Annotated in this window: 56 protein-coding genes (2 of these 56 running past the window's edge); 27 read left to right on the top strand and 29 right to left on the bottom strand. The window is 69.5% G+C overall.

The window, feature by feature from the left end:
- On the top strand, positions 1-71 hold the end of the coding sequence (locus OHT57_RS34320; RefSeq protein WP_443053513.1) for a TetR/AcrR family transcriptional regulator. It extends 547 nt beyond the left edge of the window; the window shows 71 of its 618 coding nt (coding positions 548-618); its start codon lies beyond the left edge, outside the window; its stop codon occupies positions 69-71.
- Positions 72-209: 138 nt separating this feature from the next.
- Here OHT57_RS34320 and OHT57_RS34315 read toward each other — a convergent pair whose 3' ends face one another.
- A complete protein-coding gene (locus OHT57_RS34315; RefSeq protein WP_328750620.1) occupies positions 210-1,622 on the bottom strand; it encodes a cation:dicarboxylate symporter family transporter in 1,413 nt (470 codons plus the stop codon).
- Between the two features lie 227 nt (positions 1,623-1,849).
- On the opposite strand from OHT57_RS34315, the gene OHT57_RS34310 reads away from it, so the two are divergent.
- The 3 genes from OHT57_RS34310 (at position 1,850) to OHT57_RS34300 (ending at position 4,583) form a co-directional block, all read left to right on the top strand.
- The gene (locus tag OHT57_RS34310; RefSeq protein WP_328750619.1) at positions 1,850-3,493 is read left to right on the top strand and encodes a sensor histidine kinase; all 1,644 of its coding nucleotides are present in this window, start codon (positions 1,850-1,852) and stop codon (positions 3,491-3,493) included.
- Entirely contained in the window at positions 3,490-4,188 is a 699-nt protein-coding gene (locus OHT57_RS34305; protein ID WP_328750618.1) for a response regulator, read from the top strand. The genes OHT57_RS34310 and OHT57_RS34305 overlap by 4 nt, the downstream gene beginning before the upstream one ends.
- Positions 4,189-4,391: 203 nt before the next feature.
- A complete protein-coding gene (locus OHT57_RS34300) occupies positions 4,392-4,583 on the top strand; it encodes a hypothetical protein (protein ID WP_328750617.1) in 192 nt (63 codons plus the stop codon).
- Here the strand turns inward: OHT57_RS34300 and OHT57_RS34295 are convergent.
- On the bottom strand, positions 4,575-5,024 hold the full coding sequence (locus OHT57_RS34295; RefSeq protein WP_328750616.1) for a PPOX class F420-dependent oxidoreductase: 450 nt from the start codon (positions 5,022-5,024) through the stop codon (positions 4,575-4,577). The two genes, OHT57_RS34300 and OHT57_RS34295, sit on opposite strands and share 9 nt — an antisense overlap.
- A gap of 187 nt (positions 5,025-5,211) precedes the next feature.
- Between OHT57_RS34295 and OHT57_RS34290 the strand changes: the two genes are divergently transcribed.
- Complete coding sequence (locus OHT57_RS34290) at positions 5,212-5,916, top strand: helix-turn-helix domain-containing protein (RefSeq protein ID WP_328750615.1); 705 nt, start codon at positions 5,212-5,214, stop codon at positions 5,914-5,916.
- A 26-nt stretch (positions 5,917-5,942) separates the two neighbouring features.
- On the opposite strand, the gene OHT57_RS34285 is transcribed toward OHT57_RS34290, so the two are convergent.
- Positions 5,943-6,968 carry an ATP-dependent 6-phosphofructokinase gene (locus OHT57_RS34285; protein ID WP_328750614.1) on the bottom strand — a complete coding sequence of 342 codons (1,026 nt, stop codon included), beginning with the start codon at positions 6,966-6,968 and terminating at the stop codon, positions 5,943-5,945.
- A gap of 184 nt (positions 6,969-7,152) precedes the next feature.
- Here OHT57_RS34285 and pta point away from each other — a divergent pair, with 184 nt between their 5' ends.
- The 3 genes from pta (at position 7,153) to pyk (ending at position 11,966) form a co-directional block, all read left to right on the top strand.
- Positions 7,153-9,243 (top strand): phosphate acetyltransferase, encoded by a 2,091-nt coding sequence (gene pta, locus OHT57_RS34280; RefSeq protein ID WP_328750613.1) that lies wholly within the window; start codon positions 7,153-7,155, stop codon positions 9,241-9,243.
- Complete coding sequence (locus OHT57_RS34275; protein ID WP_328750612.1) at positions 9,240-10,448, top strand: acetate kinase; 1,209 nt, start codon at positions 9,240-9,242, stop codon at positions 10,446-10,448. The genes pta and OHT57_RS34275 overlap by 4 nt, the downstream gene beginning before the upstream one ends.
- Before the next feature lie 90 nt (positions 10,449-10,538).
- Complete coding sequence (gene pyk, locus OHT57_RS34270; RefSeq protein ID WP_328750611.1) at positions 10,539-11,966, top strand: pyruvate kinase; 1,428 nt, start codon at positions 10,539-10,541, stop codon at positions 11,964-11,966.
- A gap of 69 nt (positions 11,967-12,035) precedes the next feature.
- On the opposite strand, the gene OHT57_RS34265 is transcribed toward pyk, so the two are convergent.
- The 5 genes from OHT57_RS34265 to OHT57_RS34245 form a co-directional block, all read right to left on the bottom strand.
- Complete coding sequence (locus OHT57_RS34265) at positions 12,036-12,614, bottom strand: hypothetical protein (protein WP_328750610.1); 579 nt, start codon at positions 12,612-12,614, stop codon at positions 12,036-12,038.
- A gap of 148 nt (positions 12,615-12,762) precedes the next feature.
- Positions 12,763-13,977: a hypothetical protein gene (locus OHT57_RS34260; protein WP_328750609.1), complete on the bottom strand. Its 1,215-nt coding sequence runs from the start codon at positions 13,975-13,977 to the stop codon at positions 12,763-12,765.
- A gap of 94 nt (positions 13,978-14,071) precedes the next feature.
- A complete protein-coding gene (locus OHT57_RS34255) occupies positions 14,072-14,680 on the bottom strand; it encodes a DUF6114 domain-containing protein (RefSeq protein WP_328750608.1) in 609 nt (202 codons plus the stop codon).
- Between the two features lie 184 nt (positions 14,681-14,864).
- Positions 14,865-15,509, bottom strand: a complete 645-nt coding sequence (locus OHT57_RS34250; RefSeq protein WP_328750607.1) for a DUF6230 family protein — start codon at positions 15,507-15,509, stop codon at positions 14,865-14,867.
- 651 nt (positions 15,510-16,160) lie between these two features.
- Positions 16,161-17,138 carry a tetratricopeptide repeat protein gene (locus OHT57_RS34245; RefSeq protein ID WP_328750606.1) on the bottom strand — a complete coding sequence of 326 codons (978 nt, stop codon included), beginning with the start codon at positions 17,136-17,138 and terminating at the stop codon, positions 16,161-16,163.
- 231 nt (positions 17,139-17,369) lie between these two features.
- Here OHT57_RS34245 and OHT57_RS34240 point away from each other — a divergent pair, with 231 nt between their 5' ends.
- Positions 17,370-18,008, top strand: a complete 639-nt coding sequence (locus OHT57_RS34240) for a TetR/AcrR family transcriptional regulator (RefSeq protein ID WP_328750605.1) — start codon at positions 17,370-17,372, stop codon at positions 18,006-18,008.
- Positions 18,009-18,070: 62 nt separating this feature from the next.
- Here the strand turns inward: OHT57_RS34240 and OHT57_RS34235 are convergent, their stop codons facing one another.
- Together OHT57_RS34235 and OHT57_RS34230 are read right to left on the bottom strand one after the other, a co-directional pair.
- Entirely contained in the window at positions 18,071-18,409 is a 339-nt protein-coding gene (locus OHT57_RS34235) for a DUF3817 domain-containing protein (RefSeq protein ID WP_328750604.1), read from the bottom strand.
- A gap of 64 nt (positions 18,410-18,473) precedes the next feature.
- Positions 18,474-18,983, bottom strand: a complete 510-nt coding sequence (locus OHT57_RS34230; RefSeq protein WP_328750602.1) for a MarR family winged helix-turn-helix transcriptional regulator — start codon at positions 18,981-18,983, stop codon at positions 18,474-18,476.
- 146 nt (positions 18,984-19,129) lie between these two features.
- On the opposite strand from OHT57_RS34230, the gene OHT57_RS34225 reads away from it, so the two are divergent.
- Positions 19,130-20,122: a glycoside hydrolase family 6 protein gene (locus OHT57_RS34225; protein WP_328750601.1), complete on the top strand. Its 993-nt coding sequence runs from the start codon at positions 19,130-19,132 to the stop codon at positions 20,120-20,122.
- Positions 20,123-20,126: 4 nt separating this feature from the next.
- On the opposite strand, the gene OHT57_RS34220 is transcribed toward OHT57_RS34225, so the two are convergent.
- From OHT57_RS34220 to OHT57_RS34190, 7 genes are all read right to left on the bottom strand, one after another.
- The gene (locus OHT57_RS34220) at positions 20,127-22,082 is read right to left on the bottom strand and encodes a kelch motif-containing protein (RefSeq protein WP_328750600.1); all 1,956 of its coding nucleotides are present in this window, start codon (positions 22,080-22,082) and stop codon (positions 20,127-20,129) included.
- Positions 22,083-22,085: 3 nt separating this feature from the next.
- The gene (locus tag OHT57_RS34215) at positions 22,086-23,855 is read right to left on the bottom strand and encodes a glycosyltransferase family 2 protein (RefSeq protein WP_328750599.1); all 1,770 of its coding nucleotides are present in this window, start codon (positions 23,853-23,855) and stop codon (positions 22,086-22,088) included.
- Positions 23,856-24,129: 274 nt separating this feature from the next.
- Complete coding sequence (locus OHT57_RS34210) at positions 24,130-24,780, bottom strand: TetR/AcrR family transcriptional regulator (protein ID WP_328750598.1); 651 nt, start codon at positions 24,778-24,780, stop codon at positions 24,130-24,132.
- Positions 24,777-25,457, bottom strand: coding sequence for a DUF4166 domain-containing protein (locus OHT57_RS34205; RefSeq protein ID WP_328750597.1), 681 nt, complete (start codon positions 25,455-25,457; stop codon positions 24,777-24,779). Before OHT57_RS34205 ends, OHT57_RS34210 begins: the two co-directional genes overlap by 4 nt.
- Positions 25,454-26,206, bottom strand: coding sequence for a hypothetical protein (locus OHT57_RS34200; RefSeq protein WP_328750596.1), 753 nt, complete (start codon positions 26,204-26,206; stop codon positions 25,454-25,456). The genes OHT57_RS34205 and OHT57_RS34200 overlap by 4 nt, the downstream gene beginning before the upstream one ends.
- Before the next feature lie 154 nt (positions 26,207-26,360).
- Entirely contained in the window at positions 26,361-26,654 is a 294-nt protein-coding gene (locus OHT57_RS34195; RefSeq protein WP_328750594.1) for an MTH1187 family thiamine-binding protein, read from the bottom strand.
- Positions 26,651-27,001 carry a DUF3817 domain-containing protein gene (locus OHT57_RS34190; RefSeq protein ID WP_328750593.1) on the bottom strand — a complete coding sequence of 117 codons (351 nt, stop codon included), beginning with the start codon at positions 26,999-27,001 and terminating at the stop codon, positions 26,651-26,653. The genes OHT57_RS34195 and OHT57_RS34190 overlap by 4 nt, the downstream gene beginning before the upstream one ends.
- 137 nt (positions 27,002-27,138) lie before the next feature.
- On the opposite strand from OHT57_RS34190, the gene OHT57_RS34185 reads away from it, so the two are divergent.
- The 5 genes from OHT57_RS34185 (at position 27,139) to OHT57_RS34165 (ending at position 30,601) form a co-directional block, all read left to right on the top strand.
- The gene (locus OHT57_RS34185; RefSeq protein ID WP_328750592.1) at positions 27,139-27,456 is read left to right on the top strand and encodes a DUF6191 domain-containing protein; all 318 of its coding nucleotides are present in this window, start codon (positions 27,139-27,141) and stop codon (positions 27,454-27,456) included.
- A 497-nt stretch (positions 27,457-27,953) separates the two neighbouring features.
- The gene (locus OHT57_RS34180; RefSeq protein WP_328753405.1) at positions 27,954-28,586 is read left to right on the top strand and encodes an AIM24 family protein; all 633 of its coding nucleotides are present in this window, start codon (positions 27,954-27,956) and stop codon (positions 28,584-28,586) included.
- Position 28,587: 1 nt separating this feature from the next.
- Entirely contained in the window at positions 28,588-29,238 is a 651-nt protein-coding gene (locus tag OHT57_RS34175; RefSeq protein ID WP_328750591.1) for an AIM24 family protein, read from the top strand.
- A complete protein-coding gene (locus tag OHT57_RS34170; RefSeq protein WP_328750590.1) occupies positions 29,235-30,032 on the top strand; it encodes an AIM24 family protein in 798 nt (265 codons plus the stop codon). Before OHT57_RS34175 ends, OHT57_RS34170 begins: the two co-directional genes overlap by 4 nt.
- Before the next feature lie 92 nt (positions 30,033-30,124).
- Positions 30,125-30,601, top strand: a complete 477-nt coding sequence (locus tag OHT57_RS34165; RefSeq protein ID WP_328750589.1) for a MarR family winged helix-turn-helix transcriptional regulator — start codon at positions 30,125-30,127, stop codon at positions 30,599-30,601.
- Between the two features lie 59 nt (positions 30,602-30,660).
- Here OHT57_RS34165 and OHT57_RS34160 read toward each other — a convergent pair whose 3' ends face one another.
- Together OHT57_RS34160 and OHT57_RS34155 are read right to left on the bottom strand one after the other, a co-directional pair.
- Positions 30,661-32,055 (bottom strand): sensor histidine kinase, encoded by a 1,395-nt coding sequence (locus OHT57_RS34160; RefSeq protein ID WP_328750588.1) that lies wholly within the window; start codon positions 32,053-32,055, stop codon positions 30,661-30,663.
- Positions 32,052-32,720, bottom strand: a complete 669-nt coding sequence (locus OHT57_RS34155; RefSeq protein ID WP_328750587.1) for a response regulator transcription factor — start codon at positions 32,718-32,720, stop codon at positions 32,052-32,054. Before OHT57_RS34155 ends, OHT57_RS34160 begins: the two co-directional genes overlap by 4 nt.
- A gap of 125 nt (positions 32,721-32,845) precedes the next feature.
- Between OHT57_RS34155 and OHT57_RS34150 the strand changes: the two genes are divergently transcribed.
- The gene (locus OHT57_RS34150; RefSeq protein ID WP_328750586.1) at positions 32,846-33,469 is read left to right on the top strand and encodes a PepSY domain-containing protein; all 624 of its coding nucleotides are present in this window, start codon (positions 32,846-32,848) and stop codon (positions 33,467-33,469) included.
- 8 nt (positions 33,470-33,477) lie between these two features.
- On the opposite strand, the gene OHT57_RS34145 is transcribed toward OHT57_RS34150, so the two are convergent.
- The 3 genes from OHT57_RS34145 to OHT57_RS34135 all read right to left on the bottom strand — a co-directional run bounded on the left by OHT57_RS34145 (position 33,478) and on the right by OHT57_RS34135 (position 37,029).
- Positions 33,478-34,707 carry an MFS transporter gene (locus tag OHT57_RS34145; RefSeq protein WP_328750585.1) on the bottom strand — a complete coding sequence of 410 codons (1,230 nt, stop codon included), beginning with the start codon at positions 34,705-34,707 and terminating at the stop codon, positions 33,478-33,480.
- A gap of 128 nt (positions 34,708-34,835) precedes the next feature.
- Complete coding sequence (gene meaB, locus OHT57_RS34140) at positions 34,836-35,792, bottom strand: methylmalonyl Co-A mutase-associated GTPase MeaB (protein ID WP_328750584.1); 957 nt, start codon at positions 35,790-35,792, stop codon at positions 34,836-34,838.
- 34 nt (positions 35,793-35,826) lie between these two features.
- Positions 35,827-37,029, bottom strand: coding sequence for an acetyl-CoA C-acetyltransferase (locus OHT57_RS34135; protein WP_328750583.1), 1,203 nt, complete (start codon positions 37,027-37,029; stop codon positions 35,827-35,829).
- A gap of 148 nt (positions 37,030-37,177) precedes the next feature.
- Between OHT57_RS34135 and mce the strand changes: the two genes are divergently transcribed.
- From mce to OHT57_RS34100, 7 genes are all read left to right on the top strand, one after another.
- Complete coding sequence (gene mce / locus OHT57_RS34130) at positions 37,178-37,618, top strand: methylmalonyl-CoA epimerase (RefSeq protein WP_328750582.1); 441 nt, start codon at positions 37,178-37,180, stop codon at positions 37,616-37,618.
- 230 nt (positions 37,619-37,848) lie between these two features.
- On the top strand, positions 37,849-41,760 hold the full coding sequence (gene scy, locus OHT57_RS34125) for a polarized growth protein Scy (RefSeq protein ID WP_328750581.1): 3,912 nt from the start codon (positions 37,849-37,851) through the stop codon (positions 41,758-41,760).
- A gap of 182 nt (positions 41,761-41,942) precedes the next feature.
- Positions 41,943-42,878 carry a cellulose-binding protein gene (locus OHT57_RS34120; protein ID WP_328750580.1) on the top strand — a complete coding sequence of 312 codons (936 nt, stop codon included), beginning with the start codon at positions 41,943-41,945 and terminating at the stop codon, positions 42,876-42,878.
- Positions 42,879-43,239: 361 nt separating this feature from the next.
- Positions 43,240-44,196, top strand: a complete 957-nt coding sequence (locus OHT57_RS34115) for an ABC transporter ATP-binding protein (RefSeq protein ID WP_328750579.1) — start codon at positions 43,240-43,242, stop codon at positions 44,194-44,196.
- Positions 44,197-44,198: 2 nt separating this feature from the next.
- The gene (locus OHT57_RS34110) at positions 44,199-44,969 is read left to right on the top strand and encodes an ABC transporter permease (RefSeq protein ID WP_328750578.1); all 771 of its coding nucleotides are present in this window, start codon (positions 44,199-44,201) and stop codon (positions 44,967-44,969) included.
- Between the two features lie 115 nt (positions 44,970-45,084).
- Positions 45,085-46,275: an ABC transporter ATP-binding protein gene (locus tag OHT57_RS34105; RefSeq protein WP_328750577.1), complete on the top strand. Its 1,191-nt coding sequence runs from the start codon at positions 45,085-45,087 to the stop codon at positions 46,273-46,275.
- Complete coding sequence (locus OHT57_RS34100; RefSeq protein ID WP_328750576.1) at positions 46,272-47,147, top strand: ABC transporter permease subunit; 876 nt, start codon at positions 46,272-46,274, stop codon at positions 47,145-47,147. Before OHT57_RS34105 ends, OHT57_RS34100 begins: the two co-directional genes overlap by 4 nt.
- Positions 47,148-47,158: 11 nt before the next feature.
- Here OHT57_RS34100 and OHT57_RS34095 read toward each other — a convergent pair whose 3' ends face one another.
- Positions 47,159-47,500, bottom strand: coding sequence for an ATP/GTP-binding protein (locus OHT57_RS34095; protein WP_328750575.1), 342 nt, complete (start codon positions 47,498-47,500; stop codon positions 47,159-47,161).
- 222 nt (positions 47,501-47,722) lie between these two features.
- Here OHT57_RS34095 and OHT57_RS34090 point away from each other — a divergent pair, with 222 nt between their 5' ends.
- Positions 47,723-48,751 carry an LLM class flavin-dependent oxidoreductase gene (locus OHT57_RS34090; protein WP_328750574.1) on the top strand — a complete coding sequence of 343 codons (1,029 nt, stop codon included), beginning with the start codon at positions 47,723-47,725 and terminating at the stop codon, positions 48,749-48,751.
- Positions 48,752-48,841: 90 nt separating this feature from the next.
- Here OHT57_RS34090 and OHT57_RS34085 read toward each other — a convergent pair whose 3' ends face one another.
- Positions 48,842-49,234 carry an SCO5389 family protein gene (locus OHT57_RS34085; RefSeq protein ID WP_328750573.1) on the bottom strand — a complete coding sequence of 131 codons (393 nt, stop codon included), beginning with the start codon at positions 49,232-49,234 and terminating at the stop codon, positions 48,842-48,844.
- Positions 49,235-49,488: 254 nt separating this feature from the next.
- Between OHT57_RS34085 and nucS the strand changes: the two genes are divergently transcribed.
- Positions 49,489-50,241 (top strand): endonuclease NucS, encoded by a 753-nt coding sequence (gene nucS / locus OHT57_RS34080; RefSeq protein ID WP_328750572.1) that lies wholly within the window; start codon positions 49,489-49,491, stop codon positions 50,239-50,241.
- A gap of 135 nt (positions 50,242-50,376) precedes the next feature.
- Here the strand turns inward: nucS and OHT57_RS34075 are convergent, their stop codons facing one another.
- The 5 genes from OHT57_RS34075 to OHT57_RS34055 all read right to left on the bottom strand — a co-directional run bounded on the left by OHT57_RS34075 (position 50,377) and on the right by OHT57_RS34055 (position 54,765).
- Positions 50,377-51,123: a hypothetical protein gene (locus OHT57_RS34075; RefSeq protein WP_328750571.1), complete on the bottom strand. Its 747-nt coding sequence runs from the start codon at positions 51,121-51,123 to the stop codon at positions 50,377-50,379.
- A 10-nt stretch (positions 51,124-51,133) separates the two neighbouring features.
- Positions 51,134-52,225, bottom strand: a complete 1,092-nt coding sequence (locus tag OHT57_RS34070) for a ComEC/Rec2 family competence protein (protein WP_328750570.1) — start codon at positions 52,223-52,225, stop codon at positions 51,134-51,136.
- Positions 52,226-52,482: 257 nt separating this feature from the next.
- The gene (locus tag OHT57_RS34065) at positions 52,483-52,692 is read right to left on the bottom strand and encodes a hypothetical protein (protein ID WP_328750569.1); all 210 of its coding nucleotides are present in this window, start codon (positions 52,690-52,692) and stop codon (positions 52,483-52,485) included.
- Between the two features lie 55 nt (positions 52,693-52,747).
- Positions 52,748-53,464 (bottom strand): 5-formyltetrahydrofolate cyclo-ligase, encoded by a 717-nt coding sequence (locus OHT57_RS34060; protein ID WP_328750567.1) that lies wholly within the window; start codon positions 53,462-53,464, stop codon positions 52,748-52,750.
- An 11-nt stretch (positions 53,465-53,475) separates the two neighbouring features.
- Positions 53,476-54,765 (bottom strand): helix-turn-helix transcriptional regulator, encoded by a 1,290-nt coding sequence (locus OHT57_RS34055; RefSeq protein WP_328750566.1) that lies wholly within the window; start codon positions 54,763-54,765, stop codon positions 53,476-53,478.
- Positions 54,766-54,848: 83 nt separating this feature from the next.
- On the opposite strand from OHT57_RS34055, the gene OHT57_RS34050 reads away from it, so the two are divergent.
- Both OHT57_RS34050 and OHT57_RS34045 read left to right on the top strand, forming a co-directional pair.
- Positions 54,849-55,193: a hypothetical protein gene (locus OHT57_RS34050; RefSeq protein ID WP_328750565.1), complete on the top strand. Its 345-nt coding sequence runs from the start codon at positions 54,849-54,851 to the stop codon at positions 55,191-55,193.
- Positions 55,190-55,704 carry the 5' portion of an ATP-binding protein gene (locus tag OHT57_RS34045; protein WP_328750564.1) on the top strand. Its footprint extends 79 nt past the window's final position, so only the first 515 of its 594 coding nucleotides appear in the window; its start codon is at positions 55,190-55,192; its stop codon lies beyond the right edge, outside the window. The genes OHT57_RS34050 and OHT57_RS34045 overlap by 4 nt, the downstream gene beginning before the upstream one ends.

Genomic DNA, 55,704 nt, shown 5'->3' with positions numbered 1-55,704 from the left:
TCACGACTCTGACCGCGGCGGGCGTACCCGCCTCTCTGGCCACCGCGCTGGTGGCGAAACTGAACACGTGAGTTCTTCGTGGGGAGGGGGCCCGGGCGGCCGAGCTACGGGGGAGTACTCGGCCGCCCGGGGTGGGTGAGCCGGGCCCGGGTTCAGGTCGGGCCCGACCCCGCTCAGGGTGGCCCCTGCGGCCACCGGTGGACGGCCGCTCAGGCCTTGGCGAGCTCCTTGTCGCCCTGCTCGGGAGCGTCCGGCTCGACGGCGAGCTCGTCCTCCTGGTCCAGGAGGGTCTTCTCGTCGAAGGGCAGATGACCGGCGAGCACCTGGTCGACGCGCTCGCGGTCGATCTCCTTGGTCCAGGTGCCGATCAGGACGGTGGCGACGGCGTTGCCCGCGAAGTTGGTCAGGGCGCGCGCCTCGCTCATGAAGCGGTCGATGCCCACGATCAGGCCGATGCCGTCCACCAGAGCGGGCTTGTGCGACTGGAGGCCGCCGGCCAGGGTCGCCATGCCGGCGCCGGTGACACCGGCGGCGCCCTTCGAGGCGACGAACAGGAACAGCAGCAGCGGGATCTGCTCGCTGACGGCCATCGGCGTACCCATGGCGTCGGCGATGAACAGCGAGGCCATGGTCATGTAGATCATGGTGCCGTCGAGGTTGAAGGAGTAGCCGGTCGGGATGGTGATGCCGACCACCGGCTTGCTGACGCCCAGGTGCTCCATCTTCGCGATGACCCGCGGCAGCGCGGACTCGGAGGAGGAGGTCGACAGGATCAGCAGGAACTCACGGCTCAGGTACCTGAAGAGCGTCAAAATGTTCAGTCCGGCGACGACCCGTAGCAGCGTGCCGAGCACGATGAAGACGAACAGGATGCAGGTGGCGTAGAAGCCGAGCATCAGGACGGCGAGACTCTTGAGGGCGTCGACGCCGGCCGAACCGACCACGGCGGCCATCGCGCCGAAGGCACCGAGCGGGGCGGCCCACATGACCATGGACAGGACGCGGAAGACTAGCCGCTGGATGTGCTCGACACCGCGCAGGACCGGCTGTCCGACCGAACCCATGGCCTGCAGCGCGAACCCGACGAGCAGGGCGATCAGCAGGGTCTGGAGGACCTCGCCCTCGGTGAAGGCGGAGACGAAGGTCTTCGGGATGATGCCGAGCAGGAACTCGGTGGTGTCCTTGGCCTCCGCGTCGACCTGGGCGTGACCGGCGTTCTTGACCGCGTCCGTGACGGCGAGGCCGGTGCCCGGCTCCAGGATGTTGCCGACGACCAGGCCGATGCCCAGCGCGACCAGCGACATGACCGTGAAGTAGGCCAGCGCGATACCGCCGACGGCGCCGACCTTGGCGGCCTTGCGGACCGATCCGATGCCGAGCACGATCGTGCAGAAGATGATCGGCGAGATCATCATCTTGATCAGGTTCACGAACCCGGTGCCGATCGGCTTCAGCTCGACCGCGAAGTCGGGCGCGACCAGGCCGACGGTGATTCCGATGGCCACCGCGACGATCACCGCGATGTACAGATAGTGGGTGCGGTCCCGCTTCGCGGGTACGGCAGGTGCCGTATCGGGGGTGCTGGCGGCCACGGCTGCCCTCCTTGACGTCTTCGTCGGCATGACCGGAGTGCGGCTCACGTCCGGGCTTTGAGGAATGCCGTGACTATCCCCTGCCCTGTGAGGGCGGTCACCCTTCCGTTCATTGAGTTCACCGGGCAGTTCACCGGGACGGACCACGCGCACCGTGATCCGGAGGGTCCGCGCCCCGGCTGCCCCCGCCCGGACCTGGAATTTTGCCCTGCCCGCGGGGGAAGCGGTGAAAATCGGCCATGGGGCAGACTGACGGCATGCGCATGCCCTCGGTACCGAGACCCCGCAGCCTGGCGGCCCAGCTCTTCGCCATGCAGGCCGTGCTGATCGCGGTCGTCGTCGCGGGGTACGCGCTGTTCACCTACGTCAGCGACCGCGGCCAGGCCGAGGACGCGGCGCGCAGCCAGGCCAAGGCGGTGGCGCGGGCGGTCGCGGACTCCCCGTCCGTACGGCAGGCGATCGGCACCCCGCACCCGACGGCCGAACTCCAGCCGTACGCGCTCAGGGTCATGGCCGACACCGAGGTCGACTTCGTCACGATCATGAGTCCGCAGGGCATCCGCTGGACACACCCCGACAAGAAGCAGATCGGCAAGCACTTCCTCGGCAACACCGAGCGCGCGCTCAGGGGCGAGACCTTCACGGAGACCTACACGGGCACCCTGGGCACCTCGGTCCGGGCGGTCACCCCGGTCGAGGACGACCGCGGACGGGTCATCGGCCTGGTCAGCGCCGGCATACAGGTCGAGAAGATCAGCGAGCGGGTGCAGGGGCAGCTCACGGCCCTGCTCGTCGTCGCGGGCAGCGCGCTCGCGCTCGGCGCCGTCGGCACGTACGTCGTCAACGCGCGCCTGCGCCGCCACACCCACGGCATGAACGCGGCCGAGCTCAGCCGTATGCACGACTATCACCAGGCCGCCCTGCACGCCGTACGCGAGGGGCTGCTGATGCTGGACGGGCAGTACCGTGTCGCGCTGATCAACGACGGCGGGCGGGAGTTGCTGGGTGTGTCCTCGGAGCACAGGGTGATCGGGCGGTCGGTGGCGGACCTCGGGCTGCCTGCGCCGCTGACGGGTGCGCTGCTCGCCTCGGAGCCGCGGGTCGACGAGGTGCATCTGACGGCCTCGCGGGTTCTGGTCGTCAACACCTCCCCGGTGTCCGGCGGAGAGCAGCGCGGCACCGTGGTCACCCTGCGCGATGTGACCGAACTCCAGTCCGTGATGGGTGAGTTGGACTCCGAACGCGGCTTCACCCAGGCGCTGCGCTCGCAGGCCCACGAGGCGGCGAACCGGCTGCACACGGTCGTCTCACTGATCGAACTGGGCCGCGCGGAACAGGCCGTGGACTTCGCGACGGCAGAGCTGGAGCTGGCGCAGGCCCTCACCGACCAGGTGGTCGCGGCGGTGGGCGAGCCGGTCCTGGCCGCCCTCCTGCTGGGCAAGACCGCCCAGGCCAACGAGCGGGGCGTGGAGCTGGTCGTGTCGGACGACAGCCGCCTGGACGACGGACTGCTCCCGCCGTCGCTCCCGGCCCGGGACCTGGTGACGATCCTCGGCAACCTCATCGACAACGCGGTCGACGCGGCCCAGGGCAGCCTGCGGGCACGGGTGACGGTGACCGCGTACGCGGCGGACGGCGGGCTGCTCCTGCGGGTCTCGGACACGGGCGCGGGCGTCGACCCCGCCCACGCCGAGGCCGTCTTCCAGCGCGGCTTCTCCACGAAACCGGCGGGTCCGGGCGGACGCGGGCTGGGCCTGGCCCTGGCCCGGCAGGCGGTGCACCGGCAGGACGGGACGTTGTCCGTGACGGAGGCGGACGGGGGCGGGGCGGAGTTCGAGGTGCGGTTGCCCCTGAGCCGTACGGCCGTGAGATCCGCGTCTGTGCCGGGAGGCCGGGCATGAGCGAGCAGCCGCCCATTCGGGTCCTGGTGGTGGAGGACGATCCGGTCGCCGCGGACGCGCATGTCATGTACGTGGGGCGCGTAGCGGGGTTCGTGGCGGTCGGCAAGGCGCACACGGGTGCGGAGGCGCGGCGGATTCTGGACCGTACGCCGGTGGATCTGCTGTTGCTCGATCTGCATCTGCCGGATGTGCACGGGTTGCAGTTCGCGCGGTCCTTGCGGGCAGCGGGGCACCAGGCGGACGTGATCGCGGTGACATCGGCGCGGGATCTGACCGTGGTGCGGGAAGGAGTGTCCCTGGGGGTCGTGCAGTACGTCCTGAAGCCCTTCACCTTCGCGACACTGCGGGACCGGCTGGCCCGGTACGCGGAGTTCCGCGGCGCGGCCGGGGAGGCGAGCAGTCAGGACGAGGTGGACCGGGCACTGGCGGCCCTGCGCGCGCCGTCCCCCGCGGCGCTGCCGAAGGGGTTGAGCGGGCCGACGCTGGAGCGGGTGACGAGTGCGGTACGGGAGGCCGCGGAGGGGCTGACCGCGGCCGGGGTCGCCGAGGCGGTGGGCACTTCCCGGATCACGGCCCGGCGGTATCTGGAGCACCTGGTGGAGACGGGGAGGGCCGAGCGGAAGCCGGTCTACGGGCAGGTGGGGAGGCCGGAGTTGGTGTACCGGTGGGTGACGGGGGTGGAGCGGGGGCGCTAGCCCGCACCTACCGCCTCCAGGCCGCCGACGCCTACACCCGCCTCACTCAACCCACCCAACCCCCCGCCACCCCCACCCTCGGCAGAACCGCCCACATCCGCGTCCCACCCCCAGGCTCTCGACGCGACCGAGAAAGCGTCGCTCCCCCCAGGCGCCTCACGCGACTTCATCCGCACGCTGGCCAACGACCTCCAGGAGCCCTCATGCCGGACATCACCTGGGAAGAGCCCTTCTGCGGCGAGGGCGCCAACTGCTTCCGCATAGGCACCGACCTCACCGGCAACGCCTACATCGCCATCGCCGGCCAAGAGGGCCACTACCTCACCGACACCCACGACGCCCTCCGCGCCCTCATCAACGAGATCAAGGCCGGCAAAGCCGACCACCTACTCTGACGGCAGCACCCCGGGACGGAACGGCTCCACCCCCACCACCCTCCGCACCCGCACCGGTTCGATCAGCAGCATCACCCGCCGCTCCCCCGGCAGCAACCACGGGTACCGCTCCTCCCCGATGTACTTCCGCGTGAGGCGGTCCATGGAGCGCTCCGCCTCCTCGCCCTCCACGAAGCGGACGACCCGCCCCCGGATCTCGACGCGGTCGTAGGGGTTCTCGGGGTCGTGGTGGGAGAGGGAAACGTTCGGATTGCGCCGCAGGTTTTCCTCCTTCACACGTCCGATCGCCGTGTTGACCATGACGTACTCACCTTCGAGGTCCGCCCACATGGGCGAGACCTGCGGCGCTCCGTCCGGGCCGACGGTCGCGAGATGCCAGAAGTTCGGCGCCAGCAGCCGCTCGCGAATATGCCCCTCTACCTTGCCATTCACTTCGTACACGAAGATCGCACCTCTTTCCGGCCACCCGTCCGGGCACCCGGCGCCATCCTCGCCACCCCGTGCGCGCCACGGACAGACGATCTTCGGCCAGCCCGAACCCACGGCCGAAACCGTAGGTTCCTACGATCCGTGATCCTGGCCGAACAGATCGTAGTCACCGCACTCCCACGCCCCTAGCTTGTGGCCCGTGCGCCGACCCCCCGCCCTGCCGAACCAGCCCGGACCGCCCTTCGACAACCTCACCGCCCGCAGACTCCGTGTCGCCCTCGGCATGGGGCCCGAGCACGTGGCCTACGGGCTGCGCGTCTCCTACGGACTGCCCTACGTCGCCCCGGATCTCGTCGTCGCCTGGGAGCGCGGGGCCGTCTGCCCGACGAGTCCGGAACTCACCGCTCTCGCGGGCGTGTTGTGGTGCTCACCCGGTGAACTCATCGGCCGCCCCCGCACCTTGCGCGAGCACCGCGTCTCACGCGGCATCGCGCCGGAGGACGTCGCCCGCGCCGTAGGGCTCGAACTGCTCGTCTACCTCGGCATGGAGGAGCACGACGAGTGGCACGGCACCGACCGCCAGTCCACCGCCCTGGCCGAACTGCTGGAGCTGAACCTGCCGGACTTCGTCGCCGTCACGGGCCGTGAGAAGCGGCTCGCCGAGTGTCTGCGCGGCGCGGTCGGCACCCGCTGGCAGGCCTACGTCCGTCAGGTCGCGAGGATCGTGCCCCTGGACCGGCACCTGGTGGAGGACACCCTCCAGGAGCTGCACCGGCAGTACCAGGGGCAGATGGTGTCCACCCTGAGCTGGGGCGGCGGCACCGCGGACGCCGGCGAGGCCGGCCGGGAGTTCCTGGACGACATCGTGGAGCGGTTCTGGGAGACGGTCGGGAGACGGCCGTAGCGGGGCCACGGCGTCCGGAAGGACGTCTAGAAGACCGACTCCGCCTCGTCCATCCGGTCCTTCGGGACCGTCTTCAGCTCGGTGGTCGCCTCGGCGAGCGGCACCATCACGATGTCGGTGCCGTTGAGCGCGGTCATCCTGCCGAACTGGCCCCGGTGCGCGGCCTCCACCGCGTACCAGCCGAAGCGGGTGGCGAGGACCCTGTCGTACGCCGTGGGCACACCGCCGCGCTGCACATGGCCGAGGATGACCGGCTTGGCCTCCTTGCCGAGCCGGCGCTCCAGCTCGTACGCCAGGGCCGTGCCGATGCCCTGGAAGCGCTCGTGGCCGAACTGGTCGATCGCGCCGTGGCCGTAGTCCATGGAGCCCTCGGCGGGGTGGGCGCCCTCGGCGACGCAGATGACGGCGAACTTCTTGCCGCGGGCGAAGCGCTCCTCGACCATCTTGACCACGTCGGCCGGGTCGAAGGGGCGCTCGGGCAGGCAGATGCCGTGGGCGCCGGCGGCCATGCCGGACTCCAGGGCGATCCAGCCCGCGTGCCGGCCCATGACCTCGACGACCATCACGCGCTGGTGGGACTCGGCGGTGGTCTTGAGCCGGTCCATCGCCTCGGTGGCGACGCCGACCGCGGTGTCGAAGCCGAAGGTGCGGTCGGTGGAGGAGATGTCGTTGTCGATGGTCTTCGGGACGCCGACGACCGGCAGGCCCGCGTCGGACAGCATCCGCGCGGCCGTGAGGGTGCCCTCGCCGCCGATCGGGATGAGCGCGTCGATGCCGAACTCGTGGATCATGTCGGAGGCGTTCTCGCACGCCTCGCGCAGCCGGTCGCGCTCCAGGCGGGAGGAGCCGAGGATGGTGCCGCCGCGGGCCAGGATGCCGCTGACGCTGTCCAGGTCGAGGACGCGGTAGCGGCCGTCCAGGAGGCCCGCGTAGCCGTCCTCGAAGCCGATGACCTCGTCGCCGTAATTGTCGACCGCTCGGTGCACGACCGACCGGATCACTGCGTTCAGACCAGGGCAGTCGCCGCCTGCGGTGAGAACTCCGATACGCATCGTGCTGTGTCTCCTGCTCGCTGTTGATACCGGTGAGCCAGGTTCGATTCTTTCACGTCCTTCGCGCGCCCGGCGCATCCATTGCTGACGGGCGCCTTAACCATCGATCGAGGTACTGTCAAGAGGGTTTCCGCTCACCTCGGTGGGCGATTTTCATGACCCGTGCGAGAGAGGGAGAGCACGCGTGACCCGCAGCGTGTACGTGACCGGTATCGACCGCGGCGACGGCCGCCAGGTCGTCGAACTGGGGGTCATGGAGCTGCTGACCCGCCAGGTCGACCGGGTGGGGGTGTTCCGGCCGCTGGTGCACCACAGTCCCGACCGGCTCTTCGAGCTGCTGCGCGCCCGCTACCGGCTCTCCCAGGACCCGGCCACCGTCTACGGCCTCGACTACCACGAGGCCTCCGCGCTGCAGGCCGAGCGCGGCACCGACGAACTGGTCTCGACCCTCGTCGACCGCTTTCTCCTGGTGGCCCGCGACTTCGACGTCGTCCTGGTCCTCGGCACCGACTTCGCCGACACCCAGCTCCCGGACGAACTCTCCCTCAACGCCCGGCTCGCCAACGAGTTCGGCGCCGCCGTGATCCCGGTCGTGGGCGGCCGGGGGCAGCCCGCCGAGTCGGTGCTCGCGGAGACCCGCAACGCCTACCGGGCCTACGACAGCCTGGGCTGCGACGTCCTCGCCATGGTCACCAACCGGGTGGCCCGCGAGGACCGGGACGAGATCGCCGAGCGGCTGTCCGGCCGGATGCCCGTGCCCTGTTACGTCGTGCCGGACGAGCCCGCCCTCGCCGCGCCCACCGTCGCCCAGATCGGACAGGCCCTCGGCGCCAGGGTGATCCTCGGCGACGACTCCGGCCTCGCCCGGGACGCGCTGGACTTCGTCTTCGGCGGCGCGATGCTGCCGAACTTCCTGAACGCCCTCACCCCGGGCTGCCTGGTGGTCACCCCGGGCGACCGCGCGGACCTGGTCGTCGGCTCGCTCGCCGCGCACAGCGCCGGCACCCCGCCTATAGCGGGCGTGCTGCTCACCCTGAACGAGGTGCCGAGCGACGCCGTCCTCACCCTCGCCGCCCGCCTCGCCCCCGGCACCCCGGTGCTCTCGGTACCCGGCAACAGCTTCCCCACCGCCGCCGAACTCTTCGCCCTGGAAGGGAAGTTGAACGCGACCACGCCTCGCAAGGCGGAGACCGCGCTCGGTCTCTTCGAGCGGTACGCCGACACCGCCGACCTCGCCCGCCGGGTCTCCGCGCCGAGCAGCGGCCGCCTCACCCCGATGATGTTCGAGCACAAGCTCCTGGAGACGGCCCGTTCCGACAAGCGCCGCGTCGTGCTGCCCGAGGGCACCGAGCCGCGCGTCCTGCACGCCGCCGAGGTCCTGCTGCGCCGGGGCGTGTGCGACCTCACCCTGCTCGGCCCGCTCGACCAGATCCGCAAGAAGGCCGCCGACCTCGGCATCGACCTCGGCGACTGCCAGTTGATCGACCCGGCCACCTCCGAACTGCGCGACTCCTTCGCCGAGAAGTATGCGGCGCTCAGGGCCCACAAGGGCGTCACGGTCGAGCTCGCCTACGACGTCGTCTCCGACGTGAACTACTTCGGCACCCTCATGGTCCAGGAGGGCCTCGCCGACGGCATGGTGTCCGGCTCGGTGCACTCCACGGCGGCGACGATCCGCCCGGCCTTCGAGATCATCAAGACCAAGCCGGACGCCGACATCGTCTCGTCCGTCTTCTTCATGTGCCTCGCCGACAAGGTGCTCGTGTACGGCGACTGCGCCGTGAACCCCGACCCGGACGCCGTGCAGCTCGCCGACATCGCCATCCAGTCGGCCGCGACCGCCGAGCAGTTCGGCGTGGAACCGCGGATCGCGATGCTCTCGTACTCCACCGGCACGTCGGGGTCGGGCGCCGACGTCGACAAGGTGCGCGAGGCCACCGAGCTGGTACGGCAGCGGCGGCCCGACCTCAAGACCGAGGGGCCGATCCAGTACGACGCCGCGGTCGAGCCGACCGTCGCGGAGACCAAGCTGCCGGAATCGGAAGTGGCCGGACAGGCAACGGTTCTGATCTTCCCGGACCTCAATACAGGTAACAACACCTACAAGGCCGTGCAGCGTTCGGCCGGCGCCATCGCCGTCGGCCCGGTGCTCCAGGGTCTGCGCAAGCCCGTCAACGACCTGTCCCGGGGCGCCCTGGTCTCGGACATCGTCAACACCGTCGCCATCACGGCGATCCAGGCCCAGACCTCTACCGAAAAGGCTCCCCAGCAGTGAGCGCCACCCGCATCCTCGTCCTCAACTCCGGCTCCTCGTCGCTGAAGTACCAGCTGCTCGACATGCGGGACAGCGGACGGCTGGCGATGGGGCTCGTCGAGCGCATCGGTGAGCAGTCCTCGCGGCTGAAGCACACACCCCGGGGCGGCGAATCCCGCGAGCGGACCGGCCCGATCGCCGACCATGACGCGGCACTGAAGGCCGTGGCGGAGGAGCTGGCGAAGGACGGGATCGGCCTGGACTCCCCCGAGCTGGCCGCGATAGGCCACCGTGTGGTGCACGGCGGTCAGAGCTTCACCGAGCCGACCGTGATCGACGAGGCCGTGCTCGCCGAGATCGAGCGGCTGATCCCGGTCGCCCCGCTGCACAACCCGGCCAACCTCACCGGCATCCGCACCGCGCGGGCACTGCGCCCCGACCTGCCCCAGGTCGCCGTCTTCGACACCGCGTTCCACACCACCATGCCGGAGTCGGCGGCGCGCTACGCGATCGACGTGGAGACCGCCGACGCCCACCGCATCCGGCGCTACGGCTTCCACGGCACCTCGCACGCGTACGTGTCCCGGGCGACGGCGAAGCTGCTGGGGAAGTCGCCGCACGAGGTGAACGTGATCGTGCTGCACCTCGGCAACGGCGCGTCCGCGTCCGCCGTGCGGGGCGGCCGGTGTGTGGACACCTCCATGGGGCTGACGCCTTTGGAGGGGCTCGTGATGGGTACGCGCTCCGGTGACATGGACCCGGCCGTCATCTTCCATTTGATGCGTGTTGGCGAAATGTCCACGGACGAGATCGACACTCTTCTCAACAAGAAGAGCGGGTTGATCGGCTTGTGCGGGGACAACGACATGCGGGAGATCCGCCGCCGGATCGACGAGGGCGACGAACAGGCACGGCTCGCCTTCGACATCTACATTCACCGGTTGAAGAAGTACATCGGCGCCTATTACGCGGTGCTCGGCAGGGTGGACGCGATCGCGTTCACGGCCGGCGTCGGGGAGAACGCGGCCGAGGTGCGCGCGGCCGCCGTGGCAGGCCTTGAGGAGCTGGGACTGTCGCTCGACCCGGCACTGAACGCCGTACGCGCGGACGAGCCGCGGCTGGTGTCGCCGGCGAACTCACGAGTAGCGATCGCGGTGGTGCCGACGGATGAAGAATTGGAAATCGCGACACAGACTTACGCACTGGTCGGACACGAAAGCAACTGAGCGGTAACCGCAACTGAGCACGCGCCCGCCCATTTGTATCTTCCACCAGACGGAATATTCCGTAGCGAAACAAACCGATAGGATCGCCCCATGCGCCGTTCGAAAATCGTTTGTACTCTCGGCCCCGCGGTCGACTCCCACGAGATGCTGGTCTCGCTGATCGAGGCCGGCATGAACGTGGCCCGTTTCAACTTCAGCCACGGCACGCACGCCGAGCACCAGGGGCGGTACGACCGCGTCCGCGCCGCCGCCAAGGAGACGGGCCGGGCCATCGGGGTCCTCGCCGACCTCCAGGGCCCCAAGATCCGGCTGGAGACCTTCGCCGAGGGCCCCGTCGAGCTGGAGCGCGGTGACGAGTTCGTCATCACCGCCGAGGACGTCCCGGGTGACAAGAGCATCTGCGGGACGACCTACAAGGGCCTGCCCGGTGACGTCTCCACCGGCGACCAGATCCTCATCAACGACGGCAACGTCGAGCTGAAGGTCCTGGCCGTCGAGGGCCCGCGGGTCAAGACGATCGTCATCGAGGGCGGTGTCGTCTCCGACCACAAGGGCATCAACCTGCCCGGCGCGGCCGTGAACGTCCCGGCGCTGAGCGAGAAGGACGTCGAGGACCTCCGCTTCGCGCTGCGCATGGGCTGCGACATGGTCGCCCTGTCCTTCGTGCGGGACGCCAAGGACGTGGACGACGTCCACAAGGTGATGGACGAGGAGGGCCGCCGGGTCCCCGTCATCGCCAAGGTGGAGAAGCCGCAGGCGGTCGACAACATGGAGAGCGTCGTGATGGCGTTCGACGCCGTCATGGTGGCCCGTGGCGACCTGGCCGTCGAGTACCCGCTCGAGAAGGTCCCGATGGTGCAGAAGCGCCTCATCGAGCTGTGCCGCCGCAACGCCAAGCCGGTGATCGTGGCGACCCAGATGATGGAGTCGATGATCACCAACTCGCGCCCGACGCGCGCCGAGGCCTCCGACGTCGCCAACGCGATCCTGGACGGCGCGGACGCGGTCATGCTGTCGGCGGAGTCCTCGGTCGGCGCGTACCCGATCGAGACCGTGAAGACGATGTCGAAGATCGTCGCCGCGGCCGAGCAGGAGCTGATGTCCAAGGGCCTGCAGCCGCTGGTCCCGGGCAAGAAGCCCCGCACACAGGGCGGTTCGGTCGCCCGCGCGGCCTGCGAGATCGCCGACTTCCTCGGCGGCCGCGGCCTGGTGGCCTTCACCCAGTCCGGCGACACCGCCCGCCGTCTCTCGCGCTACCGCGCGTCCCAGCCGATCATCGCGTTCACCACGGACGAGAGCACCCGCAACCAGCTCACCCTCAGCTGGGGCGTGGAGTCGCACGTGGTGCCGTTCGTGAACACCACGGACGAGATGGTCGACATGGTCGACCAGGAGATCGCGAAGATCAGCCGCTTCAACCCCGGCGAGATCGTCATCATCACCGCGGGCTCGCCCCCCGGTGTCGCGGGCACCACCAACATGCTCCGCGTGCACCACATCGGCGGCATCGCGCAGTAGTCCTCCCTGGACAGCACCGAGGGCGCCTCCTGCGACGGGGGGCGCCCTCGGCTTTGCCGGAGGCGGGGGCTACGGCAGCCCTTCGGCCACCCGCGCCCACTCCTGGACCTCACTCCAGCGGGGGTGATCCGCGAGAAGCGCGGCGAGCGGCCTCACCGTGGCGAGCAACCGCCGGATCATCCGAAGCGCCAGGATCCGCTCACGGAATGCCAGGATCTCGTCCGGTTTCACCTCCCGCCACCACGAGGCCAACCGGTCGGCCTCCTCCACGGACATGGGCATGGCGGCAAGCGCGCATTCCAGCACGGCCTCGGGGTCGAGCAACGCGACACCCGCGCGCGGCCCCATGTGGTCCAGGAGCCAGGACCGCAGCCACAGGTCCCGTAGCAGCCACTCGTTGCCCTGCTCGCCGACGGACCGCTCGGCAGCCGCCAGCAGCGCCGCCCACGCGTGCCCGATCTCGCCCCACTGCTCCTCGGTCAGCCAGGTCGGGCCGTCCGGATGGACCTGAAGCCGGGCGGCGAACTGCTGGGCCGCGGCCATCCACTGGCTCACGTCCCCGTCGACGATGGCGACGCCCGGCGCCGACCAGCGACGCACATGGCCGTCGAGGTCGAGCCGGTCAAGCTCCTCGAAGGTCCCGCTCACCCGAACATCACCCCCGCCGCCTCGAACATCACCGGCGGCCTGTGGTGTTGCACGCGGTCTCTCTTGTTCCACAACAGCACGGAGGGCGCCCCCTGTTGGCAGGGGGCGCCCTCCTTCTGTGCGGCTCCCGGAAAAGTTCGGTGAGGGCTCAGCCCTCCGAGTACTGGCGCATCCCGGGTACGTGCAGGGTTCCGCCGTACTGGCCGGCCTGCTTGACCGTCACGTTCGTGAAGTAGATCAGCGGGATGTTCAACGGCGGCGGGCTGTCCGGGCTGAACGTGATCGGGATCAGCCCCAGCAGGTTGCCGGAGATGCTCTCGGTGTACATCACCGTGTCGCCGTCGGTGATCGTCGACGTGGTGCCCTTGCCCGCCTGCACGTGGTAGGTCTTCCCACGCTCGGTGACGATCTGGTGGAGGTCGCCGATGTCGGTGCCGCCGGAGATGACGTACTTCAGGACCTTCTTGGTCTGGCCGCCGGCCGTCTTCACCTTGACGACGCCCTGGTAGTCGGCGCCCTTCAGCAGCAGCGAACTGGCCTTGAGGGTCCAGGCGTTGTCCGCCACCGTCACGCCGGGCTCGGTGTCGCCGACGTCGTCCGTGGCGGCCGGGCAGTCCTCCGGGTCCGTGCTGGAGCTCGCCGACGGGCTCGGGGAAGCCGTGGCGTCGGCCGCCGCGGCCTCCGCCGCCTTCGTGGTGTCCTCGACGGCCTTGGTGGTGTCCTTCGCCGCCTCGGACGCCGTGTCGGTCGTGTCCTTGACGGTCTTCTTCACCGTGTCGGTGACCTTGTCGGTCGTGTCCTTGACGGTGTCGGAGGCGCTCGCGGAGGCCGAGGCGGACGGTGTCGGGCTGGCGCTCGGCTCGCTCGTGGCGTCACTCGTGTCGCTCGACGACGAACTGCCGCCCGTGAAGATGCCGGTGATCGCGTCGCCGATGTCCTCGAGAAGGTTGCTGTCCTTGCTCGCGGAGGCCGACGGGGACGGCGTGGCGGTGTCGCTGCCGGAGGAGCTGGTCTCCTTGCTCGCCGAGGCGGACGGAGTCGGCGTGGGCGTGGCCTTGTCGTCGGAGCCCGAACCCGAACCGGACGACGAGGAGTCGTCGGAACCCGAGCCCGTGTCCGACCCCGAGCCGGAGGAGGCCGACGGGGACGGCGTCGCCGTGGTGTCGTCGGAGCCCGAGGCACTCGCCGAGGCGGACGGCGACGCGCTGCCGTCCAGCGCCGCCACACAGTCCTTGTACTCGTCGACCGTCAGGCTCTTCGAGGTCGGCTGGTCGGCGGCCAGGGCGAGCGTCGGCGTGAACCCGATGCCCATGAGCACCGCGGTCGGCATCGCCGCCATGGCTATCGCCTTGCCGGCCGGCATGTGGAACCTGATGAACAGCGGCTTCTTCGGTGCCGCGTGCCGAGGCCCCGATCTGGTCCCGGTCGAGACCGCGGAGCTCTCGCCTTGAATCCCGTCAGCCGACACGGGACCCTCCGTTCACATTGTCGGCGGCCCAGGCGGCCTCGGGCGTACCGTCCGGGGTCGCGCGGTGTCCGGACTCGGGGGCCCGGTACGGCGCCCCCGGCTCGTCCGTCACCGGCCTGAGGATCGCGGTGTCGGGGTCGGCGGCCAGGGGCGCACCGCCCTCGTCCGTCCCGCCCTCCGGCAGCGGCTGCGGCTGCGGCGGCGCTCCCGGCACCCAGGAGACCGCGAGCGCTCCGCCGACGAGGGCGAACACGAAGCCCAGGATGAAGCCGCCGATGTTGGAGACCACCAGGGACACCAGGGAGAGGACGATCGCGGCGACACCGGCGAAGATGCGGGTGGCGTACTGGAACCACATCGTCAGGCCCAGGGTCACCAGGAGGACACCGATGATGAGGGAGCCCGCACCCGCGGTGGTCGCCATGGCGATCGACATGGTGCCCAGCTTGAAGGTGGCGTACGGGAAGTAGGCGATCGGCAGTCCGCCGAGCATCGTGAACAGACCGGCCCAGAAGGGGCGGTGGCCTCGCCAGGCACGGAATCGCAGGCGCAACCGGTCAAAAGTCCCGGTGCTCTGGGCCGGAGTCTCGGCACTCATGGAAAAAGCTCCCTGGGTCCGGAAGTACGTACCGGCTCGGCCGTAGGCGTGGAGAACCGGAAAGTCTGTCTGTGTGCATGCGGTCCGGCGGGAGCCGGGCCGGCCATGCGGGGCGGAGAAACACCTGCCTTCCCCGCCCCTGGAGCGACTCAGCTGCGCCGAGTCACCCCTGTGGCCTCAGCCGTCAGAAGCACTCCATGCTGGAGCTGGTGCCGAGACGCATCTTCAGGCCGCTGAGCTTGAAGGTGCCCGCCGTGGTGGCCCACGCCGTCTGCTCGACCTTCGTCAGGTCGGCCGAGTCGGCCTGCTGAGCGAAGCCGCCCGGCAGGACGTTGTCGCCGCCCCTGACCGCGGGGCCCTTGCTCTGGTCCTTGACCGCAACACCGATGTCGATGTTCTTGAACGTCGCGTCGGCGTCGAGCTGGGCGACGTCGATGTAGAGGTTCTCGGCCTCGACCTTGTGGTTCGCGTCCGGACCCGCGTCAAGACGCAGGTAGAACGTCTTGCCTATGAGCGGGATCTCGGTCTTGACCGACTGGCACATGTTCGTGATCTGAGCCGTCTTGAACGACGAGACCGCGACCGGGCGCACCGTCTTGCTCGTGCCGTCGGTCGACGTGTAACCGGAGTCGATAGCGCCGTACTGGGCGAAGCCCTGGCCCTCAAGGTGTCCGGCGGACACCTTGAACTCCTGGCCGGACACGCTGAACGACGCGGCGAGCGCACCCTGCGCCAGCCCGACACCCACGCATGCGGCCGCTGCGACGCTGGGCACCATGACCACAGCGAAGCGCTTCCATCTGGTCCCGCCACGCACCTGGGACTGCATATGTCCTCCTTCTCGGACGTACATCTCCTGGCCCTGACTGCCCTGTCGAAATGGACGGCTCAGCCGGGCAGGGATGGGAGAAGTGCTACGTCCTCGGGAAGGGGAGCGCCTGCACTCGGAGGCGCAAACCGCGCACCGATCACCGGCGATCACCCCCGAGCGACAACCACTGGTCGCGCCTGACACACATCACGCACAACCTTGCTGGACAGGCTCCGCCGCATGGGCGAAGACCCCCCTGTCCAAGAGCCGGCGCACCTGCCGCCGACCCTGCTCGGTGGGGACCCAAGGATTCCCGCCGCCCGACCGGCTGTCGGGGTACGGGAAAGGACCGAGCGTCGCCGATCGTGGTGCATTCTCGCCGCCCGCACAAGGGGCTTCGTTACTCGGTAGTAACGGCGGGATAACCGAACAACGACCCGCTGGTCTCGGGCGGCGACGCTGGGTGGCAACCAGGGGGATGACAAAGGAGTTGATCGACGGACAGAACCCGACAGAACGGCGCCCCTGCCTTACTTGAAGTAACAACGGCCGCGATTACCAAGTTTTGGTAAAGCGCGGCCGCAGTGATGCTTCTCCGTCATTTTTTTCACTCCGGCACCACATGCCGGGATGTTTAACGACTGGTCAGAACCGGGGTCCTCGCCCCGCTCAGAACAGGGCGCGCGCGAGCGCCCGGCGAGCCGCCGACACCCGCGGATCATCGGCGCCGACCACCTCGAAGAGCTCGAGGAGCCGCAGCCGTGCGGCATCCCGGTCGTCACCGGCCGTGCGCCGCACGGTGTCGATGAGCCGTCCGAACGCGTCCTCGACATGACCGCCCACCAGATCCAGGTCGGCGGCGGCGATCTGCGCCTGGGCGTCGTCCGGCTTCTCGGCCGCGTCCTGGCGTGCCCGCTGCGGGTCGAGTCCCTGCACCCGGTGGAGCAACTCGGCCTGGGCGAGCCCCAGTTTGGCCTCGGAGTTGCCCGGGTCGTCGCTCAGTACGTTCTTGTAGGCCTGGACGGCCCCGCCGAAGTCCCCGGCGTCCAGGGCGCGTACGGCGGCTTCGAGGAGTGCGTCGTACGGCCCCGCCGGCACGGCCGCGGGCTGCGGGGCGGCGCCCGGCCCGGCGTCCGGGTCGACCGTGAGGCCGGTCAGCCCGAAGCGCTCCTCGGCGACCTGCACCAGCTGGTCCAGGGTCTGCTGGATCTGTTCCTTGCCGGCGGCACCCTGGAAGAGGGGCAGCGCCTGGCCCGCGACGACCGCGAAAACGGCCGGGATGCCCTGCACCCCGAACTGCTGCATCAGCATCTGGTTGGCGTCGACGTCGATCTTGGCGAGGAGGAGGCGTCCGCCGTACTCGACGACGAGCTGCTCAAGGACCGGGCTCAGCTGCTTGCAGGGCTCGCACCACTCGGCCCAGAAGTCGATGACGACCGGGACCTCGCTGGACCGCTGGAGGACATCGCGCTCGAATCCCGCCTCGTCGACGTCGATGACGAGATCGGCCGGGGAGACGGCGCCCGGGCCGCCGCCCTGCCGCGCCGCTTCGGCGCGCGCCTGCTCCGCCTTCGCCTTGGCCTCCTGGGCCGACTTCACCGCGGCGAGGTCGACGACTCCGCTCATGGACATGTTCCGTGGCTGCATGCGCCTATCCTCCCCCGTGCGCCCGCGTCTGCGAAAAGCGTTCTGAAAGCCGGTCGTGCAGCGCGGCCCGGCGCCGGGTCCCCACCCCACGCCGTGCTGGCCGTCACTCGCGTACGTCCGCCGCGAGCTTCCGCTACGAGTCGTAGCGTAATGGCATCGGACCGCTGCCCGGTACCCCACCCCGGTGATCTCCCTCACTGCGACACGTGAACCGCCGGTTATGGTCGTGGGATGCAGAGCCGCACCCCCGCCCCGCGCGCCACAGGGCGCCCTCGCAGCGCCGCCGCGGACACCGCGATCCTCGCCGCGACGCGGGAGGCGCTGGTGGAACTGGGCTGGTCGAAGCTGACCTTGGGGGACGTGGCGACGCGAGCCGGGGTCGCCAAGACGACTCTGTACCGCCGCTGGGCCGGCAAGAACGAACTCGTCGTCGACGCGGTGGCGGAACTCTTCGACGAACTGGAACTGCCCGACTGCGGCACCCTCGCCGCCGACATCGAGGGCGTCGTCCTGCAGTTCGCGGCGATCCTGGCGCGGCCGGAGGCGCGGAACGGGCTGATGGCGGTGGTGGCGGAGTCGTGCCGCGACGACGCACTGCGCGAACGCATCCGTTCGTCGATCGTCGACCGTCAGAAGCGCCTGGTCCTGGAGGGCCGGCAGCGCGCCCAGGCGCGCGGCGAGCTGCCCCCGGAGTCGGACCTGGGGGAAACGACCCGCACGGTCGACCTGATCTTCGACATGGTGGCGGGTGCGGTGGTCCACCGCACCCTGGTGAGCGCGGAACCCGCGGACGCGGAATGGGCCCACGGCTTCACCCAGGTCCTGCTGACGGGCCTGGCGGGAACGTCCGCCGAGAAGGGCCGCTCCTAGCACCCCGGCGGCTCCGTGCACTCCCCCACTCGTCCCGCCGCCCAGCTCCGACGGCGGTGGGGCTACGCCTTGACGGGCGCCGGAGCCGCGTCCACGATCCTGCCCTCGAGCTCGTGAGTGATCTTCCGCTCCACGAAGAAGGCGGCCGTGGGGACCGTCCCGGCGAGCAGGACCCACAGCTGCTTGCCGACCGGCCACTTCGCCTTGGAGCCCAGGTCGAAGGCGAAGACCAGGTAGACGACGTACAGCCAGCCGTGCGCGATGGCGACGACGCGGGTGAAGTCGGCGGCACCGTCGATGTCGAAGCCGTACTTGGCGATCATGCTCAGGCACAGCAGGACCAGCAGCACACCGGTGACGTAGGCCAGGACGCGGTAGCGGGTCAGCACGCTCTTTTTCATGCGTCCGAGCGTAACCACCCGTTCCGGGAGATCTTGGCCCGGGTCGCCCCTTCCCCGGCCGGGGTCACTCCTCGTCGAAGTCCCGGGCGGCGACCCTCAGCGGCCGCAGCATCGCGAAGATCTCCGCGCACTCCTCGGCGTCGTACACCCCGAGCCCGAAGTCCATCGCCATGAGGTCACGGGTGGCCGCCTCGACGACCTCACGGCCCTTGCCGGTGATGGAGGCGAGGGTGCCGCGCCCGTCGTTGGGATTGGGCCGCTTGTCGACCAGACCGGACTTCACCAGGCGGTCCACGGTGTTCGTCACGGAGGTGGGGTGCACCATGAGCCGCTCGCCGATCTTCGACATGGTCAGCTCCCCCGCCTTGGAGAAGTTGAGCAGCACCAGCGCCTCGTACCGCGCGAAGGTCAGTCCGTACGGCTTGACCACCGCGTCGACCTCGCTGAGCAGGATCTGCTGTGCGCGCATGATCGAGGTGATCGCGGACATGGACGGCACGTTTCCCCAGCGCTGCTTCCAGAGCTCGTCGGCGCGGGCGATGGGGTCGAAGGGAAGACTGAGCGGCTTCGGCACGGCATCGACCTTACCGGCCGGTCACATCGTGGTCAGCACCGTCTCGTCCTTCGGTCCGCGCGAGGCGAGACCATGTCCCTTCCAGGATGAATCACTCTGCTATGTCACGATTGGTGCCCGACTGTCACTCCGCCCCAGGGAGCAGCATGTCCCGGCTGATCCACGCTTTCGCGGCGCTCGCGGCGCTCGGACTCGCGACGGGCTGTTCGTCCGCTTCCGGGGTCGGCGAGGCCTCCGTCGCCGGCGCCGCCTCCGCGAAGGCGAACGCCGCCCAGCCGTTCTGGGTCGACCCCGCGAGCTCCGCCGCCCAGCAGATCCAGCTGTGGCAGCGGCAGGGCCGTACCCGGGACGCCGCACTGCTGGAGCGAATCGCCGGCGAACCGGCCGCGCTGTGGCCGGCCGGCGAGATCGATCCGGCCCCGGTGATCAGGGCGGCCACCGCGTCGGCGTCCCAGGAAGGACGTACGGCACTGTTCGTGGCGTACGACATCCCGCACCGGGACTGCGGCCAGCACTCGGCGGGCGGGGCCGCGGACGCGGACGCCTACCGGGCGTGGATCGGGAAGTTCGCCGAGGGACTGGGCTCGGCGAAGGCGCTGGTGGTGCTGGAGCCGGACGCGGTGGCGCACACCGTCGACGGCTGCACGCCCGGGGAGTACGCGGCCGAGCGCGAGCAGCTGCTCAAGGAGGCGATCGCCCGGCTGAAGCAGCAGCCGGGCACCAAGGTGTACCTGGACGCGGGCAACCCGGCCTGGATCCGGGAGCCGCGGCGGCTGGTCGCCCCGCTCCGACGGGCCGGTGTCGCGGGCGCCGACGGCTTCTCCCTGAACGTCGCCAACTTCCAGACGGACGCGGCCACCAAGAAGTACGGCCTCCAGCTCTCGGCCGGCCTCGGCGGCAAGCACTTCGTCATCGACAGCAGCCGCAACGGCAACGGGCCCCTGCCCGGCGCCTGGTGCAACCCGCCCGGCCGGGCACTGGGCACCCGCCCCACCACCGACACCGGCGAGCCCGCCCTGGACGCCTATCTGTGGATCAAGCGGCCCGGGGAGTCGGACGGCACCTGCCAGGGCGGCCCCGACGCCGGTCAGTGGTGGCCGGAGTACGCCCTGGGACTGGCGCACAACTCGCAGGGCTGATCCATCACTTGACCTGGAGCCACTTCGCCTCGGACGGCGTTCCGTCCGCGTCCGTCACGAACAGCATGTACCAGCCCGGCGGTACGAGGGCGCGGTCCTTCGGCACCTCGACCGTCACCGAGTCGGCGCCCTTGGTCAGGCCGAGCTCGATGGACCGCTGCTCGACGTCGGTGGTGTGCGTGACCGCGCTGGGCCGCATCAGCCGGGCCTTGACGATCCGCTCGGGGTGACCGGTCCGGTAGGTGGCCCGGCGGTGCGGATCGAGCAGCCGCGGGCCGTCCTCCAGTGCGGGCCTGATGGTGGCGTTGCGGTGCAGCGCGGGCGGGGTGAAGATCTCCATGCGCTGCTCGAAGTGGCCGAGCTTGGTGTTCTGCTGGTCGTCGAAGAGCGGGTCGGAGCCGAAGGTGGCGACCCTTCCGTCTGGCAGCAACAGCCCCTCGGAGTGGTAGTTGCGGCCGACGGTCGGGGCCGCGGCCTCCCGGAAGACGTTGCCCTTGGGGTCGTAGAACTGGGCCTTGAGGATGTTGCTGGCGCTGCGGCCGCGGTAGTCCTCGGAGCCGTTCGAGGTGAAGACGGTGTCGTCCGGCATGATCACGCTGTTCAGGTAGCGCGTGCCCTGCGGGAGGCTGGGGCCTTCCTCGAAGACGGGGTTGTCCTTCTTCAGGTCGACGACGGCCGTGCGGGGCGTCGACCTCCTGGACTCGCCGACGCCTCCGCCGCCCAGGATCATCACCTTCTGGTCCTGCGCGGGCGGCAGGAGCAGTGAGGCGGAGGTCTCGGTCTCGTCGGGGTCGCGCAGGCCGGTCACCTTCTTGAAGGTGTTGGTCTTCAGGTCCCACAGGCCGGGCTCGCGGCCCCTGTCGGCGGGGCCGTAACCGGCGTTGGACGCCGGGTAGAAGAGCTTGCCGCCCTTGGTGAGGAAGAGCGCGGGGTAGGTCGGGAAGTAGCGCTTGGGGCCGCGGGTCCACTTCTTGGTCTTCGGGTCGTAGATCTCGTTGTCGCCGGGGTCGATCACGCCGACGTCGTCGAGGCCGGACACGGCGAGGACACGGCCGTCGTCGAGGCCGACCAGGGTCGGGTACCAGCGGGCCTTGTCCATCGGGGCGACCGGGACGTACCGCTCGGCCGTCGGGTCGAACTCGTAGGCGGCGCGGATCCCCTGGAAGTCCTGCTTGTCCATGGTGATCTTCTCGCTGAGCCCGTACGTGTTGTCGTTGTCCTTGCCCTTGAGGCCGACGACCTCGTACTGCGCCTGCGTCTCGGTGACCGACATCGGCCCCTTCTCGGCGGCCTCGACGAAGACCCGGACCTCGCTCGCGGTCACCTGGGTCTGCCAGGGCTGCATCACCCCGGCCCGGTTGTAGGTCACCTTCTGGGCGCGTTTGGCCTTGGGGACGGTGACGTCGAACCGGCTGACGTACTCGACTCCGGCGGGCGAGCGGAAGCGGGTGCCCTTCTTCAGGAACATCGCCTTGTCGGGGTTCTCGTTCTTGACCCGCATACCGCCGCCGGCCCGCTGGGTCTCGCCGTCGAGGAGCTCGTAGCGGGCGGTGCCGCCGGCCACGAGGAGGCGGCCGTCGGGGAGTTGGGCGTGTCCGGAGCAGAAGAAGTCGTCGGGGGTGGGGATCTTCTTGAAGGTGTTCGCCTTCGGGTCCCACAGGATCGTGTCGAAGGACCCCTCGTCGAACTTCTTCACCTCGTTGCCCGACCCGGCGACGATCAGCACCTTGCCGGTGTGGAGAAGGGCCGCGTGGATGGCGTTGGTGCGGTACTTCTCGGGGATGTCGATCCGGCTCCAACTGCCGTACTTCGCCTGGTACTCGGGCCGTGAGATCCGGTACGCGTGGTACTTCTCGCCCGCGAGGTCGAGCGCGGCGGGGGCGTTGAGTCCGGCGAGGAGCGCGATGCCGCCGATACCGAGGACGGTCTTCTTGGTCTTCTGCGACGGCTGGTAGGCCATGGCCTAGTTGCCCCCTGTCGTGGTGCCGGAGACGGAAGAGGAGGTGGCGAGGGCGGGTTCGTCGACGACTCTCGGCGCCGTGGTGAGCGCCTGCCGCTCCCGGCGCTCCTTCAGCAGCGTCGAGACCCACACCGCGACCGGCGCGAGCGCGATCACCATGGCGAGGGCCGCCCAGGTGCGCATGGCCGCGTGTGTGTGGCCGAGGACGACCGACGCGGCCAGGGAGGTCGCGAGGAGAACCGCCCAGAACAGGTGGATCCGGAAGGTCCACAGTCGGTCGGGGCTGCTGTCACCGCCCTTGGGCGTCACCACGAAACGGCTGGGCTTCCTGATGAGTGCCTCGCCGAGGGACTTGAGGTAGATCGGCGCGGACAGGGCCGACATCGCCATGCCCGCGAGGCCGCTGGAGCCCTCCGGCTCGTGCGGGGAGACGTTGTGGCGCCGGTTCCACAGGTAGAGCCCGATCTGGAGGGCGGCCGCGTCGCTGTAGAGCATCAGCCAGACGGAGGCGGCGACCTGGGTGCCGGAGGCGCCGAACCAGAGGAACAGGAAGCAGCTGAGGATGCCGAGGAACCAGTTGACGGCGGTCATCGGGTAGTAGACGAGCATCAGGGTGTAGGAGAACAGGCGGCCGGGAGGCATGGTGAAGGGCGCCTTCCAGTACTGCTTGAGAAGCGTCTCGTACGTCCCTCTCGACCAGCGCAGCTGCTGGGTGAAGAAGTCGGTCCAGGAGGCCGGGCCCTCGCCCACGGCCAGCACGTCCGGGGTGTAGACGGACCGCCAGCGGGTGCCCGTTCGCGGGTTGCGGTGCCGGTGGAGTTCGAAGCCGGTGGCCATGTCCTCGGTGATGGAGTCGTACAGGCCGCCGATCTGCTTGACGGCGGCGATGCGTACGACGTTGTTGGTGCCGACGAACATGGGTGAGCGGTACCGGTTTCCGGCCCGCTGGATCAGCGCGTGGAAGAGGAACTGCTGGGACTCGGCGGCCTTGGTGACGGGGTTGTGGTAGTTGCCGTACACCTGCGGTCCCACGACGAAGGCGACGTCCGGGTCGCGGAAGTACCCCATCATCCGCTCCAGGAAGTTCGGGAGCGGGACGTGGTCCGTGTCCACGGAGGCGTAGAACTCGTAGGCGTCGCCGTGCATCGCGAGCCAGGCGTTGTAGTTGCCGTGCTTGGTGCGGGCCTTGTGGACGCCCTTCGCACGGTTCCACTCGGGAACGCCGTGGCGGGTGAAGTGGCGCACTCCGAGTTCCACGCACAGGGCCCTGGCCTGTGCGTCATCCCCTTCGTCGAGGAGCCAGACGTCCAGGGGACCGGTGTGGGTGATCCTCGTGGCACCTTCGAGGGTGGCGCGGACCATCGCGAGGGGTTCCTTGCCGGGGACGTACGTCGTGAGGAAGGCGACGCGGGTGCCGGCCTCGGGGACGACGGGGACGGGGTCCCTGGCGACGAGGGTGGCGTGGGCGACGGAGGCGACGTTGACCACCATGAACAGCTCGATCAGGCCGATGGCTATGAGCATCACGACATCGAGGTGGACCATCCAGGACGCCCCGCCCTCGCGTTCCACCCAGTGGCTGGGCCACACGAGGTAGACGAGGAGGGCCGCGGTGAGGAGCGGCGCCAGGCACATCAGCAGGACGGCACGTATTCGGCGGGGCTCCCTCGACAGCAGCGAGGTGTACTGCACCCGGTACGCCGACCCGGCCGGCTCCGTGAGCGGCCCGGCGAGTCGGCTGTAGGTGTCGTAGTCGTAGCCGTCCGGCCGCACGGTGCCCTCCGGTTGAGTGAGGAGTGATCGACCCCGCAAGGGATTCGATATCCACACAGAAGTGGAGATTCATGGGCATGGCTACCCGGGAGCGTCCAGGCGGGTGCCGGTGGCCGTGCCCCGGCGCGGGACGCGGTCGTTCGGGATGTCGCTCCGGATCAGCCGACGCCAGGTAGCAGATGCACCACGCCCTCCGCCCAGCGGCGGCCGCCGTGGCGGACCTCCAGCCGACTGTCGGCGGCGGGCGTGGTGTCCCCTCGCCGGGGCGTCGTGGTCAGCGGCGGCCGGTCCTGCGGAGGTGGAGGCGCACCGCGCGCTGGGCGACCGGGCCCAGGTCCTCCAACGCGGCGACGAGCACGCCGAGTTGCTCCAGCGCGTCCAGGGCCGCGCCGGCGCCCGCCGCGTCGACCCCTTCGTACAGCTCGATGCCCACGAAGGACGCGGCCACCGCACGGGCCAGGCCCGCCGGGTCGGCGAACTCCCCGAAGGGCGTGGCCGCGAGGACCCGGACGAGGGTCTTCTCGATCTCGGCGATCCACAGCTCCAGACCCGCCGCGGTGGCCGGGCCGAGCGTGGCGTGGGTCTGGGCACCGGCCAGCAGCTGGCCGAGGAGGGCGACATGTCCGCCGGCCCGCTCCTCCTCGTGGACGCGCCGCCCCACCACGAGGAGTTCGGACAGCGAGCTCACCGCGGCGAACCGGTCCCGGTACCGGGCCACCGAACGTTCGGCCCCGTAGCGGCAGGCCGCCGCGAGGAGTTCGTCGACGGAACCGAAGTGGTAGAAGACCAGGGCCTGGTTGACCCCGGCGGTCGCCGCGACCGTGCGGGCGGAGGTCTTGGCGATGCCCTGTTCGGTGAGGGTCCGCAGGGCGCCTTCCAGGAGTTTGGTCTTCGTCTCCAGGGACTTCGCGGTCTCGGGACTCATGCGCGCGCCTCCTCGCGGACCGGCCGGAGACCGGGGCGCACTCCGCAGGCGGCGATGTCGGTGTACGTCGCCTCGAAGGAGCCCTCGTAGCCGAAGAGCGGGCCGAAGTACCGGTTGACGACCCGGACCTGGATGCGGAAGCGGCCGGATTCGTCGTCGTACGACTCCCGCACCTCGGCGGTCGCGCCGACCGGCTCGGGCACCCGGAGGTCCACCACGCCCTCCCGGAACCGGTGCTCCCCGGAGCGGATCAGCAGCGAGCCGTCGGGCTCGGCGTGGAAGTGCAGCTCGCTGGCCAGGTGCTGGTGGGTGCCGAGGTAGTCGAGGATGCGGTCACCCTTGGGGCTCAGCACCATCTGGGCGTCGAAGCGTCGGGGGCGGCCGGGCAGGTCGAAGGTGCGCACGAAGGTCACCGTCTCACGGCCGTAGGTGTCGACGTAGGGCACGTTCTCGATCACGAACGGCACGTTCCGCCCCGGTCTCGGCACCAGGATGTTGCGCGTGGCCCCAAGCGCCAGGAACGGCTTCACGAAGGTCCGGCCGTGCCAGACGCGGTCCATCACACCCCGGCCGGTGCAGGCCTCGCCGCTCGCGAGACCGACCGAGAAGCGGCGCTGGAGCTGGGGATGCAGGCGGTCGAAGTCGGCACCCATCACCGTGCGGAACATCGAGGTCATCGCGGGGTCTCCAGGGTGCGCAGGACACGCGGGGCACGCACGCGTGTGGCCGGTTGGCGCAGGCAGCGGCGGGCGGCCGGGGTGCCGGGCAGGGGGGATGTGAACAGGGCCAGCGAGATGAGCACGGCCAGCAGCAGCGGCCAGACGTACGCCATCGACGCGGCCAGCGGGCCGAAGAGGCGCAGGAACCGGTCCAGGCCGAGGCCGCTGCAGCCGACGGCGACGACGAGGGCGCGGGCCAGCAGTTCGGCGAGCCAGTTGCGCAAGGCCCGTTCCGGGGTGATGCCGCGCTCCAGCCACAGCCGCAGACGGTCGAAGGACCAGGCGGTCGCCCAGCCGATGAGGGGGCGGAAGAGGAGCCGGTCGGCGAGGGCGCCGACGCGGCCCCAGCGGGGGCGGTAGTCGTAGCCGGTGAGGAAGACGACGCCGTCACCGTCGGGGAGGTAGCGCCAGTAGCCGCTGCCCTCGGCGAGAAGCGAGAGCGGGTGCGGGGAGGAGAAGCGCAGAGCCGAGGTGCGGGTGCCGTCGGGGCGCTCACGCTCACCCGCGGAGACACCGGTGCCGGCGACGGTGAGGCCGGGCAGCACGCGCGTGGCGTACCGGAAGCGCTGCGGCTCGCCCTCCGCGCGCGGGAGGTGGGTGATGCGGGTGAAGCGGAGGTCCCAGCGCTGGTGCTGGGACGGCTCCTGTGTGCGGGTCCAGAGGTCGTCGAGATCGGCACGGATGCGTGCCTCGATGTAGAGCCCCATTGATCCCATTCCCCCAGGTGAGCCCGGCATTTGAGCGACTGCTCAAACTCTCTGGGCAGGAAGCTACACGTTTTTGAGCGATCGCTCAAGAAGCAGGCACGAGAAAACCCCGGCCCGCGCGGGCCGGGGTTCGTGTGGCGCGGGGAGACTCGCCTCAGTCCGCGAGGTGCCGCTCCACCGTCTCCACCTTTGAGGTCAGACCGTCCGTGACGCCCGGGCGAATGTCCGCCTTGAGGACCAGCGAGACACGCGGTGCCCGCGCCTCCACGGCGGCCACGGCCCGCTTCACGACGTCCATCACCTCGTCCCACTCGCCCTCGATCGAGGTGAACATGGCGTCGGTGCGGTTGGGCAGCCCCGACTCACGGACGACACGCACCGCATCGGCGACGTACTCCCCCACGTCCTCGCCGACCCCCAGCGGGGTCACGGAGAAGGCGACGATCATGCGTTCACGACCCCTTCGTTGCGGGCGCGGGAGGCGATCACGGCGTCCTCGGCCTCGCGGCGCAGCGCGCGCTCGATGATGAAGCCGCCGCCCGGGATGACCGAGTACGCGAAGTAGAGCGCCGCCTTGCCCTTGGCCCACTTGGTGCGGTTCCAGGCGTCCGCCCAGAAGATCACGTAGATGACGAACAGCACCCCGTGAATCGGGCCGAGCACGGGGGCGACGTCGAAGCCGGAGGCGACCGTGTACTTGATGACGGTGCAGGTCGCCAGAATGATCCAGGACACACCCTCCGGCACGGAGATGAGGCGGAGGCGGCGGATGGCGGAGGCTGTCTTGAGGTCCACGGTGCACCTTCGGTGAGAAGTACGTCGGCGACGGTCTGTCGGTTTGTGAACGAACGCACAAGCGTGTGCCCATTGTGGCAAACGGTTCGGCGGGCCGAGGCTGTGGGGTCAACGGTCCAAAGCCCCGGGGAGCGCCTGTGCAGTTCGTTTTCTTCATGACCCTGCCGGGCCTGGTGGTGCTTCTCACACTCCTCGCCTTCGTCGACCAGCTGCTCCTGCGCGCCGGCCGGGCCGGGATGCTCCCCTGGCGCAACGCGGGCCGCCAGGGCCAGATCTCCGCGACCGGCTTCGAACAGCTCCACGCAGCCCTCTCACCGGGCAAGCAGAACGAGCTGAAGGAACGGCAGAGCGCGTTGGTGCTCCGCGATGACGAGGAGGACGGGGCACCACCACGGTCAACGGTGGACCTGACCTCGGGCAAGGCGGTCATCCGCATCCCCGGAAAGACCACCTGAGACACGCCTCGGACGCCCATGGAAGTGCCGGGTGAGGTCGCAGGGCGGATGCCGGCCGACGTGGGCTGGCCGCGCAGTTCCCCGCGCCCCTGGGCGGGGACGGCGAACGCACCTCTGGCCGCGCACGGCGAGAAGGGGCAACCCATACAGGCGGGCGTGAGCCACGACGGGCCGTCAGTCGCCGACGGCGCGAAGGGGACGGGGTGGGGGGTGTCCGCCCGCAGCGGCCGGCGTCCGAAACCGAGCACTGTTCAAGGGACCGAGCCGCCGGACCGAGGACGGACACCCCCCACCCCGGCCCCGACCCACAACGCACCCGCGCCGCGCCGCACAAGCCCCCACCGAACCGAAACAGGCCGCCGCAGGCACCAGGGGCGCGGGGAACTGCGCAAAAAACGCCCGCCCCCACCAACCCGCACAAGACACCTCCCAACCCGACCTCCACCCCCAAACTCTGTCGGCAAGGGCTTTCGGCCAGCTACCTTCACTCCGTGGCGATGTTTCGACTCCAAGGCAGCAAGGTGCTGGCCGTCGACATGACCGGAGACGCCGTGAAGGCGAAGAACGGTTCGATGGTCGCGTACGACGGACAGATGGCGTTCAAGAAGCTGAGCGGCGGTGGTGAGGGGATCCGGGGCATGGTGACCCGGCGGATCACCGGCGAGCAGATGACAGTGATGGAGGTGTCGGGGCACGGGACGTGCTGGTTCGCGGACCGGGCCTCGGAAATCAACCTCGTCAGTCTCCAGGGGGACAAACTGTTCGTGGAGTCGAGCAATCTGCTCGCGACCGATGCGGGGCTGCGGACCGGGACCAGTTTCACCGGCATGCGCGGTGCCACACAGGGCAACGGGCTCTTCACGACGACCGTCGAGGGGCACGGCCAGGCCGCGATCATGTCCGACGGCCCCGCGGTGGTGCTGCGGGTGAGCCGACAGTTTCCGCTGACGGTCGACCCGGGCGCGTACATCGCGCACCAGGGAAACCTGAGCCAGTCCTTCCAGTCCGGTGTGACGTTCCGCACGTTCATGGGCGAGGGCGGCGGTGAGGCCTTCCAGATCCGCTTCGAGGGCGACGGCCTGGTGTACGTCCAGCCCAGCGAGCGGAACACGATCGCGGGGGATGTGTGAGATGCCCTTTCGTGAGATCAACTCCAAGATGGTCGAGGCCACGGTCATGCCGGGGCAGCGCCTGTTCAGTCAGCGCGGCGCGATGCTCGCCTACCGGGGCGAGGTGTCCTTCACACCCAACATCCAGGGCGGCCAGGGCGGGATCGCGTCGATGCTCGGACGCCGGGTGGCCAACGAGGACACCCCGCTGATGACGGTGGAGGGCAGCGGCACCGTCCTCTTCGGGCACGGCGGTCACCACGTCCAGGTCATCAACATGACCGGCGACACCCTGTACGTCGAGGCGGACCGCCTGCTCGCCTTCGAGGGCACCCTCCAGCAGGGCACGATGTTCATGGGCTCGCAGGGCGGCGTCATGGGCATGGTGCGCGGACAGGTCAGCGGCCAGGGACTCTTCACGACCACGCTCAAGGGGCACGGGTCGGTGGCGGTCATGGCCCACGGCGGTGTCTTCGAGGTCCCCATCACCCCGCAGCGCCCGGTCCATGTCGACCCGCAGGCCTACGTCGCCCACCACGGCGACGTCCGCAACAAGCTGTCGACGGCGCTCGGCTGGCGCGACATGGTGGGCCGCGGTTCCGGCGAGGCCTTCCAGTTGGAGCTCAGCGGACACGGCGCGGTGTACGTCCAGGCCTCGGAGGAGAAGCTGTGAGCCAGTACCCGGGCGCGGGCCCCACCGTGCACGACCCCATGACGCTGCCCTCGGACGACAACGTCAACAACTACACCTTCTGCGTGGAGCTCAAGGGGAGCCAGTGGTTCCTGCAGAAGGGGAAGATGATCGCGTACTACGGCCAGATGGACTTCAACGGCATCGGACACGGCCGTTTCGACGGACTCATCCGTACGTCCTTCCATTCGCCTCTGCACGCGAGCGACTGGGTCGTGGCGGAGGGCTCGGGCAAGATGCTCCTCGCCGACCGGGCCTTCGACGTGAACTCGTACGACCTGGAGAACGGCAACCTGACCATTCGCTCGGGCAATCTGCTCGCTTTTCAGCCAAGTCTGGCTCTCAAGCAGTCGATCGTGCCCGGCTTTCTGACCCTCATCGGAACGGGAAAGTTCGTGGCCGCCTCCAACGGCCCGGTGGTGTTCATGGAGCCCCCGATCCGGGTGGACCCGCAAGCGCTTGTGGGCTGGGCGGACTGCCCCTCGCCGTGCCACCACTACGACCACGGGTACATGACCGGTCTGATGGGCGGTCTACGTGCGATGACGGGCCTCGGCGGGGCCTCCGGCGAGGAGCACCAGTTCGAGTTCGTGGGGGCCGGAACGGTGCTGCTCCAGTCCTCGGAGGTGCTGATGGTCGAGCAGCCCACGGGGGTGGTTCCGAACGAGCCCGGAGTACCCGGCGGATACGGGGCGCCCACAGGGCATCCACAGCAGCCGGGGGCACCGCGCCTTCCCGGACAGCTGGGGGACCTCCAGCGTCGCTTCGGGCTGTGAGCGGTAGTCTGCGGAGTGTGACATCGAACGCTTGCGCACAGTCACACCACCCTCACTAGTTCGCCTTTCAACATTTTAGGTAGACTTCATTCATGGAGACCGAGACGGCCACGCGCTGGCTGACCGATGCGGAGCAGTGCGCCTGGCGCACCCACCTGGAGGTCAACAGGCTGTTGACGTATCAACTCGAGCGGGACCTGCAGCCGTTCGGCCTGACGATGAACGACTACGAGATCCTGGTCAATCTCTCCGAGTCGGAGGGCGTACGGATGCGGATGAGCGACCTCGCAGCCGCCACCCTGCAGTCCAAGAGCCGGCTCTCGCACCAGATCACCCGCATGGAGAGCGCTGACCTGGTCAGGCGTGAGAACTGCGAGTCCGATCGCCGCGGCCTGTACGCGGTGCTGACCGAGCACGGCATGGAGACGATGAAGAAGGTCGCGCCCCATCACGTGGCGTCTGTGCGGAGGCACTTCATCGACCTCGTGCCGGTCGATTCCCTGACGGAACTCGACAAGGCCCTGAAGCCCATCGCGGACCATCTGCGGGGGCAGCGAGGCCGCCCGTAGGGGCTCCCTGGGGCCACCCGGCCGTATCGGGCGCGACCGGCCTCAAGAGCACAACAGCCTCACACCCCCGGCAGGCGGAGTTCGAACAGGGCTCCGCCTGCCGGTGCGCCACGCACCGTCAGGGTGCCGCCATGACGAACGGCGACATCCCGGGCGATGGCGAGACCGAGCCCGGCACCCCCGTCGTCCCGCGCCCGCGCCTCGTCCAGCCGCACGAACCGCTCGAAGATCCGCTCCCGGTCCCCTTCGGGCACCCCGTCCCCGTCGTCGGTGACCTCGACGACCGCACGGTCGCCGTCCCGCCGTACGGCCACGGACACCTCGGAGCGGGCGTGCCGCTGCGCGTTGTCCAGCAGGTTGGCGAGCAGCCGCCCCAACTGGCCGCGCGATCCGGCGACTTGCACGTCCCATGCCTCGACCGTCACCAGCGGCCTGTCCGCCGCCTGCTCGCGGACCAGTGAGGCCAGGTCGAACCGGGTGTCCCCGGCCCGCTCCCCGGCGTCCAGCCGGGCCAGCAGCAACAGGTCCGCGGCGAGGCGCTGCAGCCGCACCGTGTCCTCGACCGCCCCCTCCAGGTCCAGCAGCTCCGGATGTGCGGCGGCGACTTCCAACTGGGTCCGCAGCGAGGCGATGGGGCTGCGCAGCTCGTGCGAGGCGTCCGCGACGAAACGGCGCTGGCGCTCCACCGAGGTCTCCAGCGCGGCCAGCGTCTCGTTGGTGGTGCGGGCCAGGCGGGCCACCTCGTCGTGGGTGTCCGGCACCGGGACGCGGCGCGCGAGGTCCTCGGAGGCGGTGACCGCCGACATCTCCCGGCGGATGGCCTCGACCGGGCGAAGGGCGCGACGCGTGACCGTCCAGGTCACCCAGGCGACCACCCCGAGCAGTACGGGCAGGCCGATCAGCATGACGGTGGCGGCGGTGTGCACCGCGTCCTGCTGGGCCTGGAGGGAGGCACCGGCGTACACGAGGACCGTCTCGTCGCTCCGGTCGGTGACCTCGACCCGGGCGAGCCGGTACGCGACGCTCTCCCCGTCCACGGTGGCCCGGCCCTGGCCGTGCCAGGTGACCTCGCCGATGTCGTCGGCCTCGGGGGCGTCCCCGCCGTCGCTGTCCTCGCCCTGGCCCGCGTCGGGGCTCGGGACCGGGGTGACGTCCTGGACACCGGTACCGCTGATCGACTCCAGGTCCTCGCTCGCATCGAGCACCCGCCCGTCCCGGTCGACCACCTGGACCGGATGGTCCTCGTCCAGGTCCAGCTCCCGGTACGGCACGCCCTGTGCGATCTGTGCCGCCACGGCACGGGCGGCACCGTCGGCGGCGGTGTCCGCCTGGCCCGCGAGGTTGCTGCGCAGCGACAGCAGGACCACGGCGCCCGCGGCGACCAGGGTCAGGGCCACCACGGCGGTCGCGGCCAGCGTGGCCCGGGCCCGGACCGAGCCGAACAGCCGCCTCATCTCCCGGTCTCCAGCCGGTATCCGGCGCCCCGCACGGTCCGGATGAGTTCCGCGTCCAGTTTCCGGCGCAGCGTGCTGACGTACACCTCGACGATGTTGGGGTCGCCGTCGTAAGCGAAGTCCCAGACGTGCTCCAGGATCTGCGCCTTGGACACCACCTCACCGGCCCGCACCGCGAGCTGTTCCAGGACGGAGAACTCCTTGGTGGTCAGGGCGACCTCGTCGCCGCCGAGGAAGACCCTGCGGGCGGCGGTGTCGATCCGGAGGCCGCCGAGTTCGAGCACCGGCGAGGCCCCGGCACCCTGTCCGTGCCGCCGCAGCAGGGCCTTGATGCGGGCCACGAGGACGACGTAGGAGAAGGGCTTGGTCAGGTAGTCGTCGGCGCCGGTGTCCAGGCCCTCGGCCTCGTCGTACTCGCCGTCCTTCGCGGTGAGCATCAGGATCGGCACCTCGTGGCCCGCGGCGCGCAGGGCGGCGCAGACCCGGTAGCCGTTGAGGCCGGGCAGCATGATGTCGAGGATCACGAGGTCGTACGACCCCTCGGTGGCCCGGTGCAGACCCTCCCGGCCGTCATGGACGACGTCGACGGCGTAGCCCTCGGCGGTGAGGCCCTTGGCGAGGGACAGGGCAAGTCGCTTTTCGTCCTCGACGATCAAGAGTCGCATGCGTACAGCCTCGCAAAGGGAAGCTGAAGACGCCTTCAGGTGGCTTCAGGTCCGCTTCAGCAGGGTTCCGGCAGCGTGGTCGTCGTCGAGAGCGAACGAAGCCGAACGGTTCTGGAGGACCCCTCATGAAGCGCAACATCGTCATCGCCACCCTCACCGCCGCCGCCCTGGCCACCGGTGGCACCGTCGCCGCCTTCGCCGCGGGGGACGACAACGCGACGGCGACGCAGCGCCAGACGAACACGAGCGCCCAGGTGGCCGCCGACCACGACGACTCCAATGACTCCAACGACTCCGCAGACGACCGTACGACCGTCCCCAGTGGCAGGGTCACCGCCGCCGAGGCGATCGCGGCCGCCCTGAAGCACACCCCGGGCACCGCCGTCTCCGCCGACCTGGACGACGACGGCGCCGACGCGTGGGAGGTGACCGTCGTCAAGGGCGACGGCACGGAGTACGACGTGCGCATCGCCCCGGACTCCGGCAAGGTGCTCGGCGCCCAGCGCGACACCGACGAGGACACCGACGCCGAAGACCGTGCGGAGCTCGCCGCGGTGAAGAAGGCCGGGACCGACGCCCGCGAGGCCGCGCTGGCCGCTGCCGTAAAGGGCACGGTGACCGAGGTCGGCCTCGACGACGACAAGGGCACCGTGGCCTGGAGCGTGGACACCGTGAAGGACGGCAAGCAGGGCGAGTGGAAGGGCGCCCTCGACTCGGGCAAGGTCACCCAGGACCGCGACGACGACTGACGCGGCGGTCACACGACAGCCGCACCGCCGCGAAGGGCGCCCCTCCCCCGGGCGCCCTTCGTCATGGTCGCTACCGCCGTCACGGCGACCACCCCGCCCGTCACCGCGAAACACACGGCCACCGGCAGCTGCCCCGCCAGGGCCCCGGCCGCGGCCGTTCCTCCCGTACTGCCGGCGTTGACGGCCGTGTTGACCCACGCGCCGGCCCGGGTGCGGGCCTCGGGGGCGACCGCATCGTCGGCGATGAGGTACGCGGTGGTGACGGCCGGGGACACGAAGAACCCGGCCCCCGCCATGACCAGGGCGAGGGTGCCGATTCCCGGGGCGAGCCCCGCGCCGAGCAGGGCCAGGCCAAGACCCAGGGTCAGCAGGGCCAGCCTGGTCGGGGCGGGCACGCGCCAGTCCACGGCCCCGTTCAGCATCCCGCCGGCCGCGCTCCCGGCGGACAGCGCGGCCAGCACCCAGGCCACACTCGCGCCGCCGTGCCGGTGCGCCTCGGCGAAGACGACGACGAGCAGGTCGAGCACGCCGAGCGCGAGGCCCACGGCCGCGGCGGCCACGACGGGTCGGCGGACCCGGCCAAGGACACGCCGGCCGCCCCTGTCCCCTCGTGCGGAGGAGGCGGAAGAACCGGCGGGAGGCACCGCCCGTACCGCCGGCGACCGTACGAATCCGGCCGTCCCCGCCACCATCAGGGCCGCCCCGACGACGATCCCGACGACCGGTGCGGCCACGCCGACGAGGACGCCCACCAGCAGCGGGCCCGAGACGAAGAGCAGTTCCTCGGCGACCCCGTCGAGGCTGTACGCCCGCTGGAGCAGCGCCTTGTCGCCCTCGGTGAGGCGGCCCCACACGGTCCGCATGGTCGGGCCGAGCGGCGGGACGCAGGCCCCCGCGAGGGTGGTGAGGGCGCCGAGGAGGACGGGCGGGGCGCCGGGACGCCAGACGGCGACGGTGAGCAGGGCGAGCAGCAGGATGTAGGCCGCCAGCATGGGTACGAGCGCTCGCGGCGGCCCGTACCGGTCGATGAGGGCGGCCCGCGCGGGCGCCAGGACGACGACGGTGGCGCCGAAGAGTGCCATCACGGCACCCGCCACCGCGTACGAGCCGGAGGCGCGGGTCACGGCGAGCAGCACGGACAGCGGGACGACGCCGTACGACAGCCTGCCGAGCAGGGCGGTGGTGAAGGCGCGGCGGGCATGCGGAATGCGCAGTACGCGCGCGTAGGACGCGGACATGGTGAGTTCCTCGAAGAAGAGGTGGAAAAGGGGACACCGAGGAGCCACGGGAGCGGAGTGCTCGGACCGCGGCTCGGTGTCTGCCCTATGCCAAGGAGAGGAACATGCCGGTCAACCTACCAAGGACCTCAGCCCTGTGTGAGCCCCTCCACCAGTTCGTCGGCCGCCCGGTACGGGTCCAGTTCGCCGGCGACGATCCGCGCGGCGAGCGCGCCCAGGCGCCGGTCGCCGCTCAGGTCCGCGATGCGTGCGCGCAGGGCCGTGAGGGCGATCGCCTCGACCTCGTGGGCGGCGCGGGCGCGGCGGCGCTCGGTGAGGACACCGCGCTCCTCCATCCACGCGCGGTGCTTGTCCAGTGCCTCGACGACCTCGTCGATGCCCTCGGCGCGACTCGCGACCGTCTTGACGATCGGCGGCCGCCAGTCGCCGGGGCCGCGGGACTCGCCCAGGCCCAGCATGTGGTTGAGGTCGCGGGCGGTCGCGTCGGCGCCGTCACGGTCGGCCTTGTTGACGACGTAGACGTCGCCGATCTCCAGGATTCCGGCCTTGGCGGCCTGGATGCCGTCGCCCATGCCCGGGGCGAGCAGCACCACGGAGGTGTCCGCCTGGGAGGCGACCTCGACCTCCGACTGGCCCACGCCGACCGTCTCGACCAGGATCACGTCGCAGCCGGCCGCGTCCAGGACCCGGATGGCCTGCGGGGCGGCCCGGGCGAGACCGCCGAGGTGGCCGCGGGTCGCCATGGAACGGATGTAGACGCCGGGATCGGAGGCGTGGTCCGACATGCGCACCCGGTCGCCCAGCAGGGCGCCGCCCGAGAACGGCGAGGACGGGTCGACGGCCAGGACGCCGACCCGCCTGTCCTGCTTGCGGTACGCGGTCACCAGGGCCGAGGTGGACGTCGACTTGCCCACCCCGGGCGAGCCCGTCAGGCCCACCACGTACGCGTTGCCCGTCAGCGGGGCCAGTGCCGCCATGATCTCCCTGAGCTGCGGGGACGCCCCCTCCACCAGGGAGATCAGCCGGGCCACGGCCCGCGGGCGGCCCTCCCTGGCCTGGTCCACCAGGGTGGCGACGTCCTGCATCACAGCTCCGTTCACATGGACGACGTACGACGGCTCAGGCCTTGGGTACCCGCACGACGAGCGCGTCACCCTGACCGCCACCGCCGCACAGCGCGGCCGCACCGACACCGCCGCCCCGGCGCTTCAGCTCCAGGGCCAGGTGCAGGACGAGCCGGGCGCCGGACATGCCGATGGGGTGGCCGAGGGCGATCGCGCCACCGTTGACGTTCACCCGATCCGTGGATACGCCGAGGTCCTTCATTGACTGGACGGCGACCGCGGCGAAGGCCTCGTTGATCTCGATCAGGTCGAGGTCGGAGACCTCCAGGCCGTCCTTCTTGAGGGCGTGCAGGATCGCGTTGGACGGCTGGGACTGCAGGGAGTTGTCCGGGCCCGCCACGTTGCCGTGGGCGCCGATCTCGGCGATCCACTCCAGGCCCAGCTCCTGCGCCTTGGCCTTGCTCATCACGACCACGGCCGCCGCGCCGTCCGAGATCTGCGAGGAGGTGCCGGCCGTGATGGTGCCGTCGCGGGTGAACGCGGGGCGCAGCTTGCCCAGGGACTCGGCCGTGGTGTCGGCGCGGATGCCCTCGTCCTCGCTGAAGACGACCGGCTCGCCCTTGCGCTGCGGGATCTCGACCGGGGTGATCTCGGCCTCGAAGACGCCGTTCTTCTGCGCGGCGGCGGCCCGCTGGTGGGACAGGGCGGCGATCTCGTCCTGCTCGGGGCGCAGGATGCCGAGGCGGGTGTTGTGCTTCTCCGTGGACTCGCCCATGGGGATGTTCTCGTAGGCGTCGGTCAGGCCGTCGTAAGCCATCGCGTCGAGCATCTCGATCGCACCGTACTTGAAGCCCTCGCGGGACTTCGGCAGCAGGTGCGGGGCGTTGGTCATGGACTCCTGGCCGCCCGCGACGATCACGTCGAACTCGCCGGCGCGGATCAGCTGGTCGGCCAGCGCGATCGCGTCGAGGCCCGAGAGACACACCTTGTTGATGGTGAGCGCCGGGACGTTCATCGGGATGCCGGCCTTGACGGCGGCCTGGCGGGCCGGGATCTGCCCCGCCCCGGCCTGGAGCACCTGGCCCATGATGACGTACTGCACCTGGTCGCCACCGATTCCCGCACGGTCGAGGGCGGCCTTGATCGCGAAGCCGCCGAGGTCGGCTCCGGAGAAGGACTTCAGCGAGCCCAGCAGCCGTCCCATGGGCGTACGAGCGCCCGCGACGATCACCGAGGTGGTGCTGTTCGATCCAGACATGAGGTGCGATCCCCTTACCGGCTGCACTGCCGAGGAGTGAACGAGGGTTTACTTCGAATGTACTGAGTGGCACTCCGTGCCGTCATCGGCCCGTCGGTGTGATCGCGCGCACGTTGCGTAACCACTTCCGGAGCGCTGCACTGAAACCATGCTGACGCGAATCGACCACATCGGGATCGCCTGCTTCGACCTCGACAAGACCGTCGAGTTCTACCGGGCCACCTACGGCTTCGAGGTGTACCACTCCGAGGTCAACGAGGAGCAGGGTGTGCGCGAGGCCATGCTCAAGATCAACGACACCTCCGACGGCGGCGCCTCCTACCTGCAGCTTCTCGAGCCGACCCGCCCCGACTCGACCGTCGCGAAGTGGCTGGACAAGAACGGCGAGGGCGTCCACCACATCGCTTTCGGTACGGCGGATGTGGACGCGGACGCCGCGGACGTCCGCGGCAAGGGCGTACGCGTTCTGTACGAGGAGCCGCGACGTGGCTCCATGGGGTCACGGATCACCTTCCTGCACCCGAAGGATTGCCACGGCGTACTGACAGAACTGGTCACTTCGGCGTCTGTTGAGTCACCTGAGCACTGACCCTCGTACATATGGGCCGGTAGGGTTGGGGGCGGTCGCCGCTCTTCCAGGGCGACCAGGTCCTGCCCATGGCGGCAGAACCGCGCCGGGGTCCGGGTTTCGGGGGGCGAGAAGTGGGCGGCAGTCCATGCTCCACCGTGATCTGACACCATTCCCCGGGGGCCCCGTTCGGCGGATGGACAGGGCTCGTTCGGAAAGACTTGCGACCAGGGGACGGATGGGACCGCGCAGTGCGGGGCTACGAACGCCAGGAGCGAGAGCCGGCGGCTGACGTCGACCACCTCTCTCGGTTCGAGGCCGAGATGGATCGGCTGAAGACCGAGCGGGAAAAGGCGATCCAGCACGCCGAGGACCTCGGCTACCAGGTCGAGGTGCTGCGCGCCAAGCTGCACGAGGCGCGGCGCACCCTCATGTCCCGGCCCGAATTCGGCGGCGGCGACATCGGCTACCAGGCCGAGCAGTTGCTGCGCAATGCGCAGGTCCAGGCCGACCAGTTGCGCCAGGACGCCGAGCGCGAGCTGAGCCAGGTCCGCGCCCAGACCCAGCGCATCCTCCAGGAGCACGCCGAGCAGGCCGCCCGCCTGCAGGCGGAGCTGCACCAGGAGGCGGTCACCCGCCGCCAGCAGCTCGACCAGGAGCTGTCCGAGCGCCGGCAGACCGTCGAGTCGCACGTCAACGAGAACGTGGCGTGGGCCGAGCAACTGCGCGCCCGCAGCGAGTCCCAGGCCCGCCGGCTCCTGGAGGAGTCCCGCGCGGAGGCAGAACAGGCCATGGCGGCCGCCCGCGCCGAGGCCGAGCGGGTCGCCACCGAGGCCCGCCAGCGTCTGACGAGCGAGGCCGAGGCGGCCCGCGCGGAGGCCGAACAGCTCCTGCGCCGCGCCCGCACGGACGCCGAGCGCCTGATCGACTCCGCCTCCACCCAGGCCCAGGAGGCCACCGACCACGCCGAGCAACTGCGCACCTCCACGGCGACCGAGTCGGACTCCGCCCGCCGTCAGGCCACCGAGCTCAGCCGCGCCGCCGAGCAGCGCATCACGGAGGCCGACGAGGCGCTGCGCAAGGCGCAGGCCGAGGCCGAGAAGGTGCTCAGCGAGGCCACGGCCGCCGCCGAGAAGGCGCTGGCGAGCGCGGAGTCGGCGAACGAACAGCGCACGCGTACGGCCAAGGAGCAGGTCGCCCGGCTCGTCACCGAGGCCAGCCAGGAGGCCGAGGCGACGAAGGCGACCGCCGAGCAGATCGTCGCGGACGCCCGCGCCGAGGCCGAGAAGATCACCGCCGAGGCCTCCGAGAAGGCCCGCAGTCTCACCGCCGAGGAGAGCGCGACCCAGCTGTCCAAGGCGGCCAAGACCGCCGAGGACGTCCTCAACAAGGCTCAGGAGGACGCGCGCAACACCACCAAGGCCGCCGCCGAGGAAGCCGAGCGGATCCGCCACGAGGCGGAGACCGAGGCGGACCGGCTGCGGGCCGAGGCGCACGACATCGCCGAACAGCTCAAGGGTTCGGCGAAGGACGACACCAAGGAGTACCGGGCCAAGACGGTCGAGCTCCAGGAGGAGGCCCGTCGGCTGCGCGGCGAGGCCGAGCAGCTGCGCGCCGACGCGGTCGCCGAGGGCGAGAAGATCCGCGCGGAGGCCCGCAAGGAGGCCGTCCAGCAGATCGAGGAGGCCGCCAAGACCGCCGAGGAGCTGCTCTCCAAGGCCAAGGCGGACGCCGACGAGCTGCGCCAGACCGCGACCACGGACAGCGAGAAGGTCCGTACCGAGGCCATCGAGCGCGCCACCACGCTGCGCCGGCAGGCCGAGGAGACCCTTCAGCGCACCCGCCAGGAGGCGGAGCGGCACCGCGAGGAGGTCGCCGAGCAGGCCGAGGGCATCAAGGCCGACGCCGAGCGGGCCGCCCTTGAGCTGCACGAGGAGACCGAGCGGGCCATAGAGGTCCGCCGCACCGAGGCCGCCGATGAACTGACCCGGCTGCACACCGACGCCGAGGAACGCCTCGCCGCCGCCGAGCAGGCCCTCACCGAGGCCCGTGAAGAGGCCGGGCGGATCCGCCGTGAGGCCGCCGAGGAGACCGACCGGCTGCGCGGCGAGGCCGCCGAGCGGATCCGTTCGCTCCAGCAGCAGGCCGAGGCCGAGGCCGACCGGCTGCGCACCGAGGCCGCGTCCGACGCGTCCGCCTCCCGCGCCGAGGGCGAGGCCGTCGCCGTACGGCTGCGTTCCGAGGCCGCCGCGGAGGCGGAGCGGCTGAAGACCGAGGCGCAGGACACCGCGGACCGGGTCCGGGCGGAGGCGCACGCCGCCGCCGAGCGGCTCGCCGCCGAGGCGTCCGAGACACTGGCCGCGGCCCAGGAGGAGGCCGACCGGCGCCGCCGCGAGGCCGAGGAGTACCTCGGCTCGGCCCGCCAGGAGGCGGACCAGGAGCGCGAGCGGGCCCGCGAGCAGAGCGAGGAGCTCCTCGCTTCCGCCCGCAATCGGGTCGAGGAGGCCCAGACCGAGGCCGTACGTCTGGTCGAGGAGGCGGACCGGCGGGCCACCGAGATGGTGTCGGCCGCCGAGCAGCACGCGCAGCAGGTGCGGGATTCGGTCGCCGGGCTGCACGAGCAGGCCCAGGAGGAGATCACCGGGCTGCGCAGCACCGCCGAGCACGTGGCCGACCGCACCCGGCGGGAGGCGCAGGAGGAGGCCGACCGGGTCCGCTCGGACGCCTACTCCGAGCGGGAGCGGGCCAGCGAGGACGCGGCCCGGATCCGGCGCGAGGCCGCCGAGGAGACGGACGCCGCCAAGTCGCTGGCCGAGCGCACCGTCTCGGAGGCGATCTCGGAGGCGGAGCGGCTCAGGTCGGAGTCGGCCGAGTACGCCCAGCGGGCGCGCACCGAGGCCTCGGACGCGACCGCGCAGGCCGAGCAGGACGCCTCCCGCACCCGGGCGGACGCCCGCGAGGACGCCAACCGCATCCGGTCGGACGCGGCGACGCAGGCCGACACCCTCATCACCGAGGCGCGCAACGAAGCCGAGCGGCTCACCGAGGAGACCATCGCCGACACCGACCGGCTGCGGACGGAGACGGTCGCCGAGGCGGAGCGGGTACGCATCGAGTCGGTCACCGAAGCCGAGCGCGTACGGGCCGAATCGGTCGCCCGGGCAGAGCGGTTGATCGGCGAAGCCGCCGGGGACGCGGAGCGGCTGCGTGCCGACGCTGCGGACACGGTCGGGCAGGCACAGCAGCACTCGGAGCGGGTCCGTAACGAGTCCGAGCGGGTCAAGGCGGCCGCGGCGGCCGCGGCCGAGGAGCTGGTCAACTCCGCGCGCTCGGAGGCCGAGCGCACCCTCGACGAGGCGCGCAAGGACTCCAACAAGCGGCGTTCGGAAGCGGCCGAGCAGGTCGACACGCTCATCACGGAGACCGCCGCCGAGGCGGACAAACTGCTCAACGAGGCGCAGCAGCAGGCCCTCAAGGCCACCGCGGACGCGGAGGCGCAGGCCGACAGCATGGTGGGCGCGGCCCGCAAGGAGGCCGACCGGCTGGTGTCCCAGGCGACGGTCGAGGGCAACTCGACGGTGGAGAAGGCCCGTACGGACGCGGACGAGCTGCTCGTCGGCGCCCGCCGGGACGCCACCGCGATAAGGGAGCGCGCGGAGGAGCTGCGCGACCGGCTCACGGGCGAGATCGAGGCGATGCACGACCGGGCCCGCCGTGAGGCCGCGGAGACCATGAGGTCGACCGGCGACCGCTGCGACGCGCTCATCAAGGCGTCCGAGGAGCAGCTGGCGAAGGCCCAGGCGAAGGCCAAGGAGCTGGTCTCGGAGGCCAATTCGGAGGCCGGCAAGGTGCGCATCGCCGCGGTCAAGAAGGCCGAGGCGCTCCTCAAGGAGGCCGAGCAGAAGAAGGCCACCCTGGTCCGGGAGGCCGAGGAGCTCAAGGCCGAGGCGATCCGCGAGGCCAAGCGCACGGTCGAGGAGGGCAAGCGCGAGCTCGAGGTGCTCGTCCGGCGCCGCGAGGACATCAACACCGAGATCTCCCGTGTCCAGGACGTCCTGGAGGCGTTGGAGTCTTTCGAGGCCCCATCGGCGGGCAAGGACGGCGGCGTCAAGGCCGGCGCAGCGGTCGGCGCCCCTCGTTCGGGTAAGCCTTCGGACAGCTAACCGACTGGTTGCTTCCCGTCCCGTCTGGGGCCTTTGACCAAGTTTTTGGCAAGCCGTCCCGGGGTTAGCCACTCAAAAGGGGTGTCATTCTCCAGATCAAACACGTATCCGCTCGATGACACACCGCTTCGGCCCCTAGGATTCCCCCTATCACCTCACCGGTCTCATTTGACAGGAACCCCATGAGCGACACTTCCCCCTACGGCTTCGAGCTAGTGCGGCGTGGGTACGACCGCGCTCAGGTGGACGAACGGATCTCCAAGCTCGTCTCCGACCGTGACAGCGCTCTCTCCCGCATCACCGCCCTGGAAAAGCGCATCGAGGAGCTCCACCTCGAGACGCAGAACGCCCAGGCCCAGGTTTCCGACGCAGAGCCGTCGTACGCCGGCCTTGGCGCGCGTGTCGAGAAGATCCTCCGCCTCGCCGAGGAGGAGGCCAAGGACCTGCGCGAGGAGGCCCGTCGCGCGGCCGAGCAGCACCGTGAGCTCGCCGAGTCGGCGGCCCAGCAGGTCCGCAACGACGCAGAATCGTTCTCTGCGGAGCGCAAGTCCAAGGCCGAGGACGAAGGCGTCCGGATCGTCGAGAAGGCCAAGAGCGACTCCTCCCAGCTGCGCCAGGAGGCGCAGAAGGACGCGCAGCAGAAGCGTGAGGAGGCTGACGCCCTCTTCGAGGAGACCCGCGCCAAGGCCGCGCAGGCCGCCGCCGACTTCGAGACGAACCTCGCCAAGCGCCGGGAGCAGTCCGAGCGCGACCTGGCGTCCCGTCAGCAGAAGGCGGAGAAGCGCCTCGCGGAGATCGAGCACCGGGCGGAGCAGCTGCGCCTGGAGGCCGAGAAGCTGCGCACCGACGCCGAGCGTCGCGCCCGCCAGACGGTGGAGACCGCGCAGCGCCAGGCCGAGGACATCGTGGCCGACGCCAACGCCAAGGCGGACCGCATCCGTTCGGAATCCGAGCGCGAGCTGGCGGCTCTGACGAACCGTCGCGACTCGATCAACGCTCAGCTGACGAACGTCCGCGAGATGCTCGCCACGCTCACGGGTGCCGCGGTGGCCGCCGCGAGCTCCCCGGTCGAGGACGAGCCGATCTCCCGTGGAGTTCCGGCTCAGCAGTCCCGCTAGTCAGTAGCGCGTTCCAGAGGCCCGCACCGTCTCCCCCGAAGGTGCGGGCCTCTGGCGCGAGCGGAACCGCGGCAGCGCACTGTCCCGGGCAGCGGGACCGCTCACCGACCCTTCGGGTCCCCGCCCGGTCGTCCTAGTGGGCTTGTTGCCGATGGCGCTGAGGCCCTGCCCTCCGCCCTCCCGAGCGTGCGGCAACTCGGCGGCCTCCTCGGCATCACGGATCTCCTGGCCCCTTTCGGCCATGGCGGTTTCCCGTGCGCCGTCGTCCGGTCCACGGGTTTCACGTTCCTTGCCGTGCTCGTCGGTTTCCGTTTGCCCATCGGAGTGGCATTCGTGGGAGCGCGCCCCTAGCGTGGTCGGCATGATCGAGCTCGAGGGGCTGACCAAGCGGTACGGCGAGAAGGTGGCGGTCAACAACCTGACCTTCGCCGTCAGACCGGGCATCGTCACGGGCTTCCTCGGTCCCAACGGTGCCGGCAAGTCGACCACCATGCGCATGATGCTGGGCCTGGACCGGCCGACCGCCGGGGACGTCCGTATCGACGGCAAGCACTACGACCAGCTCAAGGACCCGCTGACGTACATCGGCGCCCTGCTGGACGCCAAGGCCATGCACGGCGGGCGCAGTGCCTTCAACCATCTGCTGTGTCTCGCGCAGAGCAACGGGATCCCCCGTAAAAGGGTTCACGAGGTCCTCGACACCGTGGGTCTCACCGCCGTCGCCAGGAAGAAGGCCAAGGGCTTCTCGCTCGGCATGGGCCAGCGGCTCGGCATCGCGGGCGCACTGCTCGGCGACCCCCGGATCCTGATGTTCGACGAGCCGGTCAACGGACTGGACCCCGAGGGCATCCACTGGATCCGCAACCTGATGAAGTCGCTGGCCACGCAGGGGCGGACGGTGTTCGTGTCGAGCCACCTCATGAGCGAGATGGCGCTGACCGCGGACCACCTCGTCGTCATCGGCCAGGGGCGGCTGCTCGCGGACACCTCCATGGCCGACTTCATCGCGCAGAACTCGCGGTCCTACGTCCGTATCCGCACCCCGCAGCGCGAGCGGCTGCTCGACGTGCTGCACGCGGCCGGGGTCACCGTCGTGGAGACCGGCAACGGCACGCTGGAGGTGGACGGCAGCAAGTCGGAGCACATCGGCGAGCTGGCCGCCCAGCACCAGCTCGTGCTGCACGAGCTGAGCCCCCAACAGGCCTCCCTGGAGGAGGCGTTCATGCAGCTGACCGCGGAGTCGGTCGAGTACCACGCACACAGCGACACGCCGCCCGGGCAGCAACAGGCCTGGGGCGACGGCTGGAAGGGGAACTGAGCATGGCGGCGACCCAGGTCATCCGCTCCGAGTGGACCAAGATCCGGTCGGTGGCGTCCACGGTGTGGACGCTCTCCCTCGCCGTGGTCGTCACCATCGGGCTCGGCATCCTGATCTCGGCCCTGTCGAAGAACGAGTTCGACAACATGAGCCGTCAGGACCAGCTGTCCTTCGACCCGACCTTCATCAGTTTCGCCGGGATGACCCTCGGCCAGCTGGCGATGATCGTGTTCGGGGTGCTCGTGGTCGCGAACGAGTACAGCACCGGCATGATCCGCACCTCGCTGGCGGCCGTACCGCAGCGCGGCACCTTCCTGGTCGGCAAGATCGCGGTCGCCACCGCGCTCTCGCTGATCGTGGGTGTCGTCACCACCTTCGTCACCTTCTTCCTCGGGCAGGCGATGCTCGGCTCCCACCGGGCGGAGATCGGTGATCCCGGAGTGCTGCGCGCGGTCATCGGCGGCGGCCTCTACATGACCCTCATCGCGATGTTCTCGATGGGCGTGGCCGCGATGCTGCGCTCGCCGATGCTGTCGCTGGGCATCCTGATGCCGTTCTTCTTCCTGATCTCCAACATCCTGGGCAACGTCTCGGCGACGAAGAAGATCGGCCGGTTCCTGCCCGACCAGGCCGGCAGCAAGATCATGCAGGTGGTCACCCCGCTCGACGACGACACCCCCTACGGCCCCTGGGGCGGGCTCGGGATCATGGCGCTGTGGGTGGCGGCGGTGCTGATCGGCGGGTATGTCCTGCTGAAGAGGCGTGACGCGTGAGGCCGTCGAAAGGCTTTGCTTTCATTTGAGCGGAACCGTCAGCGTCCCGATAAGCTCCTAACCCTTACGGGGGGCGTGTGCCCCGCTGTCCTGAACCTTGCGATGGGTGCGGAGCATGATCGAGGCAGTCGGCCTGACCAAGCGCTACGGCGACAAGACCGCTGTGTACAACCTTTCCTTCCAGGTACGTCCCGGTGCCGTCACCGGCTTCCTGGGCCCCAACGGCTCGGGCAAGTCGACGACCATGCGGATGATCCTCGGGCTCGACAACCCCAGCGCGGGGCAGGTGACGATCGGCGGCTATCCGTATCGCAGGCTGCCCAACGCGGCCCGGCAGGTCGGCGCGCTGATCGACGCCAAGGCCGTGCACGGCGGCCGGTCGGCCCGTAACCATCTGCTGTGCCTGGCCCAGCTGTCCGGCATCCCGGCCCGGCGGGTCGACGAGGTGCTCGGTGTCGTCGGCCTCCAGGACGTGGCCAGGAAGCGCTCCAAGGGCTTCTCGCTCGGCATGGGCCAGCGGCTCGGCATCGCGGCCGCGCTGCTCGGCGACCCGCAGGTGCTGCTCTTCGACGAGCCGGTCAACGGGCTCGACCCCGAGGGCATCCTGTGGGTGCGCAACCTGATGAAGGCGCTGGCGGCGGAGGGCCGTACGGTCTTCGTCTCGTCCCACCTCATGAGCGAGATGGCGCTGACGGCGGACCACCTCATCGTCATCGGGCGCGGACAGCTGCTGGCCGACATGGGCGTGGGCGAGTTCATCGCCGCGAACTCCGCCGGGTTCGCCCGGGTGCGGACGCCGGACACCGAGCCGCAACTGCGCGAGAAGCTGTCGGCCGCGATCACGGAGGCGGGCGGACGCGTCCTCCCGGAGCAGGACGGCGCGCTGCGGGTGACGGGGCTGCCCCTGCCCCGGATCAGCGACATCGCCCACGACACGGACGTACGTCTGTGGGAGCTGTCCCCGCACCAGGCCTCGCTGGAAGAGGCGTACATGCGGATGACGCAGGGTGCCGTGGACTACCGCTCGACCAGCGACCAGAAGGCGGGGCTCATGCAGCCCCTCCCCCCGGGCGCCCAGCCCCCCATGCCGGTTCCCGGCCAGGGCCAGCCCGACTGGTACCCGCCGGCACCGCCGCAGCAGGGCGGCCAGCCGTTCCCGGGCCCGCAGGGCCAGCCGCAGCCGGTCCCGTACGGCGGCCCCAACCCGTACGCCCAGGCGGGCCCCGCGGCTCCCCAGGGCCCGGCTCAGCCGGCCGCGCAGCCCTCCGCTCCCGCCACCCCGACCCAGCCCGAGGACGCCCGATGAGCACCCCGCAGCCCCCGATGCCGCAGGCCGCCGCAGCGAACTGGCAGGCGGCCGCCGGACCGTCGTCGCACCCGGGCTACACCTCGCCGATCCCCGTCGTGCGGACGCATCTCGGGCATGCGATCGGGTCGGAGTGGACGAAGATCCGCTCGGTGCGGTCGACGATCTGGACGCTGGGCGTGTTCGTGCTGCTCGTCATCGGCATCGGGCTGGCGGTCGCCGCGCTGCTCTCGGCCAGCGCCTCGCAGGACGACCTGAGGGGCGAGAACCCGCTGTCGTTCGGGTTCTTCGGAGTGCTGCTCGGCAGCATGTGCGTCATGACGCTCGGCGTGCTGACCACGGCCTCGGAGTACGGCACCGGCATGATCCGGACCACGATGGTCGCCTGTCCCTCCCGCGGCCGCGTCCTCGCGGCGAAGGCGATCGTGTTCTTCGCCGTCGCCTTCGTGACGACCCTGGTCTCGGTGTTCCTCGTCGCCCTTCTCGACGTGGCCCTGCTGGACGGCGCCCGGACCCCGACCGGTCAGGAGTGGCTGAAGGGCACCTTCGGCATCTCGCTCTACATCGCGCTGCTCGGTCTGCTCTCGCTGATCATCGGCTCGATCATCCGGCACTCGGCGGGCGCGATCACGATCATGATCGGCGTGGTGCTCGCCCCGCTGGTCATCGCGCTGTTCATGTTCTCGCAGTCCCTGGAGGGCCTGCGCCAGGCGCTGTTCGAGTACTCCATCCCGAACCAGCTCAGCGTGTTCTACTCCAACTCCCTGTCCGAGTCCGGCCCTTCGGGCTGGGACCCGCTGTGGATCATCCTCGGCCTGACGGCCGTCCTCTTCGCCGGGGCCTACGCCCTCCTGGAGAACCGGGACGTCTAGAGGGGCCTGCCCTAGAACTTCGGCGCGTTACGGGACCGCTGCACCCGCGTGGTGCGGCGGTCCCGCGCGTTCCAGCACGCCTTGTGCCAGTGCCGGCGCTCGTCGACGCCCGAGTGGTCCGGCCACGCCACGATGTGCGGGACACCGTCCGGGATCATCTGGTCGCAGCCCGGACAGCGGTACGTCTTGCCCTGCGCGCTCGCCCCCGCCACATGACGGATGTTCCAGTCCTCGCCCTGCCAGTGCGTCGAGGACTGGAAGCCGCCGTAGCGGCCCGACCGGTCGTCGTCGGCGCTCTGGTCGGCCGAGTCCGACGAACCGGCACCCTTGGGTCGGTTGCGACGCGGGGACACGGGACACCTCACGGGGCTATACAGGAAGCAGGGACCGTATCCAGCCTACGCGGCGGGACGCGGGGCATACGTAGGGAACCAACCCCCACAAGTCCCCCTCCGGGGAGACCATTCTGCAGACAATCGGCAAATCTCTCCGCCAGGCCGTGTCCTCGGCACGTGTCAGACGGTTATGCCGAGTGGGGGAGCTCCGTGTCGGAGCCAAGGAAGCAGGAAAAGCACATGCACGTAGGAACATTCGTGTTGGCGGCTCAGTTCCCGGGACAGGGCCAGGGGGAGGCGCTGCACCGCGCGGTCCGCTCGGCCGAGGTCGCGGAGGAGGCCGGACTCGACGCGGTCTGGCTCGCGGAACACCACTTCGTGCCGTACGGCACCTGCCCGTCCGCGATCACCCTGGCGGCCCTGCTGCTGGGCCGCACCCGCCGTATCCGGGTCGGCACCGCCGTGAGCGTGCTGCCCACGGCCCACCCCGTGGCCCTCGGCGAGCAGGCCGCGCTGCTGCACATGACGAGCGGCGGGCGCTTCTCGCTGGGCGTGGGCCGCGGCGGTCCATGGGTCGACCTTGAGGTGTTCGGCGCGGGTCTGGAGGCCTACGAGAAGGGGTTCCCGGAATCACTCGATCTGCTGGTGCGCTGGCTGCGCGAGTCCTCCGTCGGCTCCGTCGGCGAGCGATTCCGGTTCCGTGAAGTGCCCGTCGTACCACGGCCGTCGGAGTCGCTCACGGAAGCGGCCGGCCCCGAGGTGGTCGTCGCCTGCACCTCGCCCGCGAGCATCCGGCTGGCCGCGGAGCGCGGACTGCCGATGCTGCTCGGGATGCATGTCGGGGACGAGGAGAAGACGGAGATGGTCGCCCTGTGGCGCAGGCAGGCGCGAGCGGCCGGACACGCGCCGGAGAAGGTCCTGGGAGCGCCCCATGTCTCGGCCGGTGTCTGCCAGATCGCGGACCGGCGCACGGACGCTGTGGAGGCTCTGGTGAAGGCGATGCCGGGCTGGCTCAGGCAGGGACTCGGCGCCCATGTCACGGTCGACGGCCGCGAACGGCAGATGCGCGACCCGGTGGCCTACACCGAACTGCTCTGCGGACTGCACCCGGTGGGCACCCCGCGGCTGTGCGCCGACCGCCTCGCGGCGACCAGCGAGCGGACGGGCATCTCCCGTTTCGCCCTGCTCGTCGAGGGCTCGGGAGACCTGGCGGCCACCGAGGAGAACGTACGGCGGCTCGGTGGCGAGGTACTGCCGCATCTGACCTGAAGTGGACGAGGACCCTGTCCGGCGGGAAGCCTGCCGCCCCGATACTGATGCACCTCCCGCGTAACGGAGCGGCAAGCAGGCGGCGTCGCGTCAGCAGTCCCGGAACTCCGGAGACTGGTTCAGCAACTGACTGCGCACCGAGGTGAAGCGGACCAGCGTCTCGTCGACCGAGGCGTCCAGCGGGAACACCGCCACCCGATGGCAGTTCTGGAAGGCCAGCCGCACACCGAAGTGCCGTTGCAGGGCGCCGCGTATCGCGTCACTCGCAAGCGCACGCAGCAGCTGACCGCGTGCCTGCTCGTCCGGCGGGGGCGTCTGGTTGTCGGCGAAGTTGCCGCCGTCCACCTTCAGCTGGGCCACCAGGGAGCTGATCATCTCCCATGCGTAGGGCAGGGAGGTCCGGACGCAGTCGACGAATTCACGTTCGTCGACCTCGTCTCGCTCGGCCTTCTCCAATAGAGCCGGTGAGACGTCGAGCGACATGGGTTCTCCTCTCGCACCCCCGATTCCTCGGAGGTTGCCGGACAGATGAGGGAGTTCGCGATACCGGCACTCTCAGTACATGCACCGCGACCTCCCGGTTACTACGGTAGGCAACGGACGGTGACGGCACCAGGAGAATGCGAACAAAGGGCACTCCCAACAGGCCCACAATCGGCCACAAGTGAACAGGACTCCTTCACAGCCTTACGGGCCGAATCGCGTGGACATGCGCCCGTCGAGTAGCGTTGCCGACCATGCGTCTCGTCATTGCCCGGTGTTCCGTCGACTACGCGGGCCGGCTCACCGCCCACCTGCCCTCGGCCCCCCGTCTGATCCTGGTGAAGGCGGACGGCAGCGTCTCCATCCACGCCGACGACAGGGCCTACAAGCCCCTGAACTGGATGTCGCCGCCCTGCACGTTGAAGGAGGGAACCGGCGACGACGAAGGCGTCTGGACCGTCATCAACAAGGCGGGCGAGAAGCTCATCATCACGATGGAGGAGATCCTGCACGACTCCTCGCACGAACTGGGCGTGGATCCCGGCCTGATCAAGGACGGCGTGGAAGCACACCTCCAGGAACTGCTCGCGGACCGCATCGAAACGCTCGGAGACGGCTACAGCCTGATCCGCCGCGAGTACATGACGGCCATCGGCCCGGTCGACATCCTGTGCCGGGACGCCGACGGACAGACCGTCGCGGTGGAGATCAAGCGGCGCGGTGAGATCGACGGGTCGGAGTCGAAGGAAGGTACCGCTTCCCCTAAGCCTAGGCACTGGGCTGTGGAGATCAAGCGACGCGCCACGATCGACGCAGTGGAACAGCTCACGCGGTACCTGGATTTCCTGAACCGGGATACGACGATTGCGCCCGTCGGGGGCATCCTCGCAGCTCAGAGCATCGCGCCGCAGGCTCGGACGCTTGCCGAGGATCGCGGCATGCGGTGCGTCGTCCTTGATTACGACGAGCTTCGCGGCATCGACAACAAGGAAGATCGCCTGTTCTAAATCGACGATCTTGCACGCACAAAGCGCCCGGCCACTCGACTGGCCTTGCGCTTTTGATACTGCGGACGAATGGCAGTGCTACAACCGCTTGCACTCGCCGTCCACCACGCCGCCCTCGACGCGGCTCGCGTCGGGCTACTGGGTTCCCTCAGGGGCAGGTTGGGCCTTCTCGGTGACCAAGAGAACCGCAGCTTGCAGCAGCTCGTACGCGTACTTTTCTCCGGCGTTCTTCATGCGTGCCTGCGACGGAAGGAAGCACCAGATAACGAGGCAGACCACGGTCGCGACGAGAGCGAGGACATTCACGAGGGTGATGGCGGGCTGATGCTCGACGTTCGCGAGCCACAGCATGTACGCCAGGACGCCAAGGACCACCAGGAGCGCGGTGATCCGTCCGGTCCATCGGATGCCGTACAGGTTCCGATGGAAGCCGTAACCCCGGTTCTCGGCACGTACGAGAGGGAACTTCGCTTCATCCCGCGTGAGGTTACGAATCTGGCCGACAGCAACCTCTATCGCCTCGTCGGCCTTGGTCGGGTTCGCCCGTTCGCTGCGAGCCGAGGCCAGTTCGATCCCGGTCACAGATGAGACGGCCTTCCGCCAGGTCTCCCGCTGTAGCGAATTCTGCCCCTCTTGTCGGAGCCGAAGTTCCTGGATGGTCGGGGACCCGCCCCATGAGGCCCAGAGAGTCTTCTGAACCTTCTGTCCTTGGTGACGTACGAGTTCAGCGAGGACGATCGGACCGCCGGCCAGCGAGAGCGCCATAAGAACCGAGACAACAACGGGAGCCTTGCTGAGACCAAGAACCGCCAGCGCAACGCTGACGGGCAGCAACGCGAGGAGGCCGGGCGCAAGTCGCGCCCGGCGCTCGTAGTCGTCCAACCAGAGCACGCTACTTGTCCCCGTTGTCTTCTACTTCAGTGTGAAGCGGCTCGGGAGTAGATGTGCCGTAGCCCTCCCGATCAGGGGCATCGTGGCAGTGACACCTCGTTGTTCCCTGCGTCAGATGAACGGGGTACCCCCGCCGTCGGAAGGCGTTCGTCGTCTTCTTCGCGGGGTGCTTGTGCTCGGGATTCTTCTTGGGTACCGATGCGAAGGCCGTCCCGATGACGGCCGTCTGCCCCTTGGGTCCGAGCAGTCGGTTGAGGATCGACGGACTGACGTTCCGGCGGCTCCCGTGGTGCGGCACCTGAACAAACTGGAGTTCGCCGGGCTGGAAACCATCAGCCTCTAGAACATCAAGCGCCTGACCGAGGGCAGGAATCCCAGCGTCACCGGTGAACAGCAGCTTCCGTCCCTCGACCTCCAACAAGCAGATGGCGCTGGTGTTGTTCTTAGCGGAGGTCTCACCGTTCTCGCCCAACGTCTCGATGTCGAGATCCTCATGAGCAGTCCCCGCCAGTAGCTTATGCAGCACCAGGGCTTCCCAACTCGCCCTGGCTGCCGCCTCGGAGTCTGGCTCGACGATCTCCGCGAGCAACTCCCGGTAGTAGTCCTCGGTGGGGCCGAGGACGCGGAGGACGCCGTCTTCACTCGTCCAGTCGAGGAACGGTTCCTCGATGGGAACGCCCTGCGCTTTGGCAACTTCTTCAAGAGCAGTCGCACCCTGGAGCGAATCCCTCAGCTCTGTATGCAGCGCCTGCGCGTTGAGAGAGAGGATCATCTTGGCCCGCTGCATGCCCGTCGAATGGCTCCAAGGCTTGTGCATGAGGAGCTTCTTGACGTCTAGCTCCTCCAGGACGACCCGCAACCCGCTGATGTGATCCTGATCCGGATGCGTTGAGACGACAAGATCAACGGTGCCGGTGTCGTAGCGCTCCCGGATGTGCTCGACGAGCGCTTCACCTGCGACTCGGTAACCACCGTCAATAACGACCACGGTCTGCTCATCGCGCGAACCGTAGAGGTTGCCATAACGAAGAGCGATGGCATCGCCACCGCTCGACTCCTCCCCAACCGGGAGGAAATCTATCTCGTAGCCCAAGGGGAACCTACCTGTCACACGTCGTTGTGGTACTGGCAAATTTTGCCACTGAGGTGTGACAACGCGACGAGTGAGTAACTTATTCCCGATTCATGCGTGTTGTCGCTTTTGTTTAAATATTTCATTCACTTGAGCCACACGAGGATCAGAGGCACCACAAGACACCAGGGACGTGATTGGCATCACAGAAGAGCGCCCGACCTCCGCCAGGAGACAGGGCGCTCTGTTCATGCGGAGTCGGGCCGCTTCGGTAGCGGTCAATCCTCCACGACAAACGTGAACAACACGCCGTATCCGTAGTACAAGACGTTGTGCGACACGATGCGGCCGCGTCCGAGCGCTTGGGCAAGCTTGGGTTGTTCGTGCACCAACGTCGCATAGTCAAGGCTCATCGTTACCGCCTCCCCATGCTTGTCGGGCATGAAGCGGCTGCCGAGTTCATTCCAGGCCACCAACCGTTGCGCCATGTCCCCCACCCCTCCTATACGACGCTGACGCGCCGCGTTGAAGCCGACTACCGAACTATGACGGCCGACGCTGCGCGAGCACCGGAATAGCCGCGATCTTCTCCGGCGTCAGGTCCTCCCACACCAACCCGCGCGGTCGGCGGCGGTTGGCGCAGGGGATCACTTCGTCAGGCGTGACGATGTAGTCCACGGAGAAATCGTGCTCCGTCTCGGGGATGTCGTCCTCGATGACCTGGAGCTGGTGCACCGGCGCAACGATCACCGTCTTCTCGGTGACGAGGCCGGCTTCGATAAGAAGCGCCACTTCAAGGTCGGAGTACCCGGCACCCTTGCCGATCCGAGCACCGGAGCGGTTCACGGCGACACTGCCGCACACCACGATGTCGATGGGTTGCACCTCATCTACGCTGACACGTCGAGCAACCCGAGCCGCGCCCTTCTTCTCGGCGGCCTCCTCGGGTGGGATGCTCAGCGCCTCAGGGTCGAGCAGGTAGAACGGTTGGACGCTGGCCATCTTCGGCACGGCCATGTAGACGCGCTTGCCATCCTTCAAGGCGCGAACGCGCACAGGAAGCTGCGCCCAGTCGGGGTTGGCCTTGATGGTTCTCGCTGCCCGCCACTCGTCCAGACCGGCAAGCTGTTCCGCCGTCGCTTCCGAGCCGTAGAACCCAGGAATCTTGCCGTACGAGTCAGCCGGGGCACCGCCACCGTCAATGAGTCGCTGCCACACCCGCTCGCGTACGGCCTGCTTGGCCTGGTCGATGTCTGTCACGCCCCACCCATCTACATCAGGGCGAGGAGCCTGTCATTCAGCTCAAGCGCCCATGGTTCGCTTCGCCACTGCCGCAGCTCGCGCCCGGCAGAGAAGGCCAGATTAAGACCACCTCCACCGCGAGTCAGCTCGACGGCATCAATGGTGCGGTGCATGGTCGCAGCGGCTTCGTCGAGCTTCCCTTGACGGATGAGCGCCAATGTCAGGTTGCCCAGCGCGATGGCCTGAGACTTCTTCTTGGCAGCCAGTGCCCGCGAAGTCATGCGGAGGATCGGTTCGGCCCGCTCGGGAAGATCGAGAGCCAAGTAGCAGGAGCCTGCGAGCCGGTTGAACTCGTTGACTGTGTAGTACGGCGCGGCCAGATCATCCGGGTGCACGCGGTCGAACTGAGCCTCGGCCTTCTTCAGAGCGTCCTCACACTCCTTGAGCGCGCCGGTCATGGCGTGCCCCTCAGCAACGTGCAGAAGACCGAGTCCAGTGAGCGACGGGCTGACCAACCGGGCCACCTCGACTGCCCGCTCGGCGAGCATGACCCCGTGCTCCGCGTTCTTCTCGCCGTACAGGGCGACGAAGCTCATCCGGAGAGTGGCGTACGACTCCGTTGACGGATCACGAGCATGTCTTGCTGCCGCCACCGCTTCCTCGAAGTACCCAAGTGGTGCGGCGTGGTCGCGGCGTTGGGAAGCATCCCAGGCCAACTGGCCTAGAAAGGTTGCCGAATCGGCCTCGACTTCGTACAGCGCTCGGCGTACACGAGGGTTCCTGGCGTTCTCACGGAGGTAGCGAACTTGCCCGTGCAGCTGACCGGCCGTACCAAGGAGGCTCGTCGAAGACTCTTGGTCGTACAACTCATCCAGTTGCCGCAGCCGCTCGTGAAGGTAGGCGACTACCACCAGGTCCGCGGACGCTGGGTTTTCGAGAACATAGGTCATACGGTCGCTGGGCTTGGTGTCCGTGATGGTGATGTCTTCGAGGAGTGCCTGTAGTTCGTCACGTCCAACCTTGAGCGCCCGCGCCAGTTTTGGCCGTAAATACGCTTGAGGCTCCGTGTCGGCGCTTTCCCAGCGACCTACCGTTGACCGCTCGACGCCTAGATGTTCAGCTAGTCCCTCTTGGGTGAAGCCTGCTGATTTCCGGCGCCTGGCGAGGCCTATACGTCTCGCTGCCATCGCCCATCCCTCCGTTACGGGGCGAGTCTCTACCGTAGCGGCCAGTGGGTCATCTGTGCAGGCCAGACCGGTGAATGCGTCACGGATGCGACATTCGTGCAGCACGTTTGCTGTGGCGTCTTTGCAGGTCAAACCGCTTCCCTGGGTCGCAGGTTGGCGAGCAGTTGGATCCCCCGCCGCTGCTCGCCAACCGTTCCTCAGCCCCCGGAGGACGGATGACCCCCAACATGTTCGGTTACATGCGGCAGCTCGCCCGCGACGACGACAAGGACGAAAACGAGGCAATCAAGCGGGAGTTGGCAGCCCACGCACAGCGCGAGGGCTTCACGTTGCAGCGGCTGTTCATCGAACGGCTCCGCGCCGACGAGGAGTCGGCGTTCTTCGCCCTGACCGACGCACTCAAGAGCACTGACGTCCGCCACGTCATCGTGCCGTCCCTGTGGCACTTCGCTCGCCTGCCTGGTTTGCAAGCTGCCATGCGCGCCCACATTGAAACCGAGATCGGCGCTCGTCTTTGGGTGGTTCAGGGCTCCTCGATGCCGAGGAGCAACGCGTCATGAACCATGCCGACATCGTGCGCCCCATTCCACTGCTCGCGGCGTCACTTCGGTTGACCGCCGTTCCTACCGCAGTCGGCCACTCCCGGATGTTCGTCCGCTTCACGTTGAACCGCTGGAACCTTTTGGACCAGGAGGAGTCGGCGACGCTCATCATGAGCGAGCTGGTCACGAACGCGATCCAGGCCAGCGGCATCACCGACCCCGCCCCGAAGCCGTGGCAGATCAAGGAAGAGCACGTCATCGGCGTGCAGCTGCAAGTCGTGCACGGCAGGCTCTTCGCCGAGGTCTGGGATCGCACACCAGAGACGCCAGTGCGCCAGAACCCCGACTTCAACGCCACCAGCGGTCGAGGGTTGTTGTTGGTCGAGTCGATCGCCGAGAAGTGGGGCGTCTACCGCCCGCACGTTGGCGGCAAAGTCGTGTGGGCGGAACTTCCCCTGGGATCTACAGAGCCGCCGCCTTCTGACCCCCCGCACCGTCCCCTCTTGTTGCCCGCAGGCATCCGAGCCCC

Origin of the sequence: Streptomyces sp. NBC_00285 (genome assembly GCF_036174265.1) — a bacterium.
Classification (GTDB): Bacteria; Actinomycetota; Actinomycetes; order Streptomycetales; family Streptomycetaceae; genus Streptomyces.
This window is presented reverse-complemented; position numbering and strand designations above follow the sequence as displayed.

Excerpts from the sequence above, each read along its gene's own strand:
- OHT57_RS34225 (WP_328750601.1), top strand. The coding sequence starts at position 19,130 with ATGTCCCGGCTGATCCACGCTTTCGCGGCGCTCGCGGCGCTCGGACTC.
- OHT57_RS34260 (WP_328750609.1), bottom strand. The coding sequence starts at position 13,977 with ATGCCGGCCGGCAAGGCGATAGCCATGGCGGCGATGCCGACCGCGGTG.
- OHT57_RS34110 (WP_328750578.1), top strand. The coding sequence starts at position 44,199 with ATGGCGGCGACCCAGGTCATCCGCTCCGAGTGGACCAAGATCCGGTCG.
- nucS (WP_328750572.1), top strand. The coding sequence starts at position 49,489 with ATGCGTCTCGTCATTGCCCGGTGTTCCGTCGACTACGCGGGCCGGCTC.
- OHT57_RS34255 (WP_328750608.1), bottom strand. The coding sequence starts at position 14,680 with ATGAGTGCCGAGACTCCGGCCCAGAGCACCGGGACTTTTGACCGGTTG.
- OHT57_RS34175 (WP_328750591.1), top strand. The coding sequence starts at position 28,588 with ATGCCCTTTCGTGAGATCAACTCCAAGATGGTCGAGGCCACGGTCATG.
- OHT57_RS34155 (WP_328750587.1), bottom strand. The coding sequence starts at position 32,720 with ATGCGACTCTTGATCGTCGAGGACGAAAAGCGACTTGCCCTGTCCCTC.
- OHT57_RS34245 (WP_328750606.1), bottom strand. The coding sequence starts at position 17,138 with ATGCAGCCACGGAACATGTCCATGAGCGGAGTCGTCGACCTCGCCGCG.
- OHT57_RS34105 (WP_328750577.1), top strand. The coding sequence starts at position 45,085 with ATGATCGAGGCAGTCGGCCTGACCAAGCGCTACGGCGACAAGACCGCT.
- OHT57_RS34285 (WP_328750614.1), bottom strand. The coding sequence starts at position 6,968 with ATGCGTATCGGAGTTCTCACCGCAGGCGGCGACTGCCCTGGTCTGAAC.
- OHT57_RS34150 (WP_328750586.1), top strand. The coding sequence starts at position 32,846 with ATGAAGCGCAACATCGTCATCGCCACCCTCACCGCCGCCGCCCTGGCC.
- OHT57_RS34100 (WP_328750576.1), top strand. The coding sequence starts at position 46,272 with ATGAGCACCCCGCAGCCCCCGATGCCGCAGGCCGCCGCAGCGAACTGG.
- OHT57_RS34165 (WP_328750589.1), top strand. The coding sequence starts at position 30,125 with ATGGAGACCGAGACGGCCACGCGCTGGCTGACCGATGCGGAGCAGTGC.
- OHT57_RS34300 (WP_328750617.1), top strand. The coding sequence starts at position 4,392 with ATGCCGGACATCACCTGGGAAGAGCCCTTCTGCGGCGAGGGCGCCAAC.
- OHT57_RS34240 (WP_328750605.1), top strand. The coding sequence starts at position 17,370 with ATGCAGAGCCGCACCCCCGCCCCGCGCGCCACAGGGCGCCCTCGCAGC.
- OHT57_RS34250 (WP_328750607.1), bottom strand. The coding sequence starts at position 15,509 with ATGCAGTCCCAGGTGCGTGGCGGGACCAGATGGAAGCGCTTCGCTGTG.
- OHT57_RS34145 (WP_328750585.1), bottom strand. The coding sequence starts at position 34,707 with ATGTCCGCGTCCTACGCGCGCGTACTGCGCATTCCGCATGCCCGCCGC.
- OHT57_RS34090 (WP_328750574.1), top strand. The coding sequence starts at position 47,723 with ATGCACGTAGGAACATTCGTGTTGGCGGCTCAGTTCCCGGGACAGGGC.
- OHT57_RS34180 (WP_328753405.1), top strand. The coding sequence starts at position 27,954 with ATGTTTCGACTCCAAGGCAGCAAGGTGCTGGCCGTCGACATGACCGGA.
- OHT57_RS34135 (WP_328750583.1), bottom strand. The coding sequence starts at position 37,029 with ATGTCTGGATCGAACAGCACCACCTCGGTGATCGTCGCGGGCGCTCGT.
- OHT57_RS34065 (WP_328750569.1), bottom strand. The coding sequence starts at position 52,692 with ATGGCGCAACGGTTGGTGGCCTGGAATGAACTCGGCAGCCGCTTCATG.
- OHT57_RS34050 (WP_328750565.1), top strand. The coding sequence starts at position 54,849 with ATGACCCCCAACATGTTCGGTTACATGCGGCAGCTCGCCCGCGACGAC.
- OHT57_RS34310 (WP_328750619.1), top strand. The coding sequence starts at position 1,850 with ATGCGCATGCCCTCGGTACCGAGACCCCGCAGCCTGGCGGCCCAGCTC.
- OHT57_RS34120 (WP_328750580.1), top strand. The coding sequence starts at position 41,943 with ATGAGCGACACTTCCCCCTACGGCTTCGAGCTAGTGCGGCGTGGGTAC.
- mce (WP_328750582.1), top strand. The coding sequence starts at position 37,178 with ATGCTGACGCGAATCGACCACATCGGGATCGCCTGCTTCGACCTCGAC.
- OHT57_RS34195 (WP_328750594.1), bottom strand. The coding sequence starts at position 26,654 with ATGATCGTCGCCTTCTCCGTGACCCCGCTGGGGGTCGGCGAGGACGTG.
- OHT57_RS34235 (WP_328750604.1), bottom strand. The coding sequence starts at position 18,409 with ATGAAAAAGAGCGTGCTGACCCGCTACCGCGTCCTGGCCTACGTCACC.
- meaB (WP_328750584.1), bottom strand. The coding sequence starts at position 35,792 with ATGCAGGACGTCGCCACCCTGGTGGACCAGGCCAGGGAGGGCCGCCCG.
- OHT57_RS34200 (WP_328750596.1), bottom strand. The coding sequence starts at position 26,206 with ATGGGGCTCTACATCGAGGCACGCATCCGTGCCGATCTCGACGACCTC.
- OHT57_RS34160 (WP_328750588.1), bottom strand. The coding sequence starts at position 32,055 with ATGAGGCGGCTGTTCGGCTCGGTCCGGGCCCGGGCCACGCTGGCCGCG.
- OHT57_RS34220 (WP_328750600.1), bottom strand. The coding sequence starts at position 22,082 with ATGGCCTACCAGCCGTCGCAGAAGACCAAGAAGACCGTCCTCGGTATC.
- OHT57_RS34305 (WP_328750618.1), top strand. The coding sequence starts at position 3,490 with ATGAGCGAGCAGCCGCCCATTCGGGTCCTGGTGGTGGAGGACGATCCG.
- OHT57_RS34210 (WP_328750598.1), bottom strand. The coding sequence starts at position 24,780 with ATGAGTCCCGAGACCGCGAAGTCCCTGGAGACGAAGACCAAACTCCTG.
- OHT57_RS34205 (WP_328750597.1), bottom strand. The coding sequence starts at position 25,457 with ATGACCTCGATGTTCCGCACGGTGATGGGTGCCGACTTCGACCGCCTG.
- OHT57_RS34315 (WP_328750620.1), bottom strand. The coding sequence starts at position 1,622 with ATGCCGACGAAGACGTCAAGGAGGGCAGCCGTGGCCGCCAGCACCCCC.
- OHT57_RS34085 (WP_328750573.1), bottom strand. The coding sequence starts at position 49,234 with ATGTCGCTCGACGTCTCACCGGCTCTATTGGAGAAGGCCGAGCGAGAC.
- OHT57_RS34115 (WP_328750579.1), top strand. The coding sequence starts at position 43,240 with ATGATCGAGCTCGAGGGGCTGACCAAGCGGTACGGCGAGAAGGTGGCG.
- pyk (WP_328750611.1), top strand. The coding sequence starts at position 10,539 with ATGCGCCGTTCGAAAATCGTTTGTACTCTCGGCCCCGCGGTCGACTCC.